The organism is Bacteroidota bacterium (assembly GCA_020402865.1).
Lineage (GTDB): Bacteria > Bacteroidota > Bacteroidia > Palsa-965 > Palsa-965.
The window spans coordinates 1-57,671 of sequence record JADBYT010000004.1; the positions used below are offsets into that span (position 1 = coordinate 1).

Consider the following 57,671-nt stretch of genomic DNA (forward strand, 5'->3'; position numbering starts at 1 on the left):
GGTTACGTTAGAGCCAAGGTTTACCGAGGGCGCCGGGCTCAGGGTAACCTGTACAGAGTCTGTGCCGCTGCAGCCGTTGGCGTTGCTTACCGTTACGGCATAGTTGCCGTTGGCGGTTACAGAGGTGATCTGCGTAGTATCGCCTGTACTCCATGCGTAACTCGTGTAGCCTGAAGGTGCTGTAAGCACTACCGTATCAGAACAACTTACCGTGTCGGATACACTTACTACCGGGTTCGGGGTGAAGCCTACTACTACGTTGTCTGAAGCCGTGCATCCCTGCGAAGTAAGCACGGAAACACTGTAGCTGCCGGGCTGGGTAACGGTAAGCGTTTGTGTACCGGCACCTGTGCTCCAGAGAAAGCTGCTGCCTGCATTACCCGCATCCAGCAAGGCAGATGTGCCGCAAACAATGGTGTCGGGGCCCAGATTTACAGCGGGGTTTGGAAATAGTGAAACCAGCACGGTGTCTGTGGCCAGACATCCGTTTGCATCAGTAAGCGTGAGTGTGTACGTGGTTGTGGCCGTGACTGTGGCCGTGGTTTGAGCTTGCGTGGGCACAGCCAGGTTTGTGACGGGTTGCCAGCTGAACGTGTAGGGCAATGTGCCTCCGGAGCCGTTGTTGTTGATACCAATGGTTGCGGTGTTGCCGGCGCAGGCCCCAATGTCGGCCGAAGCAGTAAGCGAGGGCAAACCGGCTCCGGGCGATGTTTTGGTCATTTCCACGAGCCAGGTATCCGCTGTGGTGGTGCAGAAGAAGCGATCAACAAGTACACGTACATACCCGCAAAAAGTGGGTGTAAATGTGGTGGATGAAAGTAATCCGCAAAAATCATCGTTGTAGGCCAGCACTGCGCCGGTTGCGTCGTTGTAAACGGTAATCTGCGAATCAAATGAAGACGTGCTTGAGCAGGTTGTTACCGTGTAAGCTGCGCCAGCCTCCACAAACGCAAGCATATACTGCCCGGCCGTGATGGTTTGTCCGACAGGCACATTAATTGCCGTTGGTGTTAAATTTCCGGGCGCAAGTACGTTGTCATTTGCACATTGTGCATTCGTGTTTTTTGCCGCAAACACAAATGCAAGAAAAATGAGCAATCGTAAAATGTGTTTCATTTTGAGGGAATGTAAAGTTTGGGGGAATTGTTTTAACAAATGTAACGATTCAGGCTAATCAGCGCCGGTTGTTTTTACTTACTTTTAACACTTCCTGTTGATTAACTTATGTCGAAAAAGAAAAATTCAAACAGTAAAAAAAGCCCGGCTTTGGCAAAACAAGGCTTTGTGCGGCGCCACGGGTTTTCCCTTGCACTTCTGATTATTACGTTTATCGTTTTCGGCAACGGTATTTTCAATAAATATGCGCTCGATGATGAGTTTTACACGGCGGGCAGCAACAAGTACACCCAACAGGGAATAAAGGCCATTCCAAAAATTTTTACCACCCGCACATTTTACAACAACGACGGGTCGGGCTATTCGTACCGTCCGGTGGCGCTCACGTCTTTTGCCATTGAAATACAGCTGTTCGGCGAGCATCCGGAGGTAAGCCACTTTGTGAATGTGCTGCTCTATGCGTTCACCGTCATGTTATTGTTTGCATTGCTGCGGCGCTGGTTTCATGCGCAGGGCAACTGGTTTTCGTTTTTTATCGCCTTGCTTTTTCTTTTACATCCGCTGCACACAGAGGTGGTTGACAACATTAAATGCCGCGATGAGCTGCTGGCCATTTTGGCTGGTGTGGGCAGCACCTGGCTGTTGTGGCGGTTTATGGAAACCGGCAAGTGGTGGCTGGCGGTGTTATATCCGCTCACGTTTATGGCGGGCATGCTGGCAAAGGCCACAATCATGCCTTTCTATGTACTCATTCCTCTGGCGCTCTGGTTCTTCAGTGGCCGGAAATTCACACAAATTGCGCTCTATATGCTCCCGCTGGTAGCGGTGGCCGGACTGGTACTGCTCATTAAAAACGGCGTATTGCCGGAGTCGGTGAGAGAATACCAAACCTTTGAAAACCCGATTACCGGCGATACCGGTTTTGTGGCGCGCATGGCTACTGCTGCACATGTGCTTGGCCGCTACCTCTGGCTGCATATAGTGCCGCATCCGCTGGTGTATTATTACGGGCATAGTTATGTACCGCTGGCAACCTGGGCCGATCCGGTGGCCATTGCCGGTTTGCTCGTACATCTTGGTTTGCTGGCGCTCGGGCTGTGGCAGTTGCGTAAGCGCACTATTCTCAGCTTTGGTATCTTGTTTTACCTCGTTTCTGTTTTCTTCTATTCCAACCTCATTACCCCCGCTCCGGGGCTTATGGCCGAACGCTTTGCCTATATTGCCGTGTTGGGTTTTTGCATTGTGCTGGTATGGGGTGTTTTCAAACTGCTCAAACTTGCACCCGAACAATTTGCCTGGTCTGCAGCACACTCCTCGCGTGTGCGCATGGTGCTGCTGGGGCTTGGCGCGCTGTATGCGCTGCGCACAATGGTGCGCAACGAAGACTGGGAAGACAAACACTCGCTTTATGGCAACGATATGGAATACCTTTCCGAATCGGCAAAGGCAAACATGCTTTACGGCTCACTGCTTTCGGCCGACGGTGCGCGACTTGATTTTGAAGGCAAATCCTATATTGAAAACAGTCGCCGGTCGGGCAATATAAACGAGTTTAATGTGGGGAAAATGAAGCGCGACTCAGCCCGTACACTCTTTGCACAGGCACGCGATTATTACCGGCAGGCCACCGTAATTGCACCTAAGTATTACACCGCCTGGAGCAACTACGGCACTACGTATTATTTCCTCGGCGATTTTAAAAGTGCGGTGCCATTGTTCAGGCAGGCGCTTGTACACAAGCCCGATTATACCGAAGGCCTTTTTAACCTGGGCATGTCGTACGACAGTTTGCGTAAGCCTGACTCTGCCATGTATTTTCTGCGCAAGTGCATTGCCAGCGACTCGGCCTATTCGGCGGCTTACGATCCGCTTTCAAAACTTATGTTTGCGGCCGACAGCAAAGCCGAACCAAAGATTATGGCATTGCTCAACCGCGCGGTTGCCAACAACCCGAAATCAGAGCTGCCCTACACGGCCATGATGAACGTAAGCATGCTGAAGCGCGATACGGCTGCGGCTGTAGCCTTCATGGACAAAGCCGCCGAACTTAACCCAACCAATCAGATGCGCATGTATCAGCTTGCCATGTATTATCAGCAACACGGCAATGCCGAACGCGCCGCATACTGGCAAAACAAACTCTCCGAGTTTCAGCGCGAGTCGGGAAAACGCGCAGGGAAAAGACGCAGCGCAAATCAGTAACCTCAGGCCAGCCGCGATTGCAGCCAGATCGTGTAGTTGATTACGTCTTCTTCCGGACTGCGTTTGGCGGCATCAATAAACTTCTGAATGCTTCGCTGCAGCGGTTTGTCGCGGCGCACACTGCCTTGCAGTTTCATCATAGCGGTAATAATGTTCATGAGTTCCTGCTGGCGTTTTCCGCTTCGCGTATTCATAAGTGAAGCAAAATCTTTGCGGATCTGAGCCATGCGGCGCTCCAGAAAATCGAAGTCTTCAAGCTCAAAGCGGATAATCAGTTCGGCCACCTCAATCTTCATGCGCAGCTGCTCGTCGAGCGTGGGGTAGCCCTGCTCCATTTTAAGGCGGGTAAGGTGGCGAAGCGCCGTCTTGTAATCGGCCTTATCAAAATGCAATACCGATAAATTAAAGTAGATGAAAACAAGATAAAACGGCAACTTCTTGATCACAGCACTTTCCTTTGCCTCGTTGAGAATGGCAATGGCTTTGTCGCGGTCTTTTACCGAATAATTAATTACAAGAATATTGTAATAATACATCAGAAACTTGTCGTGCAGCAAACCGCCATACTCTTTCATTGCCGTTTGAAGCTGCGCGGCAGTAGCAAGCGACTCGTCGTACTTCTTGTTTTTATACTGGGCGTTGGCCAGATACGTAAGCTGCTGCAGCTTGGTATCGTGGTTGTTTCTGTTGTACAGTTTGGCAGTGGTAAATTCCTCAACGGTTTGCTGAAGGTATTTTTCGAGCGAAACGAAGTCGTTTTTCTGAAGCAGTACGCGGCTGAGCGAGTGATAAACCTTGAATCGCAGCTGCGTGCTGGTACGGCCGGCTTTACTGCGCGAGAATGCTGTTGCCTTTTTTCGCAACGTGTCAATCATTCGGTAATTTTGCTTCGAAAACCCTTGCGAAATACGCACGTTGTAAACCACCTCGGCCAGAATATCGTCTATCTCCTGAAGCTTGTTAAGCTGCTCCCGGTTCTGCCTGCGCCTGCGAATATATTCTGCCGGATTCTGCTCTGGCGTTTCCTGCGAAAAACGAATGTATTCGCCATATACCAGATCAAGCAGTTCAAGGCTGTCGAGTGCCAATGCCTTTCGTTCCGCACGCTGTAAATAATGCAATGCAACCGCTGGCTGCGTCCGACCCACAAACAAACGGGCCAGCGTAAGCAAATGCACCACTTGCCCGAATTCATTTTCATCAAGATACTGCAACGCCAGACTACGCCCCACATCGTCGAGCAACCGGTTTTTTAACCGGTACAGCGCATTCTTATCTTTACCCTTGTAAAGCTTTTGCTGTATGCGCGACTCCTCGTAGTTTTCGTGGTTGTGGCGTATATAATCAAACAGCTCAATATCTTTCCGGTCGTCGCTGGCGTTGGTGCGGCTCATGTATAGTTTCAGGTGGCGCACCTCCTCCTTGTTCATCGATCCGATAATCTGCTGTAATACCTGCATGGCTTGAACACGTAAGATTTCTCGAAAATTAGGTGTTTTATTTGAATATCCTCGCTTATTTTTGAACTTGTAATAGTTGTAATGCGTTTCGGCCTATGAGTATTCGATCCTTTTTATCTGTTGGTTCTGCCCGTTTGCTGGCTTTTGCCGGTTTACTATTTCTCCTGTGCGCCATGCCGCGTCAGATGCGTGCGCAGAATTTTATCGGCTTTTATCCCCCGGTGTTAATTGGTTTGCCCGATACCGTTTCTACCGGCGATTCAATTATTGCCGGGGCCGTGCTCGGAAACCTTAGCCCGCTGTTGTATAACGATACGCTTACCATTGCCGGATATGTTGATACGGGTAACGGTAACGTCAACTTTCTTTATCAGGTTTATCCGCAGGCAATCATTAACCCATTTGATACCGTTCCGATCATTTTTCAGTTTGCAATTCAGCATCCCTCACAACAGGGCGCTTTTCGTATCGGAGGCAATGTAATTGTAATCTGGCCCATTTTATCAGACCCGCAGTTTGATACCGGCGATTCGATTGTGGTTCCTGTGTTTGTGCTTGATGGAACCGGCATAAATGAAAATCCGCGCAGCAGACCTTTAGGAATAAAGTGCTTCCCCATACCCACACGCCAGCATCTGAACATTGAGGTGATTCCCGGCCACCCCTCTCCCGAATACATGCTCATACGCGACGTGCAGGGGCGTATAATTTACCAGTCGCCTTATGCGCCGCAGCCAGTAAATACAGAGCACTGGGAGTCGGGCATATATATCCTGGAATGTCGTTATGAAGACGGCAGCCGCAATTTTATCCGCATCATTCGTTAGAGAGAGAACCGGCCTGCACGATTGGCAAACACCGTGTACGGCCCTCTCTCGGCGAGTGTCCGGCTCTCTTCTGTTTCTAAGCCTCTTCCTTTTCTTTGCGCCGCGTATTTTACGCCCGTTTCTGTGTGCATCTCAGCAGGCAATGCCGTGTGAATACGATTAATGCGCCGCACTGTTTGGCCGTATTGTGTGCATAACATTAAATTTGGTATTCATCAATACCATTGCGCATGATGATACGCCTGCTCTTTGTCTTCGCATGTTCGGCAGCATTTCAGCTGCATGCACAGGTAAGTCCGTTTATTGCCACCACATGGAATCAGGTATGCTATTACAATGATTCGTGCCCCGCCGTTTCATCGGGCGGGGCGTGCGGAAAAGCATACACCGGCTGCAACGCCACAGCCATGGCAATGATTTGTAAGTATTATGCGTATCCGGCAACGGGCTTCGGCTCGCATTGCAACAGCAACCTGCCTTCGCAGTGTGTGAATTTTGCGGCACAGAACTACAATTATGCCGCCATGCCCAACAACGTAACCGGCCCAAATGCCGATGTGGCACAGCTAATGGCACATCTCGGCGCCGCTTGCGATATGCAGTACAGCGGAATCAGCTCAAACTCATTTTTCGGCTCCGAAGTATTGAAACGCTATTACCGCTATTCGCCACGCCTGTATTCTTCGGCCACATTTCTGTTTAATACCACACAGGAACTTATTGATGCGATTAAACTTGAACTCGATGCCGGCCGGCCGGTTTACTGCAAAGGCGGAAATCATTTTTACCTCATCGACGGCTATAATTCCTCCAGCCAGTTTCATGTAAACTTTGGCTGGGGCGGACTTTACAACGGTTATTATGCCATTACCAGCGTAACAAATGCACAAGGTAATTTCACGCCGTCAAATTTTATGTTCATGATCCGTCCGCTTGCCGGCGATCTTGAAACCGCCGCCGATACAATTACGGTAACCGCAGGCGCTCCGCTTACTACGCTGGAATTCTCCTCTACTCTGCCGTGGACAATCACTACATCTGTTTCGTGGATTACGCCTGCTCTTACATCGGGCAGTGCGGGTTACTTTTCCTATTCAGACGGAAGCACATTTACCCCGCAGGTAAATAATGGCGCTGTGCGTTATGGCTACATCTACGTGCAGAATGCGAACGATACCGACACCGTTGTAATTAAACAGGAGGCCTCACCACTCACGGCAGCTCCCGATACGCTCAGCTACACGGCATCAGGCGGCACACTTGTTTCAAACATTACGTACTTCAGCTGGGGCGGCTGGACAACCAGCAATCCGTTTGCGTGGATTACTGTATCTCCTGCATCGGGCACAGGAAATGCAACGCCATCAATTACCTGTTCACTCAATGTGCTGCCCGCACCGCGAAACGGCTACGTGGTTGTAAACGCCGGCATTTACAGCGATACCATTTTTGTGTGGCAGGACGGCAGTATCACTACAGCATTATCACAAACCGAATCACCTTCATCTTTCACGCTTTATCCAAACCCCGCAAATAGCGAAGTAACCATACAACGACCTGAAAACACCAGGGCCACGCTGTTTGTACGCGATCTTGCCGGGCGCGAAGTGTATATGCGTACTGTTTCCGGAAATGTGATCGTACTTGACATCAGCCCGCTTCCGCGAGGGGTTTATCTGCTTGAATTACGGAATGAGGAAGGACGGGGAATGACAAAACTTGTGGTGGAATAAGAGGCTGTTTAAATTCCATCTTTCAGCGCATGTTAGTGCCTGTCAGGCAAACACCGTACTGAAATCTTTTTTTTGCCGCGTGGCGGGATTGAGCTGCTGCTGCCAGAAAGCCTTTGTGGATGAAATGCGGCAGCGCAATGCACCGGCACCGGGCCTCACCGTAACCGTATTGTTTATGCCCATGAGTTTCATTTCTTCGGAAGAAATAAACCATGAAAGTGCGGGGCGAAACAACGCTGCTGCCAGGCTAAAAATGTAGTGGTTGAGCGTGTGCGTATGCACGCCCGCCATGCGCAGCAACTGCCCGAAATTATACACGTCTTTACCGCCTGCTTCTACAATGCGCTGCGCGGGTTCAGTGCTGATGATTTCGGCCACAAGGGTTGCAAAATCGTCGGCGGCGAGGGGTTGTACTTTTGTGCGCAGCACGGTGCCCGGCAGCCAGATGTGTTTGCCCAGCAGCTGCGCCGCTTTACGTAGTGTACGTATGCGCTGCACCAGCACGGTGCCGGGCGTACACAGTATCGACGGCCGTATCACCCAGGTACGTTCCTGCCCCAAAATCACAGCATCGGCAAGCGCCTTGCTGCGCAGAAACGCGGAGGGGTTAGTTCCGTCGGCACCCAATGCCGATACCTGAATGATGGCCGGGTTTCCCATTGCCGCCCGGTTTTGCAATATGGCCAGCGAGGTGCCGCCGTGTACATGAAGCAATTCTTTCTCGCTGCCACGCAGTGCACCAATACAATTGATAATTACATCCACCGGCCCCAGCCTCCACGGCTGCCGGTGTATGTCGAATATCACTGAATGCGCACGGCCACCTGCGCCCACACCTTCGAAGTGAAAATGTGCAGCGCGCACAGCGCCTATAATTTCGGCCTGGGGAAAATGTGTTTGCAGTTTGCAAAACAGGATGCGGCCGGCCTGACCGTTTGCGCCCAGAATCAGGATGCGCAACGGATTTCGCTTGCGGGTAGCCATGTGTAATCTATTTTTTGATCTACTACAAACGCACCCGCAAACCGGGCCGTTTCAAAGAAATTGGTTTCAAACAAATAGCCTTCGGCCGGGCGTATGGGCCAGCGTTCACGCAGGATACGCACCATTTGCACACGTCCGTTGTTTACCGAATAAGCGCGGTCAATGGTGGCAATGGTCTGGCGCAGTTCTTCGTTATCGTTTCCGCTGTGTGCCGTGTCAATAGCCCAGTTCAGAAATTTATCGCCGCTGCGCAACTCAAGCATGTTTTGGATAACATTGATTTTTGCCGGCGAGAAACGATAGTGTGTAAGCAGATTGCCGCCGGTTTTCATGAGCGGCTTATCGGTAAACGACTCGAGAAAATACACACCCTTTGCTTCGCCGCCATTGAGTTCCGAATCGTCTATCAGCAAACGAAAACCGGCGTGGTAGTAATTGAAGTCGAGCGCCTGCGGCATAAACGACGCGCGCATGTGTTGCAGGCTTACATTAATCATTGAAACAAGCGCACGGCCATTAAACAGCCGCAGTTTGAGCGGAGCAGGAAGACGATGCTGCACTTCGGCTGCATCCACATAAAAATTGATGAGGCGGATCTGATGCAGTTGTCCGCTGAAGGTGATGGGAATGTTTCGCAAGAGGTTCATACGCTGTAAATGAAGTGGATGTAATAATATGTAGTTGCGGCAGCCGAGCTCAGCAGAAGCGCAGCCCAAAGCACTGTCCAGCGTTGCGAAAGGCCCAGCAGCGCAGCACGGCGTATATGTCCGCGAAGCATAATGCTGCTGCTGGCAGCTATGCAAACGACAATGGCAACGAGGCCGGAACCCGGTGCGGCAAACAGCCATGCAATGCCGGGCAGCAGCACCAGCACGCCAAGCAGTTGCAGCATGGCTAAGTGGCCCCAGTAGTCCCACACGCTGCGGCGCAGGCTGGCGAGAGCGGCTGTCATTTGGAGTATCCAGCCTGCGCCGCAGGCAAACAGCGCGGCAGGCACAGTGTGTGTGGTATTTTGGCCGAGTGCATGCGCAAGACCCGCTCCCAGCGCCGCAGTAATCAACACCGCCGCGCACACGCAAAACACAATAAAGCGCGCCCGGCTCTGCAGCCTGAATTGCGGCGCACAGCTGTGTGCCAGCGTAGCATAACGGCGGGCCAGAATAATGCGGCGGTTGTCGGAAATGAATGAATACACGCGGCCGGCCATCCAACGCATCAGGCCTTTGGCAAACACACGCTGCAGCAGCGGCCAGCGGCGGCCCAGCAGATGCAGCAAAGCATCCACACCGTAAATGGTTGTGCCGCCGTTTACATCCACCAGCGGAATTTCGTTGCCCTGCCGCTGGTTGTCAACCCGGCACATAAACGATTCATTGTGCAATGAGGAAAACGTGCGGCGCTCATCGGCCTGTAAAATGCCCGCTTTGATGAATGCCGAAGAATAAGCCTCACAAAGCGGGCACTCGGCATCGTAGAGCAGAATTTTCTTTGCGGTGTTCATGGCTTAGTATTTTACCGTTTGCTGCTGTGCGTAGTACTGCTGGTAGTAATTGTTCCATGCCTGCGCGTTTTCCCATGCCTGCCGCGCCATTTCGTTTTGATAGGCAATCCAGAGCTGCGCCTGATACTGGCCGCCAAATTGCTGCTGCATGTAACTGGTTTGCTGAAATTGCTGCAGGCGGCTGTTGCTGTCGGTAAGCGATACAATGAAGTAGCAAAGCATTACCGCCAGCAAGCCAAGCATAACGCGATACGTGATGCCGATTTCGCCGGCAAAAAGCAACCAGATTGTAGCCACAGCTCCAATACCGGCAAAAATCCAGTAGAGTATATAAAACACAGTGTATCCGCCTTTTTTACCGTTTGCCGCCCGGTCAATAGAACTTATAAGCTGGGTAACCAGCAGGCCAAGCATGGTAAACAACGCTAAAGGCGAAAGAATAACCGTGAGCATGAAAAACAAAGAGAGAAACAGCAGCACGGCCTGCAGCGTGTTTTCTATGGTGGTTTGTGCGGTTTTCATGGCTTTGGGTTTTATATGCGTTTCTAATTACTTCATCATCTCCGCAAGGCGGTGGTTTTCTGCTATTTCAATTCTCTCCTGCTCAACTTCCTCGCTTTTATCAATTGTCCTGATTCCGCTGTAGTAATAAACAGCAATCAGAATTGATAGGCCCATTTGCGACAGAACACTATCACGGAATGAGGTTTGAGCCCAGATAAAACCGTTGATCATTGCCCACACAGCAACCATAATCCAGTAGGTGAAATAAAACCTTCTGTTGTTTGTTTTTTTCCCAATACTCTCTGCCGTTCGCAAAACAGCGCTGAGCAGCTGAATCAACGCGAGTAAAGGGAATAAAAACATCAGAAGCATCCAGCCTAAAACAGTTACGCCCACAATACCGATCAAAACCAATAGAATCAGCTGTAGCGTGCGGTCTGTATCTTTGATTAATGTTTTCATCTTGTTTCGTTTTTATGTGAGATATTATACTTTCAATAATTTTTGAACTATTGGGGCAAATTTTTTAGCGCATTAATTTCATGATGGTTCCAAGAAACCAGTTCTCGTCGGCCTTAATCATGGTATCAAGGGTTTTGTCGGCTTTAGTGCCGAGTTTGTAAATGCCTTCAACAGTGTCGTTGAATGCTTTTGCTTCACGGTCACCTTTAGCGGCCTCCACGTCGCGCAGGGCTTCCAGCGCATGCAGCATGGGCTCAAGCTCGCGTTTGCGGCGTTCTTTAGCTACCTGGCGGAAAACTTTCCAGATGTCTTTCTCGGCCACAAAAAACTCTTTCCGCTCGCCGGGACGAAGCTCTTTCTGCACCAGCCCCCAGTCGATAAGCGCACGCACATTAAGGTTTGCATTACCTCGGGAAATACTAAGCTGCTCCATAATTTCCTCGGCACTGAGCGCATCGGGCGAAATGAGCAACAGCGCATGCACCTGCGCCATTGTACGGCTGATGCCCCAGCTTGATCCGAGGGTGCCCCAGGCCTGTATAAACTTCTCTTTCGCTTCGTCGAGTTTCATGATTCAAATGTAAATACGTTTTTTGAACTTTCAAAACTTTTTGAAAATTATTTTTGTTCCCGGCCCGAAAACAAAACGGCGACCCGTTTGCGGATCGCCGTTTTATATATAAATGTGACTTTGGTTAGTTCACACGCTCTTTGAGCAGGTGTACAAAGCTGGCAAAGTTGTAGGTTTCTTCGTCGTAGCCAACTGCGGTGATCGTGTAGTAGTACACACCATCTTCAGCCATGTTACCTGCGCCGGTAAGACCATTCCACACGGTAACATCCTGCTGGCCGCCGGGTAAACCGCTCACATTGCCTTCATAAACTTTGTTACCCCAACGGTTGAAGATAATTACGTCGATGCTCTTCACCGCGTTTACACTAAGCTGGAACTCGTCGTTGCGGCCATCGCCGTTGGGCGAGAACACGTTCGGAATGGTAATCTGGGCCTGTTCAACAACAGTAATGTAAATGGCGGTAATTACTTCGCAACCCTGAATATCGTTCCAGCCGGAGAGATACACGGTATATACACCGGGCGAGGTGTAAGTGAACGAGGGACTCTGCTGGTTTGAGGTGCTTTGCAAACTGTCGCCAAAGCTCCAGGCATAGTTATTTACACCCGGCGATGAGGTTGCGTTGAAATTAACCGTGAGCGGAGCCACACCAAAAATAGTGCTGGCATTGGCTTGTACGGTAGCCGTGTTTACAGTATTAATAGTAACCGGACCGCTGTTTACACAGCCGTTTGCATCTGTTGTTACTACGTTGTAGGTGCCGCCGGTGAGTCCGGTTATGGGCATACTGTTGTAAGTTTGGTTGTTAACCTGGAAAGTAAACGGACCTGTACCGGCAAGCACTGCCTGCTGGGTAATGGTGCCGGTGCTGTCGCCACAGTTTGACGGTGTGGTTTCCAGATAAATTTCGGGTAGCGGCAGAATGGTGATGTTTACCGTTGCCGTGTCTGTACAACCGTTCGCATCGGTACCGATTACGGTGTAGCTGGTATTGTTGGGCGGGTTGGCAGAAGTCTGACCCGAGTTGGGGTTGCCTAGGCCAACTGTGGGAATCCACTGGAAGTTGGCTGCGCCAGCAGCAGTAAGGGTTGTGTTTGAACCCGCACATACTGTATTATCTGTGGCAGAGGCCGTAACGTTGGGCAACGAGAATACTGTTACCTGAACCACATCGGTAGAAATACAACCGTTGGCCGAGGTTACTGTAACCGAATAAGACGCCGGGCCGGTTGTAGGTTGAACGGTAACGCTTGAGCCCGTGGTTGAACCCACAATGCCGGGGCCTGTCCACGAATAGGTTGAACCGGCAGCCTGCGGGGGCACACCTATTGTTCCCTGCGTTCCTGAACAGATAGAGAAGTCGGGGCCGGCGGTAATTGACTGTACCGGGTCAACAACAACAGTTACCGTGTCGGTATCAATACAGCCGTTGGTGTTTGCAGTAACCACGTAGGTGGTAGTAACAATCGGGTTAACGGTGTATGTGGCGCCGGTAAAGGGTCCGGGAGTCCAGGTGAATGTGGTGCTGCTTTGTGCGGTGGCCGTGAGTATTGATGTGCCACCAGCGCAGATGGGGCTGGCCGATGCGGTGGCACTTACCTGCGGCGGAGCAGTTACCGTTACTGTTACAAAAGCTGTATCGCTACAGCCGGCTCCGTTTGTACCCACCAGTGTGTAGGTGGTGGTTACTGTGGGATTAGCTGTGGCGTTGGCCTGTGTAGTTGAACCGAGGATGCCTGATGCCGGCTGCCAGCTATACGACATGCCGGGCTGGCCGGTGGCAATAAGAATGGTTTGTGAACCCGAGCAGATGCTTACGTTGGGGCTTGCCGTTACCTGAGCCGGAGCCACAAATACGGTTACCTGATCATCGTCGTCGCAGCCGAGTGCGTTGGCGGCAATAAGTGTGTAAGTGGTGGTAGCAGAGGGAGAAACGCTGATGCTGCTGGTGGTCTGGCTGGTTGACCACTGATAGGAGGTACCGCCGGAACCGTTAAGCGTTGCTGTGCCACCGGGGCAAATGGTAATATCGGGCCCCGCATTGGCTGTGGGCGCCGGACTCACGGTAACCGGAACGATGTTAGACGCTGATGTGCCGCAGCCTGAGCCGTTGGGCCAGCCTGTACCGGTAACAATGGCCTGATAGAACAGTGTGGAGCTGATTGGCCCGGTATTATACGTGGGCGAAGTGGCTCCGGCTATTGTAAAGAAGGTGTTCGGCAAACCGGTAGTGGACACATACCATTGCAGGTTTGGCGAAGTGTTTCCCTGAAGCAGAATTTGCGACGTATCGCCTGCACAAATGATGTTCGGGTTTGAAGAGGCCACACCGGCAATGGGCGGAGGCCCTACGGTGAGACCCACTGTATCATCGGCAGAAGTAATTGTTACACAACCACCGGTAACTGTTACGGTGTAAGTGATGTTGGTAGCGCCAAGCACAACCTGCGGGTTTTGCTGGTTGGGCGAACCGATAATGCCCGAAACGGGGGCCCAGGAATACTGGAATGTGGCGCCGGGGCAGCCGCCGGTAATATTAGCCTGAAGCTGAATTACATCGCCCGGACAGCCGGCATAAAGACCAGCGCTGGATGCCTGAATGGTAGTTACCGGAGGTGAGCCGGGCGTGGTAAACGCTACCGCCGTGGACCATGCACTGCCTGTAGTTGCAGAGGCCTCCACAAACTCCCTTATTCGATAGTAATAGGTCGTTCCCGGACACAGCTGTGCGTAAGGAATAAACACCGGAAAATAAGGCTCGAGGACACAAGCCTCGGCTGACGGTGGATTAAGGGTGGAGTGGTACCACGGATTAGTACCCCATAACGGCGAGTTCGGAGCCGGGGGGGTTCCAATAAACGACGTGGGAGAACAAGCCACTTCTACTTCCATCCAGTAAGGCCCGCAACCGCAGGTAGCCGGGTCTGAATCGCCCGTAAGGGTAAGGCCGGTGGGCGATGTGGTTGCTACCACATTTAGAATGGGTAACGCGTGGCAGGCTTTTGCCTGCTGGGCCGCTCCGAAAAGCAATGCCATCAGCATAAACAAGGGAAGAAAAAGCCGCCTTGAGGGTTTGTAAGGGTGTTTCATGTGTGTTTTTTTTGCCAATAAATACACGACCCATGCCTTGGGTCTGCGCACCTATAACTACAAAACAAAGAAAAGTTTCTGGTTATTTGTTAACAAATATAGAAAAATAGGGATACAAATCTTAGCCTTTAACCCTACTTTTATCCACACCTCACTATTAAAATTCTTCTCCGTCTCCTTTCCCGAATTTTTAGATTATTCATTTGTGTTTCTGTAATGGCAAAAAAAAACCGAAAACAACGCCACCTTTTTGAAGATATTCTTGAAGTATTAAACAGTCATCCCGGCAAAGCCTGGAATTATAAACAACTCGGAGCCGCACTGGGCGTTACTGAAAAAGAAGAGCGGCAGGCACTGATTCTGCTGCTCGACGACTTCACAAAAAAAGGGCTTGCCGAAGAAGTGGAACGCGGAAAGTTCCGCAGCAAAACGTCTTCACGCATGGTGCAGGGCCGGGTGGATATGACCCAGTCGGGCGCAGCGTATGTAATTCCCGAAGAAGGCGGCGAAGATATTTTTGTCCCCGCCCGCTATACCAACAGTGCGTTTCATGGCGACATTGTAACCGCCAAGGTGTTTCACCGCAAACGTGGCGACGGACGCGAAGAGGGCGAAATTATTGACATTGTAACCCGCGCCCGCACCGAGTTTGTGGGCACACTGCATATTGAGGCCCGCGTGGCTTTTCTTGTGCCGGATAACCGGAAATTGCCGGATTTTCTGATTCAAAAAGACAAAATCGGGAAAGCAGCCGAAGGGCAGAAAGTGGTTGTAAAACTTACTGCCTGGGACGATCCTTCTGATTTGCCCCACGGCGAAGTGGTGGCCGTTTTGGGTAATGCCGGCGACAACAACACCGAAATGCACGCCATTATGGTGGAATACGGCCTGCCGTGGAAATTTCCCGCCGATGTGGAGAAAATGGCCGACCGCATTCCTACGGAAATTACGGATGAAGAAATTGCCAAACGCCGTGATTTCCGCCACGTAACCACCTTCACCATTGACCCGGTGGATGCGAAGGATTTTGACGACGCGCTTTCTGTGCGCAAACTAGAAAACGGACATTGGGAAGTTGGTGTACACATTGCGGATGTGTCGCATTACATGAAGCCGGGCTCGATTATCGACAAGGAAGCCGTAGAGCGCGCCACATCGGTGTATCTGGTGGATCGCGTGGTGCCGATGCTGCCCGAAATTCTCTCGAATTTTGTGTGTTCGCTGCGGCCCAATGAAGATAAGCTCACGTTCTCGGCTGTTTTTGAACTCGACGAAAACGCCACCATTCACAACGAATGGTTTGGCCGTACGGTTATTCACTCGGTGCGGCGCTATGCGTATGAAGAAGTGCAGGAAATTCTCGAAGGCAAGCCCGGCGATTTCAGCGAAGAACTTTTGCTGCTCGACAAATTGGCCAAGAAGCTGCGCGACGAGCGCATGAAAAACGGCTCCATTACGTTCGACCGCGAAGAAGTAAAGTTTCATCTCGATGAACACGGCAATCCGACCGGCGTGTATTTCAAAGTCATGAAAGACTCGAATCAGCTCATCGAAGATTTCATGCTGCTGGCCAACCGCCGTGTGGCTGAGTTTGTGACGCTGCGCCGCCGCGCGGGCGAAACCGCCGCCGAAAAGAAAAAGCAGGTACACGATTTGCGCCGCCCGTATGTATATCGCGTTCACGCCGCACCCGATCCGCAGCGCGTAAAAGAGTTTTCGGAATTTGTGGGCACGTTTGGCTATAAACTTCAGACCGGCAACGAGCAGCTCATTTCGCGCTCACTCAACAAGCTGCTGAGTGATGTGAAAGACAAGCCCGAGGCCAATATGATTGAAACGCTGGCCATACGCGCCATGGCCAAGGCTATTTACACAACCGACAATATCGGCCACTACGGCCTGGGCTTTAAGTATTACACGCATTTCACCTCACCCATACGCCGCTACCCGGATGTACTTGCACATCGCCTGCTGCAATATTATCTGGACGCGGATGCCGGCCGCAAGTCAGACGAGGCGCCCATGGACAGCGCCGTGCTTGAGCAGCTGTGCAAACACAGTTCCGACCGCGAGAAAATGGCGGCCGATGCCGAACGCTCTTCGATAAAATACAAACAGGTGCAGTTTCTGCAGGATAAAATCGGCGGACTGTTTGACGGCATGGTGTCGGGCGTTACGGAGTTTGGCTTCTTTGTGGAACTGGCCGAGAGCAAGTGCGAGGGCATGGTACACATCAGAACGCTTTCGGATGACCGTTACTTTTTTGAGCAGGAGCGTTATTGCTTACGCGGCGTAAGAAGCGGCCGCACGTTTTCGCTTGGCGATAAGGTGCGCATCGTAGTTAAAACCGCCGACCTGATTAAAAAACAACTTGATTTTGAACTGGCCGATATGCCGGCGAAAGCGGCTTCGGGCAGCGGCAGCGGGTTTAAAATTACCGGCGGCTGGGACGAAACAAAACCGCGCAGAAGTGGTGGTAAAAATGATAAGGGAAACAGGCCAAAATCGGGGAAAGGGAAGACCGGCGGGAAGCGGCGGTAGGCGTTGGCTGCATTTGGTGCAGATGCTTGGGTGCATTTTTGTTTTCGCAGTATATCTGTTGCCTGTTCGTTTGCATGCGCAAGCAGGAGATAGTCTCTCCAATCGCATTGATACAATTTCAACATCCGGTAATTCGGCGCGCTTTTTTTTATGCAAATGGAATTACACCGGCCAAAATGTATCCGGCATTTCCATTATCGGCTCTACAGATTATTACGGACAAAACACATCCGGCTACTGCATAAATGGCCTTGAACTGAGTATTGATGGCGGCGCGAAACAGCTGAATGGCTTGGGAATAGGTGTGGGTTTACTATCCCCTTACGGAATTGTAAACGGGGTTTTGTTTAACCCGTTCTTTACCACAGCTTCTCATTTGCGAGGAATGGCAGGCCCTTGTTTAGCAATTGATGTGGATACGCTGGACGGTTTAGCGCCTTTTTCTTTATTTGCAGCAAACAGTAAGCTTAACGGGTTTTCCGCCGCCGGTGTTTGGCAAACCTCATCAATTGCTAACGGAGTTGTTTTAAGCGGCATCGGGCATCGATATGATGCTTCGTTTATCGGATTTGCGGGTTGTGGCATTGTGGGTATATACGGCGGGGATTTTCAAGGCTTTACTGTTTCAGGAATTGGGAATCATTTTAACGGCAATGCTTCAGGTCTTGCGTTATCTGCAATTTACAACAATGCGTCGCAGGGTTTTAACGGCTTTTCCGTTTCGCTGCTGCGCAATAAAAGCAGGGGACAATTCAACGGCTTGCAGACCGCAGCGTTCTGCCGGACTGAAAAGCTTTCCGGTGTTCAGTTTGGATTAATCAATCGCAGCAACCGCGTTTCGGGTGTTCAGTTTGGGCTTATCAATATTATTCATTCCAACCCGAAAGGGCGGCGGGTGCTACCAATTGTGAATTGGTGCATTTCGGCGATGAAAGACACTGTTATTTCAGGGCAAAAAGATAGCCTCGCCCGTTATCGTATATATGGACCAGACGGTTTTCTGAAGCATGAATATTTTTTGAAAAATGGTCTGCTTCATGGTGTGGAAAATTTTTATCTGACAAGGAATAAAATTGAAAGATCGGTTTCGTGGCAGAACGGGAAAAAACACGGCTGGGAAGTTGATAACCTTGATCCGGATTTAACAGCTTTGTTTTGGGAAAATGACAGTTTGCTTATTATTCGCCATACGATTAAGCTTCCGGTGCAAGATGAGATAACAATCGGCACCTGGTTTCTGGAAGAACATACAAGCGGAAAGCGAGTGGTGTTTCTTGTAAGAGCTATTCAACAAGACACTATTAATCGCATTGTAAATGGGATAAGAGAAGGTCTGCATTTTCTTGGAATAGCGGGGCGTGCCGCTGTTTGGGGAAACTTCTCCTCAGGGAAAATTTGTGGAGTGTATATTGAGGACCCGTCAGGGAAAAAAATTCCCGGTAAAATCAATGAAACTTTGCCGTTAAATTTTGAAGTAATAATCACAATCCGTGAGAAAACCCTTTTTGATTATGACGAATATCAATCAAATGCTGTTTCATATGTTTTATATCCCTTTTTCCCTGAAAATTGCAGAATAACGATTTCTCTTTTTAATACCGCTAATGAGCTTTTATTTAACGAATGTGTAATTAAAGAAAAAACAAAATTTACACGGCGCGATACGAGTTGCAGCTATTTTAGCACTGAAGAATACAACAACAAACAGAAGGTGTATTACTGGAACAGCGATTCTGTAACAAGCACCTACAGAAATGGAAAGTTAGCCTTCTCCCAACTATTGAGTCCCGAAAAAACGACGTCACGCGAAAATGGGAGTCGAGTTGTAGTGACAAAATCGGCTACGGTGTATTACAAAAATAATCAGCGTGCCGCTTACCAAACAAAAGACACCTTACTACTATATAGCAAGCGAGGCAAGCCTGTATTAAGCATATTGGGCGACTCAACAACCTTTTTTCGAAAAGACGGAAGCGAACTTTTGTTTTACTGCCCGGAGTATAGAAGATATAGCAGCCGCAGCGGAAAAATAATTGCGGAGCGATTTGGGGATTCGCTTGTAAAATATGATGATGCTGGAGAATTGAGCTACTATGCTCTAATTGATCACGATTCTGTTCGTGTGTACGCTGCCGGAGATACTATTGAATCTATTTCAGGACACATCTTCACCGCTAACATGTTCTACATTAAGGAATTTAAGCACATTGTCGGCGAGATGGAGATGGTGTGTCTCGTATTAGGCAACTCTGATTTTGAACACTGGTGCGGTAAACAATCAATACGTGTTTACGAAATAAAAAAATCTGTTTCTCCCTATTTCAGATGGCCAGAGTGCTATTTTGATTCCTCAAAATAGTTGAAAAAGCTCGTTTGTGAAACGCAAATAATGAACTCCCGGTAATTCTTGCTTCTTGTATTTTCTAGATTGCAGTAGTTCTTTTCCGTTTTTGTATCTTGCATTGTCCCAACCCCGTTTCTCAATGAAAAAAACTATCCTCGTTTTCTTCGCCTCGTTTCTGTTTGTGTATGGAAAGGCGCAGTATGTAACCATTCCGGACACTGCTTTTGCAAACTGGCTGCAGACCTACTATCCGTTCTGTATGAATGGAAATATGCTTGATACAACCTGCAGCACAATTACCGGAGAGACGGGAATAACCATTTCGAACCCGAACATTGTTAACTTATATGGTCTGCGGTATTTCTATTCTTTGATCATACTCGACGTAAGTTACTGCACGTCGCTCACTACGCTGGATAATCTTCCCTCCGGCTTATTTACACTTGGTGCGATTGATTGTCCGCTGACCACATTGCCGCCGCTTCCACAGGGCTTATCAGATATTACATTGCGGAATGCGAATATTACAAGCTGGCCGGTATTTCCTCAAAGTCTTAGCGCATTTATCTGCGATAATTGTGGCCTCACCTCTTTACCTGCTTTACCTGCCACATTATGGCAATTGCGGGTATTTAATAACTCGCTTACGTCTATTCCGCCGGGCTATAACGGATTGTCTGCGCTTGGTGTGAGTGGCAACCAGCTCACCTCATTGCCGCCGCTTTCTTCTGGCCTTTTAGACCTGAAATGTGCCAACAACCAGCTTACTTCCATTCCGGCGCTGCCCTCAAACCTGTACGGGCTTGATTGCGCGGGCAATCAGCTTACCGCACTGCCAGCTTTGCCTCCTTTGCTAGGCACACTTATCTGCGACGGCAATAATCTGAATACGCTTCCTGTATTACCGCAGAACTTAGGCGTGCTGTTTGCTTCCGGCAACAACCTTACTTCGCTGCCCTCAATTCCGGCATCATTAAGTCAGCTCGATGTTTCATCCAATCAGCTTTCTGCTTTACCTGTTTTGCCAGCGACAATGAGCCTGCTTAAATGCGCAAACAATTTGCTAACACAGATAGACAGCTTTCCCCGCAATCTTTTTTTGCTCGACTGCAGTTCAAACCAGTTAACCTGTTTGCCTCAGCTGCCGGATCCGGCAGGTTTTCTGAGCGGTACTGTTTTGCCCAATCCGTTGCAGTGTTTACCCAACTACACCGCCTGGATGACCAGTCAGCCCGCTTTGCTCTCCATGCCTTTGTGCCTGCCGTCGAACCCGGGCGGCTGTCCGGTGGTGAATGCGGTGTATGGCGCTGTGTATGATGATCTGAATAGCGACTGCATTTTTTCTGTAAGCGACGCGGCCCTGCAGCATGTTACGGTGCGGCTTTTGAACAGTGCGGGCAGTCCGGTTTATCAGAGCAGCACAACAGCTTCCGGCGCATACGGGTTGCCGTCAGGTTCTCCCGGTAATTTCACTTTACAGGTTGATCAATCAACCGTTCCGTTTCTTTCTTCTTCGTGTCCGGGAGGCTTTTCGCAAAACATTTCGTTAACCGGAAACAATCCGGTAGTTCAGGGGCTTAATGTGGAAGCCGGATGCACGGGAAGTTATGATCCGGCGGTGCTTTCGGTGCTTACAACGGGCATGGTGTTTCCGGCACAACTTCATCAGGTGCGGGTGTTGGCTGGCGATCTTTCTTCGTTAACCGGCTTTCCGTGCGGGGCCGGGCAAAGCGGACAAGTAACCGTAACGATATCCGGGCCGGTGAGTTATGCTGGTATTCTTCCCGGCGCTCAAACTCCGGTGCAAAGCGGAACAACCTTTACCTATACGGTCAGCAATTACGGCACATTTGATCTTGACGCTGCCATCGGGCTTGAGTTCCGCACAGATTCGCTGGCGCAGATTGGCGACACGGTTTGTGTTTCAGTAACTGTTACGGGTACCGGAACAGATGTTTCGCCGGGGAATAATGTGTTGAACTATTGTTATCCGGTTACTAATTCATACGATCCTAACCAGAAAGAAGTGTTCCCCGGCGTGGTTTCTCAGGGTTACAATGGCTGGTACACCTATACTGTGCATTTTCAAAACAACGGCACTGCTCCTGCCCTTAACATTGCCGTTGCCGATCAGCTCAGCAATCTGCTTGATTCTTCTTCGTTTCAATTTCTTGCTGCAAGCCATGCATACAACTGGTCGCTTTCGGGTCGTAAGCTGAATGTGTACTTTCCGAATATTCAGCTTACCGACAGTGCCACCAACTATGCCGCATCGCAGGGCTGGTTTCAGTTTCGGATAAAGCCGGCAGGTAATTATCCGTTTGGAACGATTATACCAAACTCGGCCGCCATTTATTTCGATTTCAATGCGCCGATTATTACCAATACGGCATTGGTTAATTATAACGGGCCTATTGGTATAGCAGAGCCTGTGGTCGAACTGCCGCTGCGGGTTTTCCCTAATCCGGCCGCCGAAACCATTACGGCTGTTACTTCTGTGGTCGATGGCTCAGAGCTGCGTTTGTATTCGCCGCTGGGAGGTGTGGTGTATGCGCAGCAGGTAATGGCTTCGGCCACCGAAATAGATTTGCGTGCGCTGGCTGCTGGTGTGTATGTGCTTGAATTGCGCAGCGGAAACGCTGTGCGGCGCGAGAAGGTAATTTTGGTGCATTAAATGCCGGCTATTTTGTTCATTCTATTTTTCTACATGCCTGTTACTTTTTCCGCATCCGGCGTTATTGACTTTGTATATAAGACTTATAGCGCGCCTTTTACTGATGAATAAGGAGCTGTTCTTTTCCACAAGTCGCACAAAAGTCTGATGTATATTAAATCAATCTTGTCTTTACATGCGAACCTTGTTTTCCGTTTTTTTGCTTGGCATGGCCATCCTCACACATGCCCAACCGAAAGATTCTTTAATGGTTTTTGCCTTATCCGCAACAAGCACCGGGCCTTCTTTAGAGGGTATGATTTACCACATAAACGCACCGGACGGCGTTTCGTGTTCTTTTGTAGTACGGGAAGCACACGGCGATTCGGTAAATCTTACCATTAATGGAAAAAAACAGGGCCCACACCTGATTTACGAAGGGGCGGCCGATGGTTCGTTGTGGGCTTAGTATGTTACCGATTCGCTGGTTTCTTTTTTTGTAGAAGATGACCGGTTTCACAAAAAAATCGTGTCATCCTATCAAAAATCCACCAACCTGTTTGATGTGGATATTACTATTTCCGAGAAATCACTGCGTTACTATGATCTGTGGGAACCGGAGAAATATGTTATTGCTGCATTTCAAGCACTTAAATCAGGAACCGGCATGCACATTGTCCTTCGCGGCGAAGGGCGCACAGTGTTGTGCGAGGCTTACGGATTTATATCTGATTCGAGCGTTGTGCTCATTAAATCAGATTCTTCCTATACCCGTACTATTTTTTACAGCAACAAGCTTAGCCGTGACGACAAATATTATAAGGTGTTTATTCACAATCGCCGTTCGGCAGATGACATTAGACTGCCGGCTTCTACTCATGTGGTGATTGCCCTGAAAAACGATTCTGTGTGCGATTTCGGCGGTTTTATGCACACGTCGGACATACTTGCAAAAACTATTTATTATAGGAACGGCAACCCCGCCATTACCGAAACCCACGACAGTATCCTGTATTTCAACCGCAGGGGGCTGCCTGTACTGCAAGTTTATACCGATTCTGTTGTTGTTTGCAGAGATAACGGCAGCCGGCAGTTTTTACTTAAACCAAACTACCGGTGCTACACAAACAGACGAGGGCGAGTTATATCCGAACGATTTGGCGACTCGCTGGTACGTTATGATAACGCAGGTAAGCTTAGGTATTATGCCCTCACATCCAATGATTCCATACACGTATTTTCGGACAATGGTGTTACACTTTTTTCCGGGCCGCTGATTATGTATATGGGATTTTCAAAGGATGCTCATTTTGAAGTGTCGAACAAACGGGAAATAAAATCGGGCGAGGATGTACTGTTTCTGTTTTTGACAGATGAAGTATTATTTACACATTACCGCAATTTTTCGCCGCGTATTCCCGACATGGAGCATCTTCCGGGCAGTCCTTATCCGTATTTGTATTCGGGGTCTATTTTTGCACATTAACCTGCGTTTTTGAATAAGGAGCACGAGTTTATGCACTATACTTATATTTAGTGCTTTCGTTAAACTGCCATGCTCCGTTACCTTACTGCCTGTTTCCTGTTTTGTTTACTCGCGCTCCTTGCCACCTGCAAATACGCTCCTTATGTAAAATACTACACCGCCCGCAAAGGCCATCAGCCCCGGTTTTGGCGGCACGACAGACTCATTGGCGCGACCAACGCTTTCCGCACGTGTTACGATGTAACGCACTACGCACTTAATGTAAAGCCCGACTTTATGCAGCAGCGGCTGGCGGCCAACATGACAATTTCGTTTACCGCGCTGAATGATTTTGATACGCTGCTGCTTGATCTGCATCCGTGCTACAAAATTTCAACGATTACCGCCCCGGCCGGAAAGGTGCGTTACTACCGCAAGCGTAATGCGCTGTTTGTAGTATTCAACACGCGGCAGCAAAAGGGCGCAGCAAACGCAATCAGCATCAGTTACGAGGGCAAACCAATAACGCTGGCCGGGTTTTGTCCGGTAGTCTGGAACACCGACCGCAACGGTGTGCCGTGGTATGCCACCATTTGCGAAGGAATAGGCGCACACCACCTGTGGCCCTGCAAGGATTTGCTCTACGACGAGGCCGACAGCTCGTCGGTTTGCATTACCGTGCAAAACGGCCTTACCGCAGTGAGCAACGGCATACTTGTAAAAACCGAAACGCGCGGCAACGAAACAACATTTTACTGGAAGGCCTCCAACCCGATAAATGTGTACAACATTTCGTTTGCGGTGGGCAATTACACCAAAGTAACCAAGACTTACGAAAACACCTCGGGACCACACGAACTGAACTGTTATGTACTTGCCCACCGCGCCGCCGATGCCGAAAAGCACCTGGAGCAGCTGAAAGACATGTTTGCCTTCCTGGAAAATACGTTTGGGGAATATCCCTGGTACAACGATGGCTACAAACTGGTGCAAACTCCGGGAGGCGCATCAATGGAGCACCAGACCAGCATTCACTACTCCGGCATTTTCCGCAACAACGGTATGGGTGTTGACGCGCTGCTGCTCCACGAAACTGCGCATGAGTGGTTTGGAAACAGCATAACCGCTGCCGACTACGGCGATTTGTGGCTGCACGAAAGCTTTGCCACCTACTGCGAATGGTTGTACACCGAACATAAATCGAAACCCGAGCATTACACCGCTTTTGTAAATTATCACCTCGCTAATGCCGGCGGAAAAGTGATTTACAACAAAGCGCCCGTTGCCAAAAAAACCGGTGTGCGTTACATGGCGCTTGTGGCCGACCGCGATCAGGATATTTACAACAAAGGCGCGGCCATGCTGCATAGTTTGCGTTGGACGTTTCAAAACGATTCGCTGTTTTTTGGTATGGTGAAAGCGTATTACGCCAAACACAAAAAATCGCAAATCACCACCGCCGATTTTATTGCGTATGTAAACAGCTTCACCGGCAAAGATTACGGCTGGTTTTTTAATCAGTATTTGTTTGATTACCGTGCGCCGGAACTTAACTACTACATCACTGTTGCCGGAAACACACAAACACTGCATTACCGCTGGAAAAATACGGTGCCGGGCTTTGATAAAATGCCGGTACGGGTAATTTGCGGCGATGAAGCACGATTAATTTATCCTTCGGCGAAAGCGCAAACCGAAACGTTTGGAGGAAATGTGCCGTTGTCGTTTTTCGGGGCGGGGGGGTATTGTGAGTATCTGAGGAAAAAGTGAACTTGATTAAAAAGATTTACTCTTCAAGATAACCTGAGTAGAAATTTGTTTACGTTGTTCTTCTTTAATTCGTTGGGCCAATGAAATAACCTTTGCGGTTGGTGTCGCATTTCCATTATCAAAGTCAAGTACGAGTTGCTTATCTATTGACTCTTCGGATTTGTTTTTCTTCTTCTTAGACATTTTTATCTGTTATTCCTGGTAAACCTTTCTCTGTTAATGTGTGAATAGCTTGTTGTTCTAATGTTGTTAATGCTTGTAAAGTTAGCGGATTTTTAGGCTTAATTGTCTTTTTATTATGAACAGCTAATTTGCCGCCTTCTTTACGTGGTTTACTGCTAAAGAAAAACTCCTGATACCGTCTTGGTGCTACTCCATCGTATATTAATATTTTAACCTTGTCGGACTCTGTTTCTTTTTCTGTTAACGAGTCATTATGGAGTTCTATACACAAACTTTTTACGTAAGGTTCTATAAAATACACTTCTTCTATTCCTGCAGCAACAATATGTCTTGCGCAATTATGGCAAGGATATGTGGTGGTAAATAATTTTCCCCCTCTCATCTGGGTTCCTGTTTTTTGACTCCCTGAAATGATTGCAAGCATTTCTGCATGAACTGATCTTGAAAATTCAATCAGGTCTTTGAGGGGCGACTCTTCCCGAAGTGTTTTAAGTATGATGTTTCTGATCTCTTGTTTGTCTTTCTCTCCATTGTCTATCAACTCCTGAAATACTTTTGTGTTCAGTATTTTATCGGTTGCTTTTTCAGAAATATCATCTTTCCTGGAATCATTAAAGCAAATGCCTTTCTTCCAGCATCTTTGATCCTCTTTACTGTCTTCTCTATATACCCCTCCTTTAAATTGAGGTACATCATTCCATCCCTCTGATAATATCCGGTATTCTTTATCAGTTATAGACGCTCCAACCTGTCTTGATAAACAAGCCGAATTAGCAGCCGCTGATTTTGCCACATACATAGCTGTTTCTTCGGGCAGAGGGGTTACAACAGGTATATCAAATATCAACTCCAGATATCTTTTAATCTTTTCTGGAATTTTATCTTTATTTTCTTCTGATACCCTTACAAAAAAGTCGGCCTCAATGAATGTGTTTCTTACGTTTTGCCCGTCATTATTGTTTTCGTATTCGTCATGCTCAACTAAATCTATTGCCTCCGATTTATTAATCGGTTTTGCTGTAAGATTTTTTATTCTTTGTTCTTTTGGAGAAAAGACACTGAACATATAGAAAATGTCTCTGTACAAGGCTCGTAAAACCTGTAGTTCTTCTTTATTTTTAATCGAATCTATGATGTAGCATTTTCTTTGACTTGTAAATTCTTCGGGGCTCATTTCTGTTGAGTTGTCAGGGTGTCGGTCAGAATAAATATCGCGAATTGCATAATCAATTAGTATTGAATTTAACTTATACTTTTTGCGAAATTCATTTCCTCCCCTAATCTTATTCATCATTTTTGTGTATTCGGCTGATTTTCCCTTCTCCATTTCGTCAGAGTCTGGTATTCTGTCGCTTACTTTTAAATGAATTACGGTATAGCCATATTCATCGGAAAGCTGTTTCTTTAACTGTTCTATTACTTCATGTTTCAACGACCCAATCGGCGAGCAAATACCTATCACAATCTCTTCCGTAAGTGTATTCTCTATCTTCTCCCGGGTTGTTTTGCCCTTATTGTTCTCGTTAGCCCGTTCTGATGAGACATAATTTACTGCTTCCATATATTTCTTATTATTTTCACAATATACATCAACAAAAAGCGAAAAATCCGGCTTGGATTTATTTCCAAACCGGATTTTTCAACAGATTTAGTTAGGTTCTACACCTGATTAATCTTCTTCGCCAGCTCATCTTTATACGAGCCGCCAATGGGAATGGGCTTTTTCTCGTCTTCGAGCATCAGGTTGGGTGGCTCGATGGAAACGATTTTATCAATACGCACAATGAACGAGCGGTGAACGCGCACAAACTCGTTGGGCGAGAGTTTGCGTTCAATGTCTTTCATGGTGGAATGGATGGTGTAGCGGGCGTTTGAGGTGTTGATTACTACGTAATCCTTGAGCGCTTCGATGAAGTAAATATCGCGGGTGCGCACTTTTACGAGGCGTGAGTTTGATTTTACGAAGATGATGTCTTTACTGTCTTTGTTTTCTACAATGGAGTAAAGGAAATCACGCTCTTTGCGCATGTCGCTTTCTTTCTGGTGCTTGTAAAGCGCCATTTCAATGGAGGTGCGCAGATCTATTTCTTTAAACGGCTTGATGATATAGCCGTAGGGTTCAGTAATTTTTGCCTTGCTCAGCGTGCTTTCGTCGGCGTAGGCGGTAAGGTAAATGATGGGAATGCTGAAACGCTCGCGGATTTGCTCGGCGGCTTCAATTCCGCTCATGTTTCCTTTGAGCATAATATCCATCAATACCAGATCGGGTGTGTGCTCTTCTGCGGCGCGTATGGCATCTTCGCCATTGGAGCAGATCGCCACTACATTGTACCCCAGTTTGCGCAGGCTCATCTGGATATCTTTGGCTACAATGCTTTCGTCCTCGACGATTAGAATATTTGTTTTTGACATGCTGACTTACTGATTTGCAGGGATGCTGGTAAATTCGATGGTGAATTTAGCGCCTTTTTTGTTTTCCAGCTTTATTTTCCCATTGATTTGTTCAACAAGTGTAACTACAAGTTGAAGTCCGAGTGATTCGGTATTACGATAATCCACTGTTTCCGGAAGCCCTGAACCGTTGTCGGCAATAACAATTTTGATATTTCCCTTATTTTCAGTGAGGGTGAGGGAGATCTTGCCGTTTTTAGTCTTGCGGAACGCATATTTGAGTGAATTTGACAGCAATTCGTTGATAATAAGCCCGCACGGAATGGCCGTGTCAAGGTTGAGCTGAATTGGCGCCAGACTAAGTTCAAGCTCTGGAGGCGACTCTGTGCTTGCATACGAATGCATCAGGTTCCTTGTTACATTTCCGATGTAGTCGGCAAAATTGATATTGGAGAAATCTTTAGTCTGGTAAAGGCTTTCGTGCACAAAGGCCATTGATTTTATCCGGTTCTGGCTTTCATGCAGGAGTTCGAGCGTTTTATTATCGCGTACGTATGCTTTTTGCAGGTTGAGAATGCTGGAAATAACCTGAAGGTTGTTTTTTACGCGGTGGTGCACCTCTTTAAGCAGCACTTCCTTTTCTTTGAGCGACTGCCGGAGATTTTCGTCAATGGCTTTCTTCTCGGTAATGTCGTGCGCAATGCAGGAAAGCTCAATGATATCGCCATTTTCGTTGCGAATGGGGTTGAGATAAACTTCGCGCCAGGTTACCTGACCGTTTTTATGCTCGAATTTCGATTCGAAATACTGGGGCATTCCGGAAAATGTGGCCTTGAACTTTTCGTCCCAGAAGTTTGAATATGTTTCTCCGGTACGCAGCTTCACTTCTTCGATATCCATACCCACGTAAGGCCTAATTCCGTAAGCGCGCATAATCCAGTCCGACTGCTGCTTATTGAACGAGGTCATTCTGTGCTGGCGGTCGGCCGTCCAGATCATGTGTGTGCTGCTTTCAATAATGGCATTCAGCTGCTCGGCCTGGCGGTGTATTTTTTCTTGCGCCCTTTTCATTTCAGTTGTTTCGTGGGCAATACAGGACACTTCAATTATTTCGTCGCCGGGTCCGTGAATAGGGTTCAGAAATACTTCTCGCCAGGCCACTGAGCCATCTTTCATGGTAACCGGAAGCTCGAAGTGCTGTGGGTTTCCGGCAAATGTCTTCTGTACTTTTTCGTCCCAAAACTGTGCATATTCTTCAGAAATGCGTCTCGAGTAGGCAATCATATCGAGTCCGATGTAAGGCTGGTCACTGTAGGATTTTCCGAACCAGTATGCATAGTTTTTATTAAACGAGGTTAGTACGCTGTTCCGGTCAATAGTCCAGATAATGTGCGAGCTGGTTTCGATTACGGCATTAAGCTTGGCGGCCTGAATGCGCAGTTTTTCCTCGGCTTTTCGTTTGGGTGTAAGGTCTTCATACACGTACACAAAATGCAGCGGCTGGTTATCATCGCCACGCACCAGTGTGATGGTAATATTTACATATACCGTTTCTCCGTTTTTGTGGCGGTAGCGGTGTTCGTCCACAATATGCCGGAAACCGAGTTTGATAAAGTCTTCACCTTTTGGCAGGCGCGAAAGGTCGCCGGGGAGCTGAAGCTCGTTTATCGACATTTCCAGCAATTCGTTGCGGCTGTAGCCGAGCATGCTGCACAGGCGTTCGTTTACTTCAATGTAGCGCCCTTTTTGAACACTTACCAGCGCAATACCGGTGTAGGCCTGGTTAAATACGGCGCGGTATTTTTCTTCGCGCAAACGTAACTCACGTTCGGCCTGAAGGCGGTCGCTGATATCGCGCGAAATACCCATCGAACCTACTATTTCGCCATCTTCGTTACGCAGAATGCTGGCCGAAAGGAAGCAGTAAAACTCTTCGCCGTTTTTTCTTTTGTTGATGATTTCGCCGGAGAAAAAGCTGTTTTCTTCTATCAGCTTTCTTGAAATGCGTTTTCCTTCCTCGTCGTTTTTATAGAGTTCGTTGATATTCATTTTCAGCGCCTCATCGCGCGTGTAGCCAAACGAGCGTTCGGCTGATGCATTGAACTCAGTAATATTGCCGTCTTTATCTGAGGCAATAATCATATCTATCGAACTATCAACCAGCAGACGCAGATACTTCTGCGTTTCTACCAGCTGTCGTTCAAAAGTCTTTCGTTCGGTAATATCTCTCGAAACACCCATGGAGCCGATTACCTCGCCATCTTCGTTGCGAAGCAAACTTGCGGCCAGCAGAGAAGTAAAGAGTTCGCCGTTTTTGCGCTTGTTTATTACCTCACCCGAATAGTAGCCGTCGGTCTCCAGTATGGCTGTAATTGCCAAGGCCTGCTCTTCGTTACCGCCAAAAAGTATTGAAAGATGTGCCCCCAGCGCCTCTTCGCGGGTGTATCCAAATGTGCGCTCGGCAGCAGCGTTAAACTCGGTAATATGCCCGTCGCGGTCGGCCGCTGAAATGGTATCAAGCGAACTGTCGATCAGCAAACGAAGGTTTTTTTGCGTTTCGCTCAACTGTCGCTCTGCCCTGATCCTGTCCTGAATTTCGATTTGCAGTTTCTGGTTGTTTTCTTCCATCACCTGCACCCGAAGCTGTTCCTTTTCCAGTTTGCGGAATACGGAAAGATCACGCACAAAAGCAATAATGGCGGGCCTTCCCTGAAACTGATAGAGCATGGGTTTGGACTCCACCTCCACAATTTCATCGCGTATGTTCCGCACCTGCATAATATTAAACGGCACATGCCCGCCATTCATTACCTCTTTCAAACGGCTTTTTACCTGCTCATGATATTCGGGCAGGATGTAACTGAAAATATTCTGCCGTAACAATGCTTCTTCTGTTTCAGTACCGATTATGCGATAAGCGGCAGGATTGGCCGAAAGCAGTTTTCCGCTAAGGTCGAGAAAGATTATTCCGTCGGGCGACTGTTCAATAAGTGTGCGGTAAAATTCGCGGCTGGCAAGAATTTCTTCTTCAGCCAGCTTGTTTTGGGTAATATCGCGAGAAATTCCTTCTATCGCAATGGCTTTACCTGTTTCATCGGTAATAATCTTGTTGCGCGTTTCTACCCATTTTATTTGCCCGTCTTTACAAACCCATCGCACAATAAACGATTTCTCGTCAATAGCCACATTATGTGGTGGTTTTTTTCCTGCAATAATTTCCTGCGAGTCCACATACGACGTTCTGTCGTCGGGGTGAATTAAATCAAACGCAGCTAGCGGATTAACATAAAAATCTTCAGGTTGGTAACCGGCAATAGTGTATATCGAAGGACTGATGTATTCGTAATGCGGCTTGGGAAAAAACGATAACCGGAAAATAACATCATCCGCATTCTGGGCCAGCATTCTGAATCTTTCCTCGCTGGTTCTAAGCCTGTCTTCGGCCTCCTTTTGCTCGGTAATATTTCTGGTAATGCCAAATGCAGTAAGTACATTATTATCAGCATCAAACGTTTTTACCACATACTCTTCAAGCCAGAAATACTCTTTCTTTTTCTGGTGCAGAAAACGATAACGATAGATTTTGGGCTGATGGTCGATGCGCTGCTGACGCAGCATATTCATTACACCCTGCAAATCTTCGGGATGGCAATACTGGCCGAATTTAAGCGGGTCGTTCTGGTATTCTTCATAATTAACCCCAAGCAAATCTTCAATATTCTGACTCAGGTAAAGCACTTTTGGTTTGCTATGCGCTGAAAAATCGAAATGATAAACAACCTGATTAATCGCGTTGAGCACATTTTCAAGCGAAGTCTGGCTGCGGCGAAGTTTTATTTCGGCCTCCACCTTTTCAGTCACATCGCGTATCACCCCCAGATTACCAAATACTTTTCCTTCCTCGTTCTGCTTGGGGTAAACGGTTTCTTCAAGCCATACGTAAGCATTCTTTTGTTTGTGAAAAAACCTGTAGGTGAATGTTTGTGCTGTTTTATTGCGGAATAAAGCCACCGTTGCACTGCGAATGGCCTCCATGTCCCCGGGGTGAATACTTTGAGCCAGCGCGCCCGCATTGGTCAGATATTCTTCGCGCGAAATACCATATATATGTTCAATGTGCGGACTGGCAAACCGTATTTCCCTTTGGCCGTTTTGGTTAATTTCCGCATAATAGACAAACTCTAAAATGCGCGAAAAAATGGTTTTCACAAGCTGTGCATCATCGTACCAGCCTTCGTCAAGATTGGTGTCAATACGAATGTTTTCCGCGGGTTTATCCCGTAGTTTTCCATCGTTTTCAAGTAAACGGCGCAGTCTCGTCAGTTCATCTACAAGATCTTCGCGCGACCAGTTTTCGTAATTCATTCGGGGGAAAGAATTGTATTGAATTCAGCTTTTATCGGCTTCAAACTTCATCTTTATTCCGTCGTACTTTATTTCTGTGTTGTCTTTATACGTAATTGTCAGAATTAATATCCCTTCTTCTTCATAGTATCTCCAGTCGCCATCTTTCATGCCATAGGCGAAGGTTCCGGTTTGCCATACTTTTCCGTTTTCGTACCACCACGTATGCTTGCCATCGGGTTGTCCGTTTACATAATTTCCTTCAAACCGTTTGTTTCCGTTGGTAAGATAGGTGTGTTTCCAGATCCCCTCACGCATGTCGGCATGATAAACTCCTTCTTCCCTGTAATCATTCATCTGAAAAAACCAGGGACCTTCTTTTTGTCCTTCTATAAATTCGCCTTGCGTAATAACGTTTCCTTTCTCATCGTATTCAGTCATTATTCCTTCACGCACGCCGTCTTTATAATTTTCTTCCCGCAGCAACTGGCCGTTGTCGTAATACCAGCGCCACGTGCCAACCGGCCGGCCACGGTTGTCATACTTACCTTTCTGATCCGTTTTTCCGTTGGGATAATAAAATATCCATTCGCCTACGCGTACACCGTTTTTGTATTCACCTTCCGCACGCAGTTCGCCGGTTTCGTGATATTCTTTCCAGCGCCCCTGCTGAAGGTTTTTAATGTCGAGTATGCCTTCGGAAACAAGAATTCCGTCTTTGTATTGTTCTGAACCGATAATTACGCCGGTTGTATCGTATTGCTTAAATACTCCTTCTGGCACACCGTCTTTATAGTTGCCCACTTCTTTCGGCCTGCCGTTTGGGTGGCGTGTAGTAATGGTTTCTATGGTTGCCAGTTCGGGCGGGTTTTTAACCAATACGCCATTTTCCCATTTTGTGATAGACAGCAGATTTCCCTGTTGGTTATATTCTTTAAAATAGCCGTTTTTCTTATCGTTCAGGTAGCGGCCTTCAATGTGCGTTTTACCGTTCGGATAAAATTCTTTCCACACTCCTTGCCGCAAACCATTTGCATCTCGGCGGTTCAAACGTTCTGTGTTTTTTACAAAACCGCCTTTGTATTCAATAATGGTTATTACCGTGCCGGTTGTATCGAATTCAAATCCGGTACCATTTTCGCGGCCTTCGGTAAAGGGAATGGTTTGCTGTACTTTTCCGCTGGTAAAAAACTCGCGCACGGTGCCGTGTATGGTGTCGTTTCTGAATGGTTCTTCGCGTTTCAGCAAACCGTTTTCATCGAAAATCTGTTTGGGTCCGTCCTTACGCCCGTTTTTGTAGGTATAAAATACCGTGGGAACACCTTTTTCCGAATAAAATTTCCAGGTACTGTCGAGCTGAAAGTTGCGGCGGTTGCCTTCCGACTTTAATTTGCCGTTAGGATAGTAGGTTTTCCAGTAGCCTTCAGGTTTTTCACTTACAATGCGGCCTTCACTGTATAGTTTTCCGTTTTCGTAATACAGCCGGGTCAACCGCCCGGTATCAGCAGGTGTTTGGCCAGCAAGAAGAAGACCCGTTAAAAGGGCTGCAAAACAGAATAAAAACCGAATCTGATACATTAGAACAAGCCGGGCACATCATGGCTTTTTGCCAAGCGTTCTAAGATAAGGAAAAACTCCTAGCTGCGATGATTGTGCATATATGGAATACGGCTACACAAACCGAATTACAAAACGATATGCCTCCGATATCAGCAGCTTATTTTGTTTACCCGGTTGGCATGACGGCCACCTTCAAAGGCAGTATTTAAAAAAATGTTTATACATGCTTTTGCTTCTTCAACCGAAATAAAGCGGGCAGGAAGGGAAAGAATATTGGCATCGTTATGCAGGCGGGCCAGTTCGGCAATTTCCGGTTTCCAGCATAAAGCGGCGCGGATGCCGGCATGTTTGTTTGCCGCCATGCTTATTCCGTTTCCCGAACCACATACTAATAAACCGAAAACAACTTCGCCTTTTTCTACTGCACTGGCCACCGGATGTGCAAAGTCGGGATAATCCACACTTTGTTCAGTGTGTGTGCCGTAATCAGTTACTTCGTGACCAAGCGAACGCAGATAGGCAACCATTTCCTGCTTAAGAGCAAAGCCTGCATGATCGGCGCCTGCGGCCAGTTTAAGTTGAGCCATTTGTGTGTGATTTTACGGATGCAAAGTTAGCCGTTTTCCCGACCTTTAACAGCGCAGCAAATACACTTGCCTCCGCGCACGTTAGTTAAGTGAAGATTATGAACAAACAAAGTACCATTCAAAAAAATTGATCTTGAAAACGAAGTCATTACAAAGTAGATTATCAACACAAAAACGGTGTGTTATGAATTATTCTGGTTATTAACTTCCCGAAAAAAGATTTGGTAGTTTCAATTTGAAATCTCCTTAGCAGGAGTTTTGAATCTTCCTACTGCTGTTAAAAAAAAACAAGCACGAAAAAACAAACAGGTTTTTACTCATTTTTGTAAAGAATTCAATCAACAAAGAGGTGTAAAAAAACCTGTACACAGCTTGTTAATAAACTTGTAACAGGCTGTAAAATAAGCCTGCACATTTTTACTTTTGTTCATAACGTGTTATTGAGTATTGAAAACTGAGTATTGCAAGCGTTTTCGATGCGAATTATGCACCGTTTGAACAAGCTAATAGTAATAACATATATAAAAGAAATAAAATAAAAAGAGAATTATGAATAATACAGTAGCCGAGAAAGGCTGGCTTAATTTGCCCCCTGATCCCACGCTGGATTTGTTTGCTGAAATAAGCCGGCTGAAAAAAGAAAAAAAGATGGTGCTGCTGGCGCATTACTATCAGGATGCCGATATACAGGATGTGGCCGATTTTATTGGCGACAGTCTTGGGCTGGCGCAGCAGGCTGCTAAAACCGATGCAGAGATCATTGTATTTGCCGGTGTGCATTTTATGGCCGAAACGGCAAAGATCCTTAATCCGCACAAGAAAGTGCTGCTGCCCGATTTACGCGCCGGCTGCTCACTTGCGGATTCGTGTCCGCCCGAGGCTTTTGCCGCATTTAAGGCAAAGCACCCCGATCATATCGTGATTTCTTACATCAACTGCACGGCCGATATCAAGGCGCTGAGCGATATTATCTGCACCTCAAGCAATGCCGAGCAGATTGTAAACAGCCTGCCGCCCGATCAGAAAATCATCTTTGCGCCCGACCGCAACCTGGGCGGCTACCTGAACAAGAAAACCGGCCGAAATATGCTGCTGTGGGACGGGGCCTGCATGGTGCATGAAATTTTCTCGCTCGAAAAAATTGCCCGTCTTAAACAGCAACATCCTGAGGCAAAGTTCATTGCTCACCCCGAATGTGAGGCTCCGGTGCTTGAACTGGCTGATTTTATTGGTTCAACCACGGCCCTGCTCAACTTTACAAAGAAAGACAGCGCCCAGGCCTACATTGTGGCTACCGAAACCGGAATTCTGCACCAGATGGAAAAATCATCGCCGCAGAAAACCTTCATCCCTGCTCCGCCAAACAACAGCTGCGCCTGCAACGACTGCCCGCACATGAAACTCAACACGCTCGAAAAGCTGTATGTGTGCATGCAGTACGAGCTGCCGGAAATCACCATGAGCCCCGAACTGATCGAGAAATCAGCAAAGCCAATTAACCGGATGCTTGAACTTTCTGCACAATTTGGCCTGTAATTAACAGTTTACCTGTGGATAACCGCTCGTAATGTGTGCATAACGTACACCTTACCTGCGGTTATCTTTGTTTATGCGCATTTCTGTTCAGGCTGCAATTGGTGCAGCACTTTTTTCATCCGTATTTTTTACCGCCATGCAACCCGATCAGAAAGATCAGGTGCGCATGAAATACGCCCAAACCGTCACAGCTGCCGATTTAAGAGCACATCTCCAGGTGCTGGCTTCCGATACCTACGAAGGACGTGAAACGGGCAAGAAGGGCCAGAAAATGGCCGCAGAGTACATCAGAAACCGTTTCCGCGAGCTCGGAATTCCCGAACTGCCTTCGGGCGGCTATTACCAGAACGTGCCGCTCGAAGAATTTGTGCCCGGAAACGGAACAGTAACCGCTGGCAGTCAGTCGTTTTCATTTGGAAACGATTTCTTTTACACTTCGGGCACCACCGATCAGGATTTAACGGCCTCTGAAATTGTGCTGGCCGGCTACGGAATTGAAACCAGAAAGTGGAACGACTACGGCAAACAAAAGCACACCGGAAAAATTGTAATGGTATTTGCCGATGAACCGGTAGATGCCGCCGGAAAATCACGCATTACAAATACCACCGAAAAATCAGACTGGAGCACACAGCGCCGTTTGAAAATAAACAGCGCCCGCGAACATGGAGCAAAAGCACTTTTCATTATTCTGCCTGATTATGAAAAGCGCAAACAGGAAATGCATCACGGCATTGAAGCCACCACACTTCAGCTCAAAGGCGAAAAGGCCGAGCAGCGAATGCCTGTGCTGTACATTTCCGAATCAATGGCTAACAGCCTGTTGGGCAAAAAAGCCGATGTAAAACAGATAAGAAATAAAATAAACACCAAAGGAAAAAGTAAAACACTTGTAAGTAAACAACCGGCCTCAATACGCATCCAGCGCACAAAGCGCGAGATCAACACAGAAAATGTGCTCGGCTACCTCGAAGGAAGTGATCTGAAAAACGAATTGCTTGTAATTACTGCGCATTATGATCATATCGGTATGGAAGACACCGTGGTGTTTAATGGTGCTGATGATGATGGTACAGGAACAGTTACTGTACTTGAACTTGCCGAAGCTTTTGTGCAAGCAAAGAAAGATGGCCACGGTCCGCGACGCAGTATTTTGTTTATGACCGTGTCGGGCGAAGAAAAAGGATTGCTGGGTTCTGAATGGTACAGCGAACATCCGGTGTTTCCCCTCAGTCAGACCGTGTGCAATTTAAATATTGATATGATCGGACGTGTGGATCCTGATCATGAAAAAGATACTGCGGCTTATGTGTATGTAATTGGTTCCGACAAGCTCAGTTCGCAGTTAAAAGCAGTGAGTGAGGCAGCAAATACAACCTACTGCGGCATAAAGCTCGATTATCGTTTTGATGCACCGAACGATCCGAACTTCTTCTATTACAGGTCTGATCATTACAACTTTGCGCGGAAAAATGTGCCTGTAATTTTTTACTTTAACGGCACGCATGCCGATTATCATAAAGCCACGGATGAAGTAAGCAAAATTAATTTTCCGCTTATGGAGCGCCGCGCACGATTAGTGTTTTATACAGCCTGGGAAATTGCCAACCGCGATGCCCGTTTGCAGGTAGATAAAAAATAGAGTGTATGAGCGACTTTGCCACACGTTTTCAGCAGGCTGCAGAAGCTAAAGTGTTCGACAGCGAACACCGGAAAAAGCTGCAGTTTAACATTGGCCAGTACAACAAAAAAGTAGTGCAGGGCAAACAGCAGTTCAGCAACATTGAGCTGGCCCGCACACGTGCAGCAGGCCTTCGCAATAAAGTGGTTGAAAACCTCGATAAATACCTTATTGAGTTTGAAGCCAATTTTCTGAAACGTGGCGGTAAAATAATCTGGGCTACGGATGCAGCCGAAGCAGCACGTGAAATTGGTCAGCTGCTTGCCAAAAACAACATTACCTCGGTTATCAAATCAAAATCAATGGTAACCGAGGAAATAGGGCTTAACGAACACCTGAAGAAACAGGGCATTGAGTCGCTCGAAACAGATCTTGGCGAATACATTCAACAGCTCGATAACGAAGCTCCTTACCACATTGTAACCCCGGCCATGCATAAGTCGAAGGAAGATGTGGCAAAACTTTTTCACGAGAAAAAAGGCACTGCTCCAGACATGTCGCCGGCACAGGTAATGGCCTGGGTACGCGAGCACATGCGCGAAAAATACATGAATGCCGGTGCGGGAATTACAGGTGCCAACTTCCTCATGGCCGACAGTGGTACAATTGCTGTGAGCGAAAATGAAGGCAATGCCGTGCTCTCCATGGGTTTTCCGAAACTACATATCGTAATCACCGGCATTGAGAAAATAATTCCTTCGCAAAACGATCTCGATTTGTTCTGGCCGCTGCTGTCCACATTTGGTACCGGACAACAGCTTACCGTGTATAATTCCATCATAGGCGGCCCGCGCCAAAATGGTGAAACCGACGGCCCCGAAGAACTTGTGCTTGTATTGCTTGATAACGGCCGGAGCAATGTGCTTGCTCAAACCGAGCAGCGCCGCGCATTAGGCTGCATACGCTGTGGTGCATGCCTCAATGCCTGCCCTGTTTATGAAGGCGTGGGCGGACACGCCTATGATGCCACATACAGCGGCCCCATTGGCTCTGTACTTATGCCGTGGATGGGTGGCATGGAAAACTACCGCCACCTGAGCAATGCCTCCACGCTTTGCGGAAAATGCACGGAAGTGTGTCCGGTAAAAATAGACCTGCACAAACTCCTGCTCTACAACCGCCGCGATGCCAACCAGCAAGGCATGGCCACAAAAACAGAAAATGTAATGTGGTTTTTCTGGAAAGGAGCCATGCTGAAAAGAAGTAAAATGGAAAAAGGCGGCTCCAAGCTTAAAAACTTTATGCTCCGTCAGTTCTTCCGCAAACAATGGGGCAACCGCCGTGAATTACCTTCCGTAGCGCCAAAATCATTCAACCAGATCTGGCGCGAACGCAAGGGAATTAAGTAAAAACTTTATATGCAAAAGCGGCGCATTCTTTAGTGGAATGCGCCGCTTTTGCATGAATAACAATTGGTTATTTGTTTCTTGAATAGATGATGAGGGCATGAATTACACCGGGAATCCAGCAAAGAATAGAAAGCACCAGGTTAATCCAGAAATCATTATCGATATCGCCTTTCACGAAATACACGCCCAGCGGCGGAATGAAAATGCAGCAGATAATGATTACTGCTTCCGGCACGTCATCAGGAAAAGATTTATTGCTCTTTTTTGTGCCTTGTTTTACAACTTCTTTAGCAGCCTGACGTACTTCTTTTTTGGTAAGCGGAGCAGTAACTACCGAAGGTGTAACGGTATTTTTTGCAGGGCTCGCGGCAACGGTAGCAGCTTTCGGGGCAGGTGTTTGTCCGGCTATGGTTTGTACTTCGCCTTTTACTGATTCGGGTGTTACTGCTTTTTGTGTAACGCCGGAAGCCTGAGCGGGAGTAATGGTCGGGCGCTCAACAGCTACTTGTTTTTCTTCTGTATTAGCTGATTTTTTATGGTTTTTAGCTACATAAAAACCATCGCGGTAGCGACGCTTTTCAATGGTAAGACCATCGCCGGTGCTGCACGAAAACAGCATGGCAGCAGCAACTACAGCAGCAAAGCCAAGTACAAGTTTGTTGTGTTTCATAGGTAATTGTTTTTATTATTGATTATTAAGTGTTTGCAGAAGTCTTTTGCTGTGATGTTTTTACTTTTTTAAATACAACAATCCATTGTTTTATCCACCAGAATGCAAGAAGCGGAATAACAATAAATGTAAGTTTATTCATTTCCCATGCACCGGCAAAATCGAAATGCGATAAACGCATCGTGCCGCGTGTTAATCCGCAACCCGGACATTCCACACCTGAAATGGCGGTGTAGATGCAAAGTGGCGGGCCACCGTCGAAAAATGTTTTCGGAAGCACAAATACAAGTACCGGTATCACGGTAAGTACCGCAAACAGTAACAGTATTCCGGGTTTGCTTTCGAAAAAACGGCGCATAATCATGTTTTGAGCGACTAAAACTACTATTTCACCCATTAAATAACAAAAAAACAGTACTAAACGCCGAGTATTAATTTTTAGATCATTGAGCATCAGGAAATGATTATACTAACTTTGTATATAAATCATTGAACCATGCTATCTACCAAAATTGAAACGGCACTTAACCAGCAAATCGAGCTGGAAGGGGCTTCTTCGCAATATTACCTTGCCATGGCTTCGTGGGCCGAAACACAGGGCATGAATGGAATTTCCACATTCCTTTACAAGCATTCTGACGAGGAGCGCATGCACATGCTTAAACTGATGAAGTATGTAAACGAACGTGGCGGCCAGGCCGTTGTACCCACACTGAAAGCTCCGCCCAAAACATTCAAAGGTGTAAAAGAGGTATTTGATCTGGTACTCGAACACGAAGTAAAAGTATCCACTGAAATCAATAAACTCGTGGGCATTTGTGTAAAGGAAGGCGATTATACCACACAGAATTTTCTGCAGTGGTATGTGTCTGAACAAATTGAAGAAGAAGCCCTGGCCCGCAAAATCCTCGATAAACTCAAACTTCTTGGAGGCGATAAAGGTAATCTCTATCTCTTCGACCGCGACCTTGAAACGCTTGCTGCTGCTGAGGCAGAGGCTGAAGGTGCCGGAGCATAAATTGCAAAGCATAAATGTAAAAACAGGCTGCATGAACCAACTCATGCAGCCTGTTTTGCATTTGTACAACGCCTTACTGTTTCACAAACCGTGATGTACGGGTTATGTTGCCCGTGTTTGTACGTACAAAGTACACGCCGGCGGGCAAAGCGGCAATATCAATATGATTTATGCCTGCTGTACAACGCAGACTCCGTACTTGCTTACCATTCATATCTACAATAACTGCATCGGCCGCAGTTGGAAGCTCAAGCTGCAGTGTTTCCTGTGCCGGATTTGGCCAAATACGCAGCAGCTGTGGCAGCGATGTTTCGGCTTCTGTGCCGGTGAGCAATGCGGTGATGGAAATGGTTTGAATGGAACGTGCAAATGTACCGGCCACCAGCTTTGTACCGGTGTTGTTTAATCCCAGCGAATACACCGGAATCACGGGCATATTATTGCCCACCCGTGTCCAGTTTACGCCGCCGTTTGTGGTAAAATATACGCCCGCATCAGTAGCCACAAACAACACGTTTTCATTGCCCTGCATAATGACCAGATCGTTAATACCAAACTGCGGCAAATCACCCGAAATATCCGTCCAGGTTTGGCCGTTGTTGGTTGATTTGTGGATGTGCGGAATGAAATCGTTTGATTTATAGCCCGAATGCGTTACATAAATAGTATTGAGCATGTTTGGCGATCCTTTCATTGCAGTGACATATCGGTTTGGCAGATTTCCGGTTACGTCTGTCCACGTGCCGCCGTCGTTGGTGGTTACCCACACATTGCCATCAAGCGTTCCCGCATACAAATGCCCGGCAGCCAGCGGCGATTCATTAAGTGCGGTTATGGTGTGAAAGCGTGGTCCGTAAATTATTCCATCGGTTAAATCGTTGCTTATCGGCACCGCAGCGCCGTAGGGTGCACCTGTTAATTTGTGCACGCGATGTGTAGCGAGATAAACAACGCTGGGATCGTGTACACTCAGTAAATACGGCATATCCCAGTGTTTCCGGTCGGTAAAATCGCCAAATGTAAGCGGGTAGTAACTAAAGCCGCCATCATCGGTAAAATCTACACTTCCGTTCTGTGTTTCCACATACCAGAGCCCACCGATGGAGGGATGAAACCAGGCCTGAAAACCATCGCCGCCATAGATACGTGGCCAGCTGTTTATGTTTGTGGAATTACCTCCCGATGTACCGTTGTCCTGCATGCCGCCATAATAATCGTTTGGCGAAAACGGATTGGAAGCCACGCGGTAAAACATGTTGGCCGGAATGTTTTCTATATCGGTCCAGTTTACGCCATCATCGCTGCTTTGGTATATGCCCCCGTCGGTACATAAAATCAGATCGCCCGCCGAATTAAAATCAAGATCATGTCCGTCGGCATGCACCTCGTAAGTGTACCAGGGCGGCGTAAAGGTGTTCCATGTTTGTCCGCCATCGGTAGTGCGCCACTGGTCAACGCCAAGCATGTAAATGGTATTCGGGTCGTTTGGTTTCACATATATTTTCCCGAAATACCAGCCAAAGCCGCCCAGTGCATTCGGGTCGAGGGAGGCTGTGGGTAAGGCACTCCACGACGAAGCGGCATTGGTTGTGGTATAAATGCCCTGCAGCTGCAGGGTCGTATCCACCAGCATGGCAAAAAGCTGGCTGGTATTGCCCGGGTACATGGCTAAACCGATCCGCGAAAAAGCCTGATTGGGAATACCCGCCATGGCCGCATTCCAGCTGGCGCCGCCGTTTGTGGTTTTCCATATTTTCGATTCAGTACTGTAAATAAATGATTCCTGATTGTTGCGGATGCGGCTCCAGCTGGCGGCATAAAGTATTTGCGGATTCGACGGGTCAAGCACAAGATCCGTAACGCCCGTCTGGTTGCTCACAAACAACGATTGTGTCCATGTTTGTCCGCCGTCGGTTGATTTGTATAGTCCGCGATTATTATCGCGCACAAAAGGCAGGCCCATGGCTGCGGCATAAATAATGTTTGTGTTTGACGGGTCAATAGCAATATCGCTGATGATGTAGGTGTTGCCCAGACCCAGGTTGGTCCATGTTTGTCCGCCATCTGTAGTTTTGTAAATACCCGTACCGATAAACGGATAACCGCCCACATTGGGGTCGCCGGTGCCTACGTATATGGTTGATGAGCTGCCCGGTTCAAACACAATGCAGCCAATGGAAAGCGAAGGGTTGTTATCGAACACGGGCAGCCATGTTTGTCCGCCGTTGCTGGTTTTCCAAAGGCCTCCGGTAGTGCTTCCGGCAAACATTACCTGATTGTTGTTCGGGTCAACTGCCAGACTGTTAAAGCGGCCGCCAATATTGCCGGGTCCTTCTACCGTCCACGATACCGTTGAACTCATGCGGGCGTTTGCTTCCTGCGTGTAAGCCTGCCGCATGGCTGCCTGATACGCTGCCGCATCGGGCGCTGCATCGGGCCAGCTACGTTGCAACTCCATCCATTCGTAAGGCAATGCCGGGTTTTCGCCCTCCGTTTTTGGCGCAACAGGGCTTTTTGAGCTTCCGCCCGGCCCCAGAATGGCCAACGCCACAAAAGAGGCTATTAACATTCCCGGAAACAGAATATAACGCATATCAATTTGTTTGTGATTGTAAATGATGAAGTTAGCACAAAACAGAGCAAGCGCAAATTAATAATGTGTTGAAAACGATTAACAGAAAACAAAAGATGTTTAAAACTCTGGCCTTCAAAATTTGACAAAACACCCCGGTGTTGACGAAATTTGAGAATAAGCCCAAAATTCCCCTGCCATGACTGTACAGGAATTTTCGTTCATCAATGATCGCCCCTGCCGCTTTAAATTAAAGTCAGGCAAAGAGGTTTTTGGTGTAATTACAGAAACCCCGCGCGGTACGGAAAACTATTTCTTCACCACCCTCAGCGAGCGCCACAAATCAGGAGCAGCAGGCATGGGCGTGCTAATCAATCTCAATGATGTGGTGGGCGCAGAAATACTGCACGAAGCCGAAACAAAGGTTGGTTAAGGCCGTTTCCCGCGTTGTTATTTCCCCTACTCCAATACCCAGCGGAAGCATTTCACGGCACCGCTTTCCTCCGTCCATTTAACCAGATATACACCCGGCAAAAGCGGGGTATTAACCAGCAGTTTACCTCCGCTTACAGGAGCCGTGCATACCAGCCGTCCGTCGGCCGCAAATATTTCGGCAAGTGTATATTCGGGGATATTTGTGGTATGAAGGACGGGAAAATCGGCATGGCCGGGGTTGGGATAGGCTATGATGTGCGGCTGCGGCAATTGCAACACATTTGTCCAGCCGGCCGCATCGGCACACAACAACAGGCATTGGTCGTCGAGTCCGGTATTGGTGTTTCCGGCGGTCAGGAAAAGATTGTTTACTGAAGGAATAATTTCGTAGAGAATAGAAATGCCTGTATCGCGTACAGTGCGCATCCAGAGCATGTTTCCGGCCGTATCTGTGCGGGCCAGCACACCGCTTACCGGGCCCGAAAAACCGGAGTTGCTGTAGCCGCAGAGCAAATATCCGCCATATACTTCCAGCACCCCGAACGCCGCATCGCTGCCCGTGCCGCCAAACACCGAACGCCATTGCGAAACACCGTTCATGCCGATTTTTTCAAGCGAAAAGTCAAAAGACGAAGAGGATGCCGCCGTGTGTGTTTCGCCGCAAACAATAAAGGTTCCGTCGCTCAACAGTGTAAGGCTCTGGCTGCCGTTGTCGTGTGTGTCGCCAAACGTGTTTGACCAAGCAACATTATCGTTTTTGTCGAGGCGAATTACCAGCACGTCGTAATCGCCCGAAGAAGGATCGCGCGAGTCGGCCACGAGCAGAGAGCCGCTGTCGGGCAAAGCGCGTATGGCCTGGCCGTAGTCGTTGTCTGAGTTTCCAAGCCCGGTAAGATAAAGCTGATTTCCGGCGGCATCCGTACGCAGCAGCAGCACATCGTTTGTGCCGGCACCTGCGCTCATAAAACCAGTGGCCACAAAGTTTCCTGTGGCGGTTTGTGTAACCGCCTTTGCCGATTCATTTTGCGGCCCTCCGTACGTTTTTCGCCAAAGCAGTGAGCCGGTAGTATCAAACAGACAGAAAAAAGCATCCACGCCGTTTGTGGCTGTTTGCGTTTCGCCACATACCAGCAACTGGTTGTTTTGTGTAACCAGCAAAAACAGGCCGTAATCGCTCAGCGTATCGCCAAAATAAACCGTCCATACCGGCTGCCCGTTAGCATTCAGCTTATGCAAAGTGCCTTCCGTGTAGGGAGAACCATCTACCGCCGAAAACCCCGCCGCATATACCGAGCCGGAAGCAAGTTGTTTGACCGATCGGATGAAATCGGGCTTCTGGCCCTGACCCCATACCGTGTGGTAAGGCGAAACCTGGGCACGGGCACATACACATAGCAACAGGGCAAGTACAATTGCACGCATGTTTCAAAGTTAACACATCAGAACCATTATCTTGGCCCCCAGAAAAACAACGTAACGTGTTCAGTCATTTTTTACCTCAGGATGTAGTATTGCTATGCTGCTCGGCGGCGCTGCTGGTGCTGGCGGTGCTGCTTTTTCTGCATAAACGCATGGCTGCTGCGATATTGTTACTAACCGCTGCGGCGTTTCTGCTGCGCCTTACCTTTTGTCTTACCGATCCGTTTGTGTACGACTGGGATGAACAGTTTCATGCGCTGGTGGCCCGCAATATGACAGTGCATCCGTTTACGCCCATGCTTTATCCCGAGCCGCTAATTCCTTTTGAAATTCACCAGTGGGACCGCAATCACATCTGGCTGCATAAACAGCCGTTGTTTTTGTGGCTCATTGCGCTGTCGGTAAAAATTGGCGGGTTTACGCCGCTGGCGGTAAAGATGCCGTCGCTGTTGCTTTCCACGGCCATGGTGCCGGCAGTATATCGTATTGGCAAACTCATTTACACGCAGGCCACGGGCTTTTTTGCAGCACTGATTGTGGCAACCGGCTTTGTGTTTGTAGATGTAATTACCGGAATTATCAATACCGATCACAACGATGTGATTTTTTCGGCCTTTGTACTATTTGGCATCTGGGCATTTGTAGAGTATGCGGCAGGAAAACGCAAACGCATGCGCACATGGATAGCTGTGTTTGCGGCTTGTGCGGTGCTTACCAAATGGCTGCCCGGGCTGCTGGTATTTGGTGGCTGGGGTTTGTGGATTTTGCTTAATCCCGAAGAACGCCGCAGCAGGCAGGCATGGATTGATATTGGTTTTTCTGTATTACTGGCGGCACTGCTTATCCTTCCCTGGCAAATTTATATTCACTATTCATTTCCGGAAGAAAGTGCCTATGAACTGCGTTTTTCAGCACTGCACTTCACCATTCCCATAGAAGGGCATGAGGGGCCGTGGAATTATCACCTGCTTCAGTTGCGCTACAATTTTGGCGATTTGTTTTCGGTGTTGTTTGCGGCTGGCTGGCTGGTATGGCTTATTGTAGCAAAACAACGCAGTGTAGCACTCTCGCTTTTTGCCATGCTGGTGGTAATGTTTGTTTTTTATACACTGGCCGCCACAAAAATGCCATTGTTTACACTTCCTGTATATCCTCTGCTTATCATGGCTGGGGCGGTACTTATTGATTTACTGTTGCGCAGGCTGCTCAACCATAATGTACGTAGTTATCTTGTTGCTCTTCCCCTTATTTTGCTGAGTACCTGGGGCGTTCTTCGTCTTTCTCGTCTCGAAGCACGGCATACCGCGTTGGCCTATATGCATTTTAACCGCGCTGAGCGCCTGCACGACCGGGAGCAGAGTTACAGGTTGCAAAAAGAGCTTGGAAACGGGAAATGGGTAGTTTTTGGATTGGAAACCGCTCCTGCCTTTTATTTCTACACGGGTATTCCGGCCTACAAGCTTAAGCCGGAATATGCGCAGCTAAAAGAAATACAGCAGAAAGGCTGGAAAGTGGCCGTGTACGACAGGCAGGTAAAAGACACTTTGCCCGAAGGGGTGTACCGTATCAAAAGGCGGTTTCTGGAGGAGTAATCTGGTTATTTTGTGACACCAGGAGAAGGCTTTGTAAAATCAATTTTACGGCGCTTCAGCGATTTCAAAACCTGTTCACTTGTATAAGCAGAATCAATAAACAGCGAATAAATAAGCTGATGATGTTGTTTGTTGGTGAATGCCATTAAATCGGGGTAAACAGAATCAATTTGATAGCCGTAAGAAATTTCGTCCCCATTGTAATTCTGCCCGATTTGTTCGCCAGACCTTAGCGGAGCTGTTTTTGATACGCTGGCTTCAGGTGTTTTTGGTTTAGATTTACTTTCCACCGAATCCTTTTCCGGAATAACCGGCACTTGTCCCGGCTTTTCCTCTTTCACAGAATCGGTTTTTCCTTCCGGCGCATTCAGCATTTCATCGGGAATAAGTGGCGGATGATCTTCGCGTGTTATTTGCACCGCCGTAAGCGCAAAGGCAATGGCCGAAACGGCAGCCAGCGTGGCCACCGGAATCCACCAGAATTTTTTCAGCCACAATTTCCATTTCGGAATGGCGTTGCGTGTGGGTGTGTAGGCAGCCAGTGCGGTGGCGCCAACGCCCGCGCCAATTTCGGCCAGCATTTGTTTGAATGCGGCGCGGCCTTCGTCGTGCATTACTTCCTGCGCATTGGTAAGCCATTCGGCCTCTTCCAGCAGCCCGGGCTCTGAGGCAAGGCGGGCTTCAAACGCGGCAAGTTCGTCGGCGGCGAGTTCGCCCCGGAGCCAGCGTTCAAGCTGTTCGTATGTGGCTTCGTTCAACGGCATTACACGTGCGAGATTGATTGAAAGCCCTGCCGCAAACGCTGCAGGCATTTATACTTCTGGTTCTTGGCCGAGTCGGCACCGGAGTAATTCATTTCGGCCGCAATTTCCTCCATCGTTTTGCGGAAGTAATAGTACAGCAACAGCAGCTTGCGGCAGGGCCCGCCCATGCGGTTGAGCGCGTCTTTGAGCTGTCGGTGCGCATCGGTGCGGTGCTCGTTTTCGTTGGGCAGTGTTACCGGCTCTACAGGCTCAAAATCGGTAATGCTTACCATGCGGCCACGGCGTTCAAGCTGTTTCAGCCAGCGGTTGCGGCACACCGCATACAGCCAGGTTTTGAGCGATGAACGCTGTTCGAATTTTCCGGCACGCAATTGCTCATACAAAATCACCAGCGCATCCTGAAACACGTCGTGCGCATCTTCTTCACGGCCATTGTTGTGAAGCACAAAATACCGCACCATGGCAAAATACGCGACATGCGCCTGCCTGAAAGCCTTGCTCTCGCCGGCGTGTATGCCGGCCAGCAATGCTGCATCTGTTGCGTATTCAATCATTGTTGCCTGTTAATTACCTGAAGCGGGGAAAGGTAACCTCCACTACAAAGAAAAAGCGAAAATTCTTTCAATGGCGTTTTGTGGATGATAGCGGGATTAAATGTGCGTGGTTATTACACAAAAGGACTTTTTGTGTGATGTGCGGATTGTTTTGTGATGATTTGGAAGAGTGATGCGTGAATGCGGATTATTAAAAAATGATCCGCATTGGCAAGCCTGAAGTCAGAAAGCAAAAGCGGCGCGCTATCGCGCACCGTTTTATTTTCCCTTAGGCGAACGCTCAACCAAGCATGGTTTTCGCCAGCGGATTATTAAAAAATGATCCGCATAGGGCAAGCCTGAAGTCAACAAACAAAAGCGAGTCGCTGTCGCGCCTCGTTTTATTTTCCCTTGGGCGAACCCTCAAACAGGCTTGGTGCTCGCCCAAGGGAAAATAAAAAACGCCACTACCGTGGCGTTCTTTTGTTTGTATTGAGGTCCCGAGCGGATTCGAACCGCTGTAGCAGCTTTTGCAGAGCTGAGCCTAGCCTCTCGGCCACAGGACCTTTCGGTTGAAAAACAACAATTGTTGTTTTTCAGGGACGACAAAGGTAAGCATTTCGGTGAAAAACAAAAGAAGCTGCAAAATTAACCTTGCACCAGCACCGAAACCTGATCAACAGGGCCGTTCATGGGCGGCACAATTTTTACTACTTCCACCTCAAAGCTGTTTACGGCCGGATAGCGGTTGCGGAGCTGCGTGACTATGCGGTGCGCCACATGCTCAATGAGTTTTGAGCGTATGGCCATTTCCTGTTTCACCAGGTCAAATACCACGCAGTAATCCACTGTATCATCAAGCTCATCGCTTTTTACCGAAGGCGTAAAGTCCACATCAATGCGCACGTTTACCACGTAATCGCCGCCAATAATGCCTTCTTCCGGCAAACAGCCATGATTGGCGCGCACCCTGATGCCATCAACACGGATAATGCCCATGGTTTACTTGCCAATGGTGTTTACCGCATTGTGCAAACGGCGCACAATGGTTTCCTTGCCCAGCAACTCAACCAGTTCAAACAACACCGGCCCGCCGCCCAGTCCGCTTATGCACACGCGGAAAAGCTGCATTACCTGACCGGGATTAATGCCGGCGGCTTCTGCTGTGGCTTTGAAGCAGGCTTCTGTGGAAGCGGCAGTCCATTCGCCAAGGCCGCTAAATGCTTCTGCCAGCGATTTCATAAACGCGGCGTTTTGTTCGTTCCAGCGCTTGGCAATCACGCCCTCGTCGTACGTTGCAGGATCGTTGAAGAAATAGCCGCTCTGGTCGCGGAGCTCGTAGCTGAACTGCACTTTTTCTTTCAGCAAACGGCAAATGGCTTCTGCAAACGCGGGTGTGGTTTCAATGCCGTTTTCGTTCAGCATAGGCAGCAGTTCGGCAGCCAGCTCGGCATCGGTGCGTTTGCGCAGGTACTGCTGGTTGAACCACTTTGTTTTCTCGGCATCAAACTTGGCGCCCGACTTGCTCACGCGCTCCAGCGAAAAGGCTTCGATAAGTTCTTCTTTGGTGAAAAGCTCCTGATTGGAACTTCCGTGCCAGCCCAGCAGCGCCAGCATGTTGATAAAGGCCTCGGGATAATAGCCCTTTTCGCGGTAGCCTGTAAACTTCTCGGGCTGTCCGGTTTTCACATCCAGCAGTTCGCCGGTGAGCGGAAACACGGGAAAACCAAGACGGTCGCCATCGCGCTTGCTGAGTTTTCCGTTGCCGTCGGGGCGCAGAATAAGCGGTAAATGCGCAAACTGCGGCATTACGTCTTCCCAGCCGAGGAAACGGTACAGCAGCACGTGCAGAGGTGCCGAGGGCAGCCACTCTTCGCCACGTATTACATGCGATATCTTCATCGAGTAATCGTCCACAATATTCGCCAGGTGATACGTAGGCATGCCGTCGCTTTTGAACAGCACCTTATCATCAAGCTGCGAACTATGCACTACTACCCAGCCGCGGATAATATCGTGGAAACGGATTTCCTCGTTGCGCGGAATTTTGGTGCGTATTACGTAATGCTCGCCGGCCGCAATGCGCGCCTTTACGTCGTCTTCCGAAAGGGTAAGCGAGTTTTTGAGGTTTTGCCGCGTAAGCGCATTGTAGGCAAAAGCCTTGCCCATAGTTTCGTAGCGTTTGCGCTGCTCGTCGAGCTCTTCTTTGGTGTCAAACGCATAGTAGGCATGGCCGCTTTCGATCAGCTGATCGGCGTATTTTGCATACACGCCGGCGTTTTTGCGGTCGCTCTGGCGGTAGGGCGCACACTCGCCATCGCCGAAACCAATGCCTTCGTTGGGCTCAATGCCGCACCATTTCAGGGCATTGATAATGTATTCTTCGGCACCGGGAACGAGACGTTCCTGGTCGGTATCTTCTACGCGGAGAATGAAATCGCCGCCGTGTTTTTTGGCAAAAAGATAATTGTACAATGCAGTGCGCACACCGCCCATGTGCAGCGGGCCTGTGGGACTGGGAGCAAAACGTACGCGAACGCGACGGGTGTTATCCATAATTCGTAAATCTGTAAATGAGGGCACAAAGATAGCGGTAAACAGGCGTTTGCCTGCCACCGGCAGCGTCTTCCGTGTCAAAATCTTTCGTTTTGCACCGCCATGCGGTCTTTAATTAGCAGAAGGGTTTGTTTAGAGCAGATTTAACAGTAACCTGATTGTACCATTTAGATCCGGAGAAGATAAATTTTAATGAGAACAAACCTCATTCGAAAACAGGCGAAAGTCTTTAAAAATAAGGGTTTTATCCTGTTTTCGTTTTTTCGGATCAGCAGAGGCAGGACCAAAAAGAATTATTCACTTTTGTTTTCAGGCTGTTCTTATTACTTTGGTTTTATTCCAAAACTCAGTCAATGAAAATAAAACTACTCCGCCTGCTGCCTGCCGTATTCTTTCTGGTAGCACAACTTAATGCGCAAACCACGCTGGCCACGTATGCCGGAGGTTCGGGCAACGAAACCTTTAACGATGTGGTGCAGGTTTCGAACGGAAACATTCTTGTGCTGGGCGCTGCTGATAATATTGGCTGGGTGGGCGTTGCTGTTACACAAATTCAGCTTCAAAACCCCGGAATTACCAATAATCAGGGCACGAACAAATTTGCGTTTATCTGCGAATTCGACAGTACGCTGCAAACCATGCTGCGGTTTTATTACCTGCCTGCCGGTGCTGCCGAAGATTTCAAGTTCATCAAAACCACCAACATTCCCGGCACTCCCACGGGCGATGTGTATTTAAGCGGAAACACCGAAGACAGCAACACCGGCGGCTATTTTATTGGCAAGCTCAACGCCAACTTTGTAAACGGGATTCCGTCGGGATTCAGCTGGGTGTACAATGCAAGTTGCGTGGCCGGCGGCTACCCCGATATTTATCAGCCCTGGGATGTGGGCAACGACGGATCGGTGGTGTTTGCTGCGGGCGATTCGCATGCCTACAACTGGAGTGTGATTTACAAGCTTGATGCATCGGGCAACCGCACGGTGGTTGACGACTGGCGTGTGCACTGGCAGGTGGCCGGGGGCGAATATTACGGCGAAGCCTCGCAGCACCCGAATGGCCCGGCGGCTGTTTCCTACAGCGGCATTGTGTTTAAACGCGATGCCAACCGCTGCGAACTCCGCTCGCCCGACATGGCCGGTTACACCCTGCTTACACCCGACGGAAACGGCGGCATGAAACAGGGCAAATGGCCGCTCGATGTGCTTTACAATTCGCCCTGCAACCCCGGTCAGCCGGGCAATACTTCAAGCGGCCCGGGCTATACCGGTTACAGTCCGCCGGGCACGTTTACCTACGGCCCGCAGTCGGTGGCCATCGACCGCCGAACCAACCACATGTACATCGGCTTCAATGCCAAATCGGTTTTGCCCGACGGCAATCCTGATTTTGAACCCGCAGTGATGGCCATGGACAACAACGGCGCGCTGCTCTGGTGGTCGCGGCTTTATCACGAGCTCCAGCCCAACGGCGACACCGTAAATTCAACGCCCGATCAATACATTGATGCCCTTGCCGTTGATTACTCGCTGCCGGCTGCAACCGGCTATCTGGTGGTGCAGGCACGCTGCCACGGCAACAACGTCGAAAACTTCTGGGAAGGCAACACCATTGCGGCCAACCCGACGGCCTCAGGCTTTCAAAACCAGTTTACCGGAACCAACGGCAATATTCACATTTCCTGGCTCGGTAAACTTACACTGACCAACGGCACATTAATGCACAGTACCTATGTAGCCGAATACATTGAAGGAAGCACCAACTTCGGCGCTCCTCACCCCGACCCCAATCTCGACAACTGGCCAAACCCCAACAGCGGCTGGGCCAATGTAAACACCACGTATCTCGGCAAAAACATGATGAAGGTAACGGCCAACGGATCGGTGGTGGTGCTGGGTAAAGGCCGCCGCACCATTACCACGGCCAATGCGTTTCAGAAAATGCCCAAGCCCGGCACCGGCAGCCAGTCGTGCTGGAACGATTTTGTGCGCGTCTATCAGCCCGATTTCAATGTGCCGCTCTACAGCTCGCTGGTGGTGGGCCAGTGGGACACGCTAAACCAGCAGGGCGGCGACAATGTGCGGCTGTATGGCGTATGCAAAACCGCACAGGGAGTAATAACCGTGGGTAAACACACCGGGCTTGGCAACCAGATGCCCGTGGCCGGCGTTCCGGCGTGGGGAAACAGTACATTCAGCAGCGAAAGCGCGGTACTCGTGTATCACCGCGCCGCCAATCTGGTAAACGGGAACGACTCACCGGTGATTATCACATCGGCACAAGAAACGGGAGACGTTCTTCCTGCATTTTCGCTTTTCCCGAATCCCGCCACGCAGGTGGTAAATATCTATTTCGGCGGACCGGCCGTGAGCGGACAGCTAACCGTGCTTAATTTGTTCGGGCAGACGGTGCAGACCAGCGCCATTCAGGGAAGCACAGCGGTATCGGTTGATGTGTCATCGCTCAGTGCCGGGGTTTATCTGGTGCAATGGACACACAACGGTAAAACGTCCACCACACGTCTTGTGATTCAGCAATAAACAAAGCGGCTACAGATTTACAGGCGGGCCCGGCATTTGCCGGAGTCCGCTTTTTTATGGGCATTCTCGTTTATCTTTGCCCCAATGCTTCTGCTCTCACCCACCCGCTGGAAAGATTACGAACTGCTCGATTGCGGCAACTTCGAAAAACTCGAACGCTTTGGCCAGTACATCACCATCCGCCCCGAACCGCAGGCTGTGTGGCCGCGCACGCTTTCGGAGAAAGAATGGCTGCACATGGCGCACGTAAAGTTTGTGCCTAAGTCAAGTTCTTCCGGCACGTGGGAAAAGCTCAAAAAAAACATGCCCGACCGCTGGCACATCAGCTACGATTTACCGGGCGGACAAAGCATTACGCTTCGCATGGCGCTCACCGCATTTAAGCATGTGGGCGTGTTTCCGGAGCAGGCCGTGAACTGGGATTTTATTCAAACCAGCCTGCAAAAGATGAAAACCCGGCAGCCGCGTTTCCTCAACCTGTTTGCCTACACCGGAGGCGCCACGCTTGCCGCCCGCGCAGCCGGAGCCGATGTAACGCACGTGGATTCGGTAAAACAGGTGGTGACCTGGGCCAATGAAAACATGACGCTCTCGGAACTCGATAATATCCGCTGGCTGGTTGATGATGCGCTGAAGTTTGTAAAACGCGAACAGCGCCGGGGCAGCCGCTATCAGGGCATTATTCTCGATCCGCCGGCTTATGGTCATGGCCCGGCCGGCGAGAAATGGAAGCTCGAAGAGCAGATCAGCGAAATGGTTTCGTCGGTTACCGATTTGCTCGATGAGCGCGAGCACATGTTGATTCTGAATGCCTACTCACTTGGCTTCTCGGCCATGATTCTTGAAAACCTGTTTGCCCCGCAGCATAAACAGCATCTCACTACCGGCGAGTTGTTTTTGCAGGCCAAATACGGGCCTAAGTTGCCGCTGGGGGTGTTTGGAAGGCTGGAGAAGATTTCGGGGAAATGAAAATCTGTTAAAATCAGTAACGAAAACGGCTTTTCGGCGTTATTAGGTGTATATTTGAAAGTCTGTGCCATTTGTGGTATGGAAAACTGTTGACCCCGCATTATTGAACGGAGATATGAGCAGCGCCACCTCTCATTACGACCTGTTGCTGAAAAAACTCGATGAGTTTATCCGCAAATATTACAAGAACCAGCTCATCCGCGGGTTGTTGTATGCCGGAGGTTTGGTGCTGAGCGGGTTTCTGCTGGTGGCTTTGCTCGAATATTTTGCGCGGTTTGATACCACAATGCGCACGGTGCTTTTCTGGGGCTTTCTGGTTGCCGCTGGCGCCGTGCTGGCTAGGTTTGTAATGGTGCCGCTGTTCAGGCTCAACCGCATTGGTAAAATCATTTCACACGAGCAGGCGGCGGGCATTATCGGTACGCATTTTTCAAATGTGCAGGATAAGCTGCTCAACGTGCTTCAGCTCCATCAGACAGCTTCTGCACCCGGTGTAAGCCGCGAACTGATTGAAGCCAGCATTAACCAGAAAATAAGCGAACTCCGCCCTGTACCGTTTACTGCGGCAATTGATCTGCGGCAGAACCGCAGATACGCCAAATACGTGGCCATTCCGGTGTTGATAATCGCGGTTATCTTTTTTACCAACGCAAGTCTGCTTACCGAAAGCACCAACCGCCTTGTAAATCACGGGCAGTATTTCGAGAAGGAAATGCCGTTTAAAATTACGGTGCTGAACAAGAAGCTGGAAACGGCCGAAAGCGAAGACTACAAGCTCGACATAAAGCTTTCCGGAGCCGAAATTCCGGAAACCGTGACCATTCTGCTCGGCGAAAACGAATACAAGCTTAACCGCGAATCCACGCTGAATTTCAGCTATGTGTTCCGCAACGTACAGAAAACACAGGAGTTCCGCCTCAGTGCCGATGGCTTTACCTCTGCGCCTTACACGCTTAACGTACTGGCCAATCCCATTGTGCTGAACTTTGATGTGGAGCTTGTATATCCTGCCTACACCGGCCGCAAAAACGAAACCCTGCGCAACACCGGCGACCTTTCCGTTCCCGCCGGCACGCAAATACGCTGGAAATTCAACACCCGCGCCACACGAAACATGCGTGTGCGCATGAACGACAGTCTCTACCAGCTTAATCCATCGGCCGATAACCGTTTCAGCTTTGCGCAGCGCGTGCTCCAAAGCCGTATTTACACGCTGCACACCAGCAACGAATTTTTGCAAAGCAAAGATTCTATGCGCTACAGCATAAACGTTATTCCCGATCTCTACCCCGCCATCAGTGTAACCGAAAAGCGTGACACCGCCTCGGCCCTGCGCCTGCAGTTTACCGGCGATGTGAAAGACGATTATGGCTTTACCTCGCTCAGTTTCCGCTACCGCACCCTCAATGCTACCGACAGCGCCGGCAAAGCCACCACAGAAGCGTTGCGAAGCGTTACGCTTCCCGTAAACCGCAACCAGCAGCGCGATCAGTTTTACTATTTCTGGGATCTTTCCCGCCTCGGTATTGAGCCCGGGCAGCAGATTGAATACTACTTTGAAGTGTTTGACAACGACGGCGTGTTTGGTGCCAAGTCAACCCGCTCGCAGCGCATGATTTATCAGGCGCCCACCAAACAGCAGCTTTCCGACCTGAATGATGCGGGCAACAAGGAAGTAGAAAAGGCGCTGGAAGAAAGTCTCAAGGAATCGCAGCAGCTGCAGAAAGACATTGATGAGCTTTACAAAAAGCTCATGGAGAAAAAGAACATGACCTGGGAAGAGCGCAAAAAGCTCGATGAACTTACCCAGCGCCAGCAGCAGTTGCAGCAGAAGATAGACAAGCTGAAACAGCAGAACCAGCAAAACATAAACCAGCAGCAGGAGTTTCAGCAAAGCAATCCGCAGCAGGATCAGATGAGCGAGCTTTTCGACCAGCTGAATACCGATGAAATGAAGAAGCTGCTTGACCAGATGCAGAAACTACAGCAGCTGGAAATGAACAAGCAGCAAACACAGAAAATGCTTGACCAGATGAAGCAGGAAAACACCGATACCCGCAAGAATCTGGACCGTACGCTTGAACTGTTCCGCCAGATGCAGGTGGAACAAAAGCTCGACAATGCCATTAATGAACTGAACGATATTCAGCAAAAGCAGGATTCGCTGGCCAAACTCTCGGAGCAAAACAAGGCGCCTGCCGAAGACATTAAGAAAGGCCAGGACAGCCTGAACAAACGTTTTGACGAGCTGCGTCAGGAACTGGATGAATTGCAGGAGCTGAATGAAAAGCTTGAAAATCCAAACGAACTGCCCAATACCGACGTGCAGGAAATGGAAATCCAGCAGCAGCAGCGCCAGAGCAGCCAGCAGCTGCAAAACGGAGGCAAGCCGGGCAAAGCATCGCCCTCACAGAAAAAAGCATCCGACCAGATGCAGCAGCTTTCACAGCAACTGCAGCAGGCCCAGCAGGAAATGCAGGAAAGCAAAGAGGGCGAAGACATGAAAGCGATTCGCACGTTACTTGATAACCTGCTGCAGCTTTCGTTTGATCAGGAAGCCCTGATGAAAGAAGTAAAACAGACCAGCGTTAACGATCCGAAGTACCCTGCCCTTGCCCGCAAGCAGAACAAACTGCGCGATGATGCCCGGATGATTGAGGACAGCCTGCTTGCTCTTTCTAAACGAAACCCAAAGATTTCGCCCAAGATTAATGAGGAGGTTACCAATATAAACAGCAACATGGAGCGCTCCGTGCAAAGCCTTGCCGACCGCAGTTCGGCCGAGGCGCAAAACCGGCAGCAGCAGGCCATGACTTCGGTAAACAACCTGGCGCTTATGCTCAACGAATCACTTGAGCAAATGATGCAGCAAATGAACCAGAGCAAGAGCCAGAAAGAGGGTAATGGTGAGTGCAAGAATCCCGGCGACGGCAAAAAACCCGGTCAGGGCAAAAAGAACAAGCCCGGACAAGGCAAACAAACCGGCCCCGGCAAAGGCGATGGTAAAGGCCAAGGCGCCGAAGGTATCCGCATGAAACAGCAGTCAATCAATCAACGCATGCAGCGCCTGCAGCAACAACAGCAAAACGGCCAGCCCATGAGTGCTGAAGAGCTGGCTCGCCTGGCTGCCGAACAGGAAGCCCTGCGACGTATGCTGGAAGAATCGCTTAAAAACGGTAAAGGAAAAGAAACACCCGGTGCCGGTGGTGCCGGCGATCTTCCCTCCAAAATGGAAGAAACCGAGAACGATCTCGTAAACAAACGCATAAACGCCGAAACTCTTCAGCGCCAACAGGAGATCATTAACAAACTCCTCGAATACGAAAAAGCCGAAAAAGAACGTGAACAGGACGAACAACGCGAAGCCCAGCAGCCAAAAAATGCCCCGGAAAGTAACCCTGCCGACTTTTTGGAGTATAATAGGCAAAAACAAAAAGAAGCTGAACTTTTGAAGACTGTGCCCCCCGCTCTTTCCCCGTTCTACAAAGGCAAAGTCAACGAATACTTTAATGGCGTAGAACAGCAATGAACCTGAATTTTGAAATGCTACAGGAACAGAAACTATCGTTTGCCTCATCGCCCGAGAACATCACACTCGTTGAAAAACTCGTAAACGAAATCTGTGCAAATTCTTCAATCTCTGAAGACTATTACGGAAACATCCTCGTGGCCCTCACAGAGGCTGTAAATAACGCCATTACGCATGGCAATAAACTTGATGCGTCGAAACCGGTTGATGTGAGCT

General features: G+C 48.8%; 41 protein-coding genes and 1 tRNA gene (1 of these 42 running past the window's edge). 18 read left to right on the forward strand and 24 right to left on the reverse strand.

Going from position 1 to position 57,671, the window contains the following annotated elements:
- Nucleotides 1–1,116 (reverse strand): hypothetical protein (locus IM638_03280; GenBank protein ID MCA6362032.1); only part of this gene is annotated, 1,116 nt, incomplete at its 3' end.
- Nucleotides 1,117–1,224: 108 nt separating this feature from the next.
- Here IM638_03280 and IM638_03285 point away from each other — a divergent pair.
- Nucleotides 1,225–3,318, forward strand: coding sequence for a hypothetical protein (locus tag IM638_03285; protein MCA6362033.1), 2,094 nt, complete (start codon nt 1,225–1,227; stop codon nt 3,316–3,318).
- Nucleotides 3,319–3,320: 2 nt separating this feature from the next.
- Here the strand turns inward: IM638_03285 and IM638_03290 are convergent, their stop codons facing one another.
- On the reverse strand, nt 3,321–4,778 hold the full coding sequence (locus IM638_03290) for a hypothetical protein (GenBank protein MCA6362034.1): 1,458 nt from the start codon (nt 4,776–4,778) through the stop codon (nt 3,321–3,323).
- A gap of 95 nt (nt 4,779–4,873) precedes the next feature.
- On the opposite strand from IM638_03290, the gene IM638_03295 reads away from it, so the two are divergent.
- Together IM638_03295 and IM638_03300 are read left to right on the forward strand one after the other, a co-directional pair.
- Nucleotides 4,874–5,605: a T9SS type A sorting domain-containing protein gene (locus IM638_03295; protein ID MCA6362035.1), complete on the forward strand. Its 732-nt coding sequence runs from the start codon at nt 4,874–4,876 to the stop codon at nt 5,603–5,605.
- A gap of 230 nt (nt 5,606–5,835) precedes the next feature.
- Nucleotides 5,836–7,338: a C10 family peptidase gene (locus tag IM638_03300; GenBank protein ID MCA6362036.1), complete on the forward strand. Its 1,503-nt coding sequence runs from the start codon at nt 5,836–5,838 to the stop codon at nt 7,336–7,338.
- A gap of 42 nt (nt 7,339–7,380) precedes the next feature.
- On the opposite strand, the gene IM638_03305 is transcribed toward IM638_03300, so the two are convergent.
- From IM638_03305 to IM638_03335, 7 genes are all read right to left on the reverse strand, one after another.
- On the reverse strand, nt 7,381–8,322 hold the full coding sequence (locus IM638_03305) for a hypothetical protein (protein MCA6362037.1): 942 nt from the start codon (nt 8,320–8,322) through the stop codon (nt 7,381–7,383).
- Entirely contained in the window at nt 8,286–8,969 is a 684-nt protein-coding gene (locus IM638_03310) for a DUF2071 domain-containing protein (GenBank protein MCA6362038.1), read from the reverse strand. The genes IM638_03305 and IM638_03310 overlap by 37 nt, the downstream gene beginning before the upstream one ends.
- Complete coding sequence (locus IM638_03315) at nt 8,966–9,823, reverse strand: DUF393 domain-containing protein (GenBank protein ID MCA6362039.1); 858 nt, start codon at nt 9,821–9,823, stop codon at nt 8,966–8,968. Before IM638_03315 ends, IM638_03310 begins: the two co-directional genes overlap by 4 nt.
- Before the next feature lie 3 nt (nt 9,824–9,826).
- The gene (locus tag IM638_03320; GenBank protein MCA6362040.1) at nt 9,827–10,345 is read right to left on the reverse strand and encodes a hypothetical protein; all 519 of its coding nucleotides are present in this window, start codon (nt 10,343–10,345) and stop codon (nt 9,827–9,829) included.
- A gap of 27 nt (nt 10,346–10,372) precedes the next feature.
- The gene (locus tag IM638_03325; GenBank protein MCA6362041.1) at nt 10,373–10,789 is read right to left on the reverse strand and encodes a hypothetical protein; all 417 of its coding nucleotides are present in this window, start codon (nt 10,787–10,789) and stop codon (nt 10,373–10,375) included.
- Nucleotides 10,790–10,853: 64 nt separating this feature from the next.
- The gene (locus IM638_03330) at nt 10,854–11,360 is read right to left on the reverse strand and encodes a transcriptional regulator (GenBank protein MCA6362042.1); all 507 of its coding nucleotides are present in this window, start codon (nt 11,358–11,360) and stop codon (nt 10,854–10,856) included.
- Between the two features lie 124 nt (nt 11,361–11,484).
- Nucleotides 11,485–14,454, reverse strand: coding sequence for a gliding motility-associated C-terminal domain-containing protein (locus tag IM638_03335; GenBank protein MCA6362043.1), 2,970 nt, complete (start codon nt 14,452–14,454; stop codon nt 11,485–11,487).
- Between the two features lie 216 nt (nt 14,455–14,670).
- Between IM638_03335 and rnr the strand changes: the two genes are divergently transcribed.
- From rnr to IM638_03360, 5 genes are all read left to right on the forward strand, one after another.
- Nucleotides 14,671–16,995, forward strand: coding sequence for a ribonuclease R (rnr, locus tag IM638_03340; GenBank protein MCA6362044.1), 2,325 nt, complete (start codon nt 14,671–14,673; stop codon nt 16,993–16,995).
- A gap of 2,483 nt (nt 16,996–19,478) precedes the next feature.
- Nucleotides 19,479–22,013, forward strand: a complete 2,535-nt coding sequence (locus IM638_03345) for a T9SS type A sorting domain-containing protein (GenBank protein MCA6362045.1) — start codon at nt 19,479–19,481, stop codon at nt 22,011–22,013.
- A gap of 175 nt (nt 22,014–22,188) precedes the next feature.
- Nucleotides 22,189–22,461, forward strand: a complete 273-nt coding sequence (locus tag IM638_03350; GenBank protein MCA6362046.1) for a hypothetical protein — start codon at nt 22,189–22,191, stop codon at nt 22,459–22,461.
- A gap of 60 nt (nt 22,462–22,521) precedes the next feature.
- A complete protein-coding gene (locus tag IM638_03355; GenBank protein MCA6362047.1) occupies nt 22,522–23,478 on the forward strand; it encodes a hypothetical protein in 957 nt (318 codons plus the stop codon).
- Nucleotides 23,479–23,547: 69 nt separating this feature from the next.
- Entirely contained in the window at nt 23,548–25,227 is a 1,680-nt protein-coding gene (locus IM638_03360) for a M1 family metallopeptidase (protein MCA6362048.1), read from the forward strand.
- Nucleotides 25,228–25,233: 6 nt separating this feature from the next.
- On the opposite strand, the gene IM638_03365 is transcribed toward IM638_03360, so the two are convergent.
- From IM638_03365 to rpiB, 6 genes are all read right to left on the reverse strand, one after another.
- Nucleotides 25,234–25,410, reverse strand: a complete 177-nt coding sequence (locus tag IM638_03365; protein MCA6362049.1) for a hypothetical protein — start codon at nt 25,408–25,410, stop codon at nt 25,234–25,236.
- Nucleotides 25,403–26,971, reverse strand: coding sequence for a deoxycytidylate deaminase (locus IM638_03370; GenBank protein ID MCA6362050.1), 1,569 nt, complete (start codon nt 26,969–26,971; stop codon nt 25,403–25,405). Before IM638_03370 ends, IM638_03365 begins: the two co-directional genes overlap by 8 nt.
- 98 nt (nt 26,972–27,069) lie before the next feature.
- Nucleotides 27,070–27,822 carry a response regulator gene (locus IM638_03375; protein MCA6362051.1) on the reverse strand — a complete coding sequence of 251 codons (753 nt, stop codon included), beginning with the start codon at nt 27,820–27,822 and terminating at the stop codon, nt 27,070–27,072.
- Between the two features lie 6 nt (nt 27,823–27,828).
- Entirely contained in the window at nt 27,829–32,166 is a 4,338-nt protein-coding gene (locus IM638_03380) for a PAS domain S-box protein (GenBank protein MCA6362052.1), read from the reverse strand.
- A gap of 24 nt (nt 32,167–32,190) precedes the next feature.
- Nucleotides 32,191–33,636: a toxin-antitoxin system YwqK family antitoxin gene (locus tag IM638_03385; protein ID MCA6362053.1), complete on the reverse strand. Its 1,446-nt coding sequence runs from the start codon at nt 33,634–33,636 to the stop codon at nt 32,191–32,193.
- Between the two features lie 218 nt (nt 33,637–33,854).
- A complete protein-coding gene (gene rpiB, locus IM638_03390; protein MCA6362054.1) occupies nt 33,855–34,292 on the reverse strand; it encodes a ribose 5-phosphate isomerase B in 438 nt (145 codons plus the stop codon).
- Nucleotides 34,293–34,841: 549 nt separating this feature from the next.
- Between rpiB and nadA the strand changes: the two genes are divergently transcribed.
- The 3 genes from nadA (at nt 34,842) to IM638_03405 (ending at nt 38,858) form a co-directional block, all read left to right on the forward strand.
- Nucleotides 34,842–35,828: a quinolinate synthase NadA gene (gene nadA, locus IM638_03395; GenBank protein ID MCA6362055.1), complete on the forward strand. Its 987-nt coding sequence runs from the start codon at nt 34,842–34,844 to the stop codon at nt 35,826–35,828.
- Nucleotides 35,829–35,901: 73 nt separating this feature from the next.
- Complete coding sequence (locus IM638_03400; protein ID MCA6362056.1) at nt 35,902–37,470, forward strand: M28 family peptidase; 1,569 nt, start codon at nt 35,902–35,904, stop codon at nt 37,468–37,470.
- Between the two features lie 5 nt (nt 37,471–37,475).
- Complete coding sequence (locus IM638_03405; protein ID MCA6362057.1) at nt 37,476–38,858, forward strand: lactate utilization protein; 1,383 nt, start codon at nt 37,476–37,478, stop codon at nt 38,856–38,858.
- 67 nt (nt 38,859–38,925) lie between these two features.
- On the opposite strand, the gene IM638_03410 is transcribed toward IM638_03405, so the two are convergent.
- Nucleotides 38,926–39,093 (reverse strand): YqaE/Pmp3 family membrane protein, encoded by a 168-nt coding sequence (locus tag IM638_03410; protein ID MCA6362058.1) that lies wholly within the window; start codon nt 39,091–39,093, stop codon nt 38,926–38,928.
- Nucleotides 39,094–39,553: 460 nt separating this feature from the next.
- On the reverse strand, nt 39,554–39,886 hold the full coding sequence (locus tag IM638_03415) for a DUF2752 domain-containing protein (GenBank protein MCA6362059.1): 333 nt from the start codon (nt 39,884–39,886) through the stop codon (nt 39,554–39,556).
- Between the two features lie 138 nt (nt 39,887–40,024).
- Between IM638_03415 and IM638_03420 the strand changes: the two genes are divergently transcribed.
- Entirely contained in the window at nt 40,025–40,546 is a 522-nt protein-coding gene (locus IM638_03420; protein ID MCA6362060.1) for a ferritin, read from the forward strand.
- A 73-nt stretch (nt 40,547–40,619) separates the two neighbouring features.
- Here IM638_03420 and IM638_03425 read toward each other — a convergent pair whose 3' ends face one another.
- The gene (locus IM638_03425) at nt 40,620–43,139 is read right to left on the reverse strand and encodes a T9SS type A sorting domain-containing protein (GenBank protein ID MCA6362061.1); all 2,520 of its coding nucleotides are present in this window, start codon (nt 43,137–43,139) and stop codon (nt 40,620–40,622) included.
- A gap of 178 nt (nt 43,140–43,317) precedes the next feature.
- On the opposite strand from IM638_03425, the gene IM638_03430 reads away from it, so the two are divergent.
- Nucleotides 43,318–43,551 carry a hypothetical protein gene (locus IM638_03430; protein ID MCA6362062.1) on the forward strand — a complete coding sequence of 78 codons (234 nt, stop codon included), beginning with the start codon at nt 43,318–43,320 and terminating at the stop codon, nt 43,549–43,551.
- A 26-nt stretch (nt 43,552–43,577) separates the two neighbouring features.
- On the opposite strand, the gene IM638_03435 is transcribed toward IM638_03430, so the two are convergent.
- Nucleotides 43,578–44,975 carry a T9SS type A sorting domain-containing protein gene (locus IM638_03435; protein ID MCA6362063.1) on the reverse strand — a complete coding sequence of 466 codons (1,398 nt, stop codon included), beginning with the start codon at nt 44,973–44,975 and terminating at the stop codon, nt 43,578–43,580.
- Nucleotides 44,976–45,031: 56 nt separating this feature from the next.
- On the opposite strand from IM638_03435, the gene IM638_03440 reads away from it, so the two are divergent.
- Nucleotides 45,032–46,564, forward strand: coding sequence for a glycosyltransferase family 39 protein (locus IM638_03440; GenBank protein ID MCA6362064.1), 1,533 nt, complete (start codon nt 45,032–45,034; stop codon nt 46,562–46,564).
- Nucleotides 46,565–46,569: 5 nt separating this feature from the next.
- Here the strand turns inward: IM638_03440 and IM638_03445 are convergent, their stop codons facing one another.
- The 5 genes from IM638_03445 to IM638_03465 all read right to left on the reverse strand — a co-directional run bounded on the left by IM638_03445 (nt 46,570) and on the right by IM638_03465 (nt 50,417).
- Nucleotides 46,570–47,376 (reverse strand): hypothetical protein, encoded by an 807-nt coding sequence (locus tag IM638_03445; protein ID MCA6362065.1) that lies wholly within the window; start codon nt 47,374–47,376, stop codon nt 46,570–46,572.
- Nucleotides 47,328–47,882 carry a sigma-70 family RNA polymerase sigma factor gene (locus IM638_03450; GenBank protein MCA6362066.1) on the reverse strand — a complete coding sequence of 185 codons (555 nt, stop codon included), beginning with the start codon at nt 47,880–47,882 and terminating at the stop codon, nt 47,328–47,330. Before IM638_03450 ends, IM638_03445 begins: the two co-directional genes overlap by 49 nt.
- A gap of 474 nt (nt 47,883–48,356) precedes the next feature.
- Nucleotides 48,357–48,427, reverse strand: a tRNA-Cys gene (locus IM638_03455).
- 82 nt (nt 48,428–48,509) lie between these two features.
- Nucleotides 48,510–48,860, reverse strand: coding sequence for a dihydroneopterin aldolase (gene folB / locus IM638_03460; protein ID MCA6362067.1), 351 nt, complete (start codon nt 48,858–48,860; stop codon nt 48,510–48,512).
- A 3-nt stretch (nt 48,861–48,863) separates the two neighbouring features.
- Nucleotides 48,864–50,417, reverse strand: coding sequence for a glutamate--tRNA ligase (locus IM638_03465; protein ID MCA6362068.1), 1,554 nt, complete (start codon nt 50,415–50,417; stop codon nt 48,864–48,866).
- A 353-nt stretch (nt 50,418–50,770) separates the two neighbouring features.
- On the opposite strand from IM638_03465, the gene IM638_03470 reads away from it, so the two are divergent.
- The 4 genes from IM638_03470 to IM638_03485 all read left to right on the forward strand — a co-directional run.
- Nucleotides 50,771–52,957, forward strand: a complete 2,187-nt coding sequence (locus IM638_03470) for a T9SS type A sorting domain-containing protein (protein MCA6362069.1) — start codon at nt 50,771–50,773, stop codon at nt 52,955–52,957.
- Nucleotides 52,958–53,041: 84 nt separating this feature from the next.
- Nucleotides 53,042–53,926 (forward strand): class I SAM-dependent methyltransferase, encoded by an 885-nt coding sequence (locus tag IM638_03475; GenBank protein ID MCA6362070.1) that lies wholly within the window; start codon nt 53,042–53,044, stop codon nt 53,924–53,926.
- Nucleotides 53,927–54,041: 115 nt separating this feature from the next.
- Nucleotides 54,042–57,455, forward strand: coding sequence for a DUF4175 family protein (locus IM638_03480; protein MCA6362071.1), 3,414 nt, complete (start codon nt 54,042–54,044; stop codon nt 57,453–57,455).
- A gap of 14 nt (nt 57,456–57,469) precedes the next feature.
- Nucleotides 57,470–57,671, forward strand: partial view of an ATP-binding protein gene (locus IM638_03485; GenBank protein ID MCA6362072.1) — the start only. 206 nt of this gene lie beyond the right edge of the window; the window shows 202 of its 408 coding nt (coding positions 1–202); it begins with the start codon at nt 57,470–57,472; its stop codon lies beyond the right edge, outside the window.

Bases quoted from the DNA above. Each gene is read 5' to 3' on its own strand.
- IM638_03285 (MCA6362033.1), top strand. From the start codon at position 1,225: ATGTCGAAAAAGAAAAATTCAAACAGTAAAAAAAGCCCGGCTTTGGCA.
- IM638_03290 (MCA6362034.1), bottom strand. From the start codon at position 4,778: ATGCAGGTATTACAGCAGATTATCGGATCGATGAACAAGGAGGAGGTG.
- IM638_03295 (MCA6362035.1), top strand. From the start codon at position 4,874: ATGAGTATTCGATCCTTTTTATCTGTTGGTTCTGCCCGTTTGCTGGCT.
- IM638_03300 (MCA6362036.1), top strand. From the start codon at position 5,836: ATGATGATACGCCTGCTCTTTGTCTTCGCATGTTCGGCAGCATTTCAG.
- IM638_03305 (MCA6362037.1), bottom strand. From the start codon at position 8,322: ATGGCTACCCGCAAGCGAAATCCGTTGCGCATCCTGATTCTGGGCGCA.
- IM638_03310 (MCA6362038.1), bottom strand. From the start codon at position 8,969: ATGAACCTCTTGCGAAACATTCCCATCACCTTCAGCGGACAACTGCAT.
- IM638_03315 (MCA6362039.1), bottom strand. From the start codon at position 9,823: ATGAACACCGCAAAGAAAATTCTGCTCTACGATGCCGAGTGCCCGCTT.
- IM638_03320 (MCA6362040.1), bottom strand. From the start codon at position 10,345: ATGAAAACCGCACAAACCACCATAGAAAACACGCTGCAGGCCGTGCTG.
- IM638_03325 (MCA6362041.1), bottom strand. From the start codon at position 10,789: ATGAAAACATTAATCAAAGATACAGACCGCACGCTACAGCTGATTCTA.
- IM638_03330 (MCA6362042.1), bottom strand. From the start codon at position 11,360: ATGAAACTCGACGAAGCGAAAGAGAAGTTTATACAGGCCTGGGGCACC.
- IM638_03335 (MCA6362043.1), bottom strand. From the start codon at position 14,454: ATGAAACACCCTTACAAACCCTCAAGGCGGCTTTTTCTTCCCTTGTTT.
- rnr (MCA6362044.1), top strand. From the start codon at position 14,671: ATGGCAAAAAAAAACCGAAAACAACGCCACCTTTTTGAAGATATTCTT.
- IM638_03345 (MCA6362045.1), top strand. From the start codon at position 19,479: ATGAAAAAAACTATCCTCGTTTTCTTCGCCTCGTTTCTGTTTGTGTAT.
- IM638_03350 (MCA6362046.1), top strand. From the start codon at position 22,189: ATGCGAACCTTGTTTTCCGTTTTTTTGCTTGGCATGGCCATCCTCACA.
- IM638_03360 (MCA6362048.1), top strand. From the start codon at position 23,548: ATGCTCCGTTACCTTACTGCCTGTTTCCTGTTTTGTTTACTCGCGCTC.
- IM638_03365 (MCA6362049.1), bottom strand. From the start codon at position 25,410: ATGTCTAAGAAGAAGAAAAACAAATCCGAAGAGTCAATAGATAAGCAA.
- IM638_03370 (MCA6362050.1), bottom strand. From the start codon at position 26,971: ATGGAAGCAGTAAATTATGTCTCATCAGAACGGGCTAACGAGAACAAT.
- IM638_03375 (MCA6362051.1), bottom strand. From the start codon at position 27,822: ATGTCAAAAACAAATATTCTAATCGTCGAGGACGAAAGCATTGTAGCC.
- IM638_03380 (MCA6362052.1), bottom strand. From the start codon at position 32,166: ATGAATTACGAAAACTGGTCGCGCGAAGATCTTGTAGATGAACTGACG.
- rpiB (MCA6362054.1), bottom strand. From the start codon at position 34,292: ATGGCTCAACTTAAACTGGCCGCAGGCGCCGATCATGCAGGCTTTGCT.
- nadA (MCA6362055.1), top strand. From the start codon at position 34,842: ATGAATAATACAGTAGCCGAGAAAGGCTGGCTTAATTTGCCCCCTGAT.
- IM638_03400 (MCA6362056.1), top strand. From the start codon at position 35,902: ATGCGCATTTCTGTTCAGGCTGCAATTGGTGCAGCACTTTTTTCATCC.
- IM638_03405 (MCA6362057.1), top strand. From the start codon at position 37,476: ATGAGCGACTTTGCCACACGTTTTCAGCAGGCTGCAGAAGCTAAAGTG.
- IM638_03415 (MCA6362059.1), bottom strand. From the start codon at position 39,886: ATGCGCCGTTTTTTCGAAAGCAAACCCGGAATACTGTTACTGTTTGCG.
- IM638_03420 (MCA6362060.1), top strand. From the start codon at position 40,025: ATGCTATCTACCAAAATTGAAACGGCACTTAACCAGCAAATCGAGCTG.
- IM638_03425 (MCA6362061.1), bottom strand. From the start codon at position 43,139: ATGCGTTATATTCTGTTTCCGGGAATGTTAATAGCCTCTTTTGTGGCG.
- IM638_03430 (MCA6362062.1), top strand. From the start codon at position 43,318: ATGACTGTACAGGAATTTTCGTTCATCAATGATCGCCCCTGCCGCTTT.
- IM638_03435 (MCA6362063.1), bottom strand. From the start codon at position 44,975: ATGCGTGCAATTGTACTTGCCCTGTTGCTATGTGTATGTGCCCGTGCC.
- IM638_03445 (MCA6362065.1), bottom strand. From the start codon at position 47,376: ATGCCTGCAGCGTTTGCGGCAGGGCTTTCAATCAATCTCGCACGTGTA.
- IM638_03450 (MCA6362066.1), bottom strand. From the start codon at position 47,882: ATGATTGAATACGCAACAGATGCAGCATTGCTGGCCGGCATACACGCC.
- folB (MCA6362067.1), bottom strand. From the start codon at position 48,860: ATGGGCATTATCCGTGTTGATGGCATCAGGGTGCGCGCCAATCATGGC.
- IM638_03465 (MCA6362068.1), bottom strand. From the start codon at position 50,417: ATGGATAACACCCGTCGCGTTCGCGTACGTTTTGCTCCCAGTCCCACA.
- IM638_03470 (MCA6362069.1), top strand. From the start codon at position 50,771: ATGAAAATAAAACTACTCCGCCTGCTGCCTGCCGTATTCTTTCTGGTA.
- IM638_03475 (MCA6362070.1), top strand. From the start codon at position 53,042: ATGCTTCTGCTCTCACCCACCCGCTGGAAAGATTACGAACTGCTCGAT.
- IM638_03480 (MCA6362071.1), top strand. From the start codon at position 54,042: ATGAGCAGCGCCACCTCTCATTACGACCTGTTGCTGAAAAAACTCGAT.